Annotated in this window: 43 protein-coding genes and 1 pseudogene; 25 read left to right on the top strand and 19 right to left on the bottom strand. The window is 42.0% G+C overall.

Features of this window, described 5'->3' with window-relative positions:
• Nucleotides 1–105 precede the first annotated feature (105 nt).
• The 10 genes from AN393_RS04320 (at nt 106) to AN393_RS04275 (ending at nt 16,633) form a co-directional block, all read left to right on the top strand.
• Complete coding sequence (locus AN393_RS04320) at nt 106–2,460, top strand: TonB-dependent siderophore receptor (protein WP_055017480.1); 2,355 nt, start codon at nt 106–108, stop codon at nt 2,458–2,460.
• 21 nt (nt 2,461–2,481) lie between these two features.
• Nucleotides 2,482–4,635: an FAD-dependent oxidoreductase gene (locus tag AN393_RS04315; RefSeq protein WP_055017432.1), complete on the top strand. Its 2,154-nt coding sequence runs from the start codon at nt 2,482–2,484 to the stop codon at nt 4,633–4,635.
• Between the two features lies 1 nt (nt 4,636).
• Nucleotides 4,637–5,443, top strand: a complete 807-nt coding sequence (locus AN393_RS04310) for a DUF547 domain-containing protein (RefSeq protein WP_055017431.1) — start codon at nt 4,637–4,639, stop codon at nt 5,441–5,443.
• The gene (locus AN393_RS04305) at nt 5,430–6,707 is read left to right on the top strand and encodes an ABC transporter substrate-binding protein (RefSeq protein ID WP_055017430.1); all 1,278 of its coding nucleotides are present in this window, start codon (nt 5,430–5,432) and stop codon (nt 6,705–6,707) included. The genes AN393_RS04310 and AN393_RS04305 overlap by 14 nt, the downstream gene beginning before the upstream one ends.
• Nucleotides 6,704–8,458, top strand: coding sequence for an ABC transporter permease (locus AN393_RS04300; RefSeq protein ID WP_055017429.1), 1,755 nt, complete (start codon nt 6,704–6,706; stop codon nt 8,456–8,458). The genes AN393_RS04305 and AN393_RS04300 overlap by 4 nt, the downstream gene beginning before the upstream one ends.
• Nucleotides 8,459–8,480: 22 nt before the next feature.
• Entirely contained in the window at nt 8,481–9,119 is a 639-nt protein-coding gene (locus tag AN393_RS04295) for an ATP-binding cassette domain-containing protein (RefSeq protein ID WP_055017428.1), read from the top strand.
• A 22-nt stretch (nt 9,120–9,141) separates the two neighbouring features.
• Nucleotides 9,142–9,786 (top strand): CDP-alcohol phosphatidyltransferase family protein, encoded by a 645-nt coding sequence (locus tag AN393_RS04290; protein ID WP_055017427.1) that lies wholly within the window; start codon nt 9,142–9,144, stop codon nt 9,784–9,786.
• On the top strand, nt 9,779–10,570 hold the full coding sequence (locus AN393_RS04285; protein WP_055014497.1) for a sterol desaturase family protein: 792 nt from the start codon (nt 9,779–9,781) through the stop codon (nt 10,568–10,570). The genes AN393_RS04290 and AN393_RS04285 overlap by 8 nt, the downstream gene beginning before the upstream one ends.
• A gap of 402 nt (nt 10,571–10,972) precedes the next feature.
• The gene (locus tag AN393_RS04280) at nt 10,973–13,633 is read left to right on the top strand and encodes a glycoside hydrolase family 16 protein (RefSeq protein ID WP_055017426.1); all 2,661 of its coding nucleotides are present in this window, start codon (nt 10,973–10,975) and stop codon (nt 13,631–13,633) included.
• Between the two features lie 66 nt (nt 13,634–13,699).
• Nucleotides 13,700–16,633, top strand: a complete 2,934-nt coding sequence (locus AN393_RS04275; RefSeq protein ID WP_055017425.1) for a TonB-dependent receptor — start codon at nt 13,700–13,702, stop codon at nt 16,631–16,633.
• Nucleotides 16,634–16,684: 51 nt separating this feature from the next.
• On the opposite strand, the pseudogene AN393_RS20710 reads toward AN393_RS04275, so the two are convergent.
• The 5 genes and pseudogenes from AN393_RS20710 to AN393_RS04240 all read right to left on the bottom strand — a co-directional run bounded on the left by AN393_RS20710 (nt 16,685) and on the right by AN393_RS04240 (nt 22,215).
• A pseudogene (locus tag AN393_RS20710) lies at nt 16,685–18,155 on the bottom strand (S41 family peptidase).
• A 181-nt stretch (nt 18,156–18,336) separates the two neighbouring features.
• Nucleotides 18,337–18,849: a DUF421 domain-containing protein gene (locus tag AN393_RS04260; RefSeq protein ID WP_055017422.1), complete on the bottom strand. Its 513-nt coding sequence runs from the start codon at nt 18,847–18,849 to the stop codon at nt 18,337–18,339.
• Between the two features lie 574 nt (nt 18,850–19,423).
• Nucleotides 19,424–19,789, bottom strand: coding sequence for a hypothetical protein (locus AN393_RS04250; RefSeq protein WP_055017479.1), 366 nt, complete (start codon nt 19,787–19,789; stop codon nt 19,424–19,426).
• 121 nt (nt 19,790–19,910) lie between these two features.
• Nucleotides 19,911–20,240, bottom strand: a complete 330-nt coding sequence (locus AN393_RS04245) for a hypothetical protein (protein ID WP_055017420.1) — start codon at nt 20,238–20,240, stop codon at nt 19,911–19,913.
• Between the two features lie 454 nt (nt 20,241–20,694).
• Nucleotides 20,695–22,215, bottom strand: coding sequence for an aldehyde dehydrogenase family protein (locus AN393_RS04240; RefSeq protein ID WP_055017419.1), 1,521 nt, complete (start codon nt 22,213–22,215; stop codon nt 20,695–20,697).
• Between the two features lie 163 nt (nt 22,216–22,378).
• Here AN393_RS04240 and AN393_RS04235 point away from each other — a divergent pair, with 163 nt between their 5' ends.
• Entirely contained in the window at nt 22,379–23,275 is an 897-nt protein-coding gene (locus tag AN393_RS04235; RefSeq protein WP_055017418.1) for an AraC family transcriptional regulator, read from the top strand.
• 79 nt (nt 23,276–23,354) lie between these two features.
• Complete coding sequence (locus tag AN393_RS04230) at nt 23,355–24,386, top strand: LacI family DNA-binding transcriptional regulator (protein ID WP_055017417.1); 1,032 nt, start codon at nt 23,355–23,357, stop codon at nt 24,384–24,386.
• Nucleotides 24,387–24,459: 73 nt separating this feature from the next.
• Here the strand turns inward: AN393_RS04230 and gtfA are convergent, their stop codons facing one another.
• Nucleotides 24,460–25,932, bottom strand: coding sequence for a sucrose phosphorylase (gtfA, locus tag AN393_RS04225; protein WP_082422664.1), 1,473 nt, complete (start codon nt 25,930–25,932; stop codon nt 24,460–24,462).
• 173 nt (nt 25,933–26,105) lie between these two features.
• Between gtfA and AN393_RS04220 the strand changes: the two genes are divergently transcribed.
• The 3 genes from AN393_RS04220 (at nt 26,106) to AN393_RS04210 (ending at nt 30,938) form a co-directional block, all read left to right on the top strand.
• Nucleotides 26,106–27,323, top strand: a complete 1,218-nt coding sequence (locus tag AN393_RS04220) for a sugar MFS transporter (protein ID WP_055017416.1) — start codon at nt 26,106–26,108, stop codon at nt 27,321–27,323.
• A gap of 164 nt (nt 27,324–27,487) precedes the next feature.
• A complete protein-coding gene (locus AN393_RS04215; RefSeq protein ID WP_055017415.1) occupies nt 27,488–29,878 on the top strand; it encodes a TonB-dependent receptor in 2,391 nt (796 codons plus the stop codon).
• A 112-nt stretch (nt 29,879–29,990) separates the two neighbouring features.
• Entirely contained in the window at nt 29,991–30,938 is a 948-nt protein-coding gene (locus tag AN393_RS04210; RefSeq protein WP_055017414.1) for a carbohydrate kinase, read from the top strand.
• 65 nt (nt 30,939–31,003) lie between these two features.
• Here the strand turns inward: AN393_RS04210 and AN393_RS04205 are convergent, their stop codons facing one another.
• The 7 genes from AN393_RS04205 to AN393_RS04175 all read right to left on the bottom strand — a co-directional run bounded on the left by AN393_RS04205 (nt 31,004) and on the right by AN393_RS04175 (nt 39,388).
• Nucleotides 31,004–31,384 carry an STAS/SEC14 domain-containing protein gene (locus AN393_RS04205; RefSeq protein WP_024032784.1) on the bottom strand — a complete coding sequence of 127 codons (381 nt, stop codon included), beginning with the start codon at nt 31,382–31,384 and terminating at the stop codon, nt 31,004–31,006.
• Nucleotides 31,385–31,610: 226 nt separating this feature from the next.
• Complete coding sequence (locus AN393_RS04200) at nt 31,611–32,303, bottom strand: cupin domain-containing protein (RefSeq protein WP_055017413.1); 693 nt, start codon at nt 32,301–32,303, stop codon at nt 31,611–31,613.
• Between the two features lie 92 nt (nt 32,304–32,395).
• The gene (locus tag AN393_RS04195) at nt 32,396–33,862 is read right to left on the bottom strand and encodes a carbon starvation protein A (protein WP_055017412.1); all 1,467 of its coding nucleotides are present in this window, start codon (nt 33,860–33,862) and stop codon (nt 32,396–32,398) included.
• Between the two features lie 270 nt (nt 33,863–34,132).
• On the bottom strand, nt 34,133–35,050 hold the full coding sequence (locus AN393_RS04190) for a carbohydrate kinase (protein ID WP_055014513.1): 918 nt from the start codon (nt 35,048–35,050) through the stop codon (nt 34,133–34,135).
• A 2-nt stretch (nt 35,051–35,052) separates the two neighbouring features.
• Nucleotides 35,053–36,576, bottom strand: a complete 1,524-nt coding sequence (locus tag AN393_RS04185) for a mannitol dehydrogenase family protein (RefSeq protein WP_055017411.1) — start codon at nt 36,574–36,576, stop codon at nt 35,053–35,055.
• A 36-nt stretch (nt 36,577–36,612) separates the two neighbouring features.
• A complete protein-coding gene (locus AN393_RS04180; RefSeq protein ID WP_055017410.1) occupies nt 36,613–38,334 on the bottom strand; it encodes a cytosine permease in 1,722 nt (573 codons plus the stop codon).
• A gap of 382 nt (nt 38,335–38,716) precedes the next feature.
• Entirely contained in the window at nt 38,717–39,388 is a 672-nt protein-coding gene (locus tag AN393_RS04175) for an HAD family phosphatase (protein ID WP_055014516.1), read from the bottom strand.
• Between the two features lie 373 nt (nt 39,389–39,761).
• Between AN393_RS04175 and AN393_RS04170 the strand changes: the two genes are divergently transcribed.
• The 3 genes from AN393_RS04170 to AN393_RS04160 all read left to right on the top strand — a co-directional run bounded on the left by AN393_RS04170 (nt 39,762) and on the right by AN393_RS04160 (nt 43,120).
• The gene (locus AN393_RS04170; protein WP_055014517.1) at nt 39,762–41,300 is read left to right on the top strand and encodes a catalase; all 1,539 of its coding nucleotides are present in this window, start codon (nt 39,762–39,764) and stop codon (nt 41,298–41,300) included.
• 100 nt (nt 41,301–41,400) lie between these two features.
• On the top strand, nt 41,401–41,862 hold the full coding sequence (locus AN393_RS04165; RefSeq protein ID WP_408003132.1) for an ankyrin repeat domain-containing protein: 462 nt from the start codon (nt 41,401–41,403) through the stop codon (nt 41,860–41,862).
• 391 nt (nt 41,863–42,253) lie between these two features.
• Nucleotides 42,254–43,120: an alpha/beta fold hydrolase gene (locus AN393_RS04160; RefSeq protein ID WP_055017408.1), complete on the top strand. Its 867-nt coding sequence runs from the start codon at nt 42,254–42,256 to the stop codon at nt 43,118–43,120.
• A 20-nt stretch (nt 43,121–43,140) separates the two neighbouring features.
• Here the strand turns inward: AN393_RS04160 and yddG are convergent, their stop codons facing one another.
• Nucleotides 43,141–44,061, bottom strand: coding sequence for an aromatic amino acid DMT transporter YddG (gene yddG / locus AN393_RS04155; protein ID WP_055017407.1), 921 nt, complete (start codon nt 44,059–44,061; stop codon nt 43,141–43,143).
• A 175-nt stretch (nt 44,062–44,236) separates the two neighbouring features.
• On the opposite strand from yddG, the gene AN393_RS04150 reads away from it, so the two are divergent.
• The 7 genes from AN393_RS04150 (at nt 44,237) to AN393_RS04120 (ending at nt 51,856) form a co-directional block, all read left to right on the top strand.
• Nucleotides 44,237–44,890, top strand: a complete 654-nt coding sequence (locus AN393_RS04150) for a TetR/AcrR family transcriptional regulator (protein ID WP_055014521.1) — start codon at nt 44,237–44,239, stop codon at nt 44,888–44,890.
• Nucleotides 44,891–44,893: 3 nt separating this feature from the next.
• A complete protein-coding gene (locus AN393_RS04145) occupies nt 44,894–45,376 on the top strand; it encodes a putative 4-hydroxy-4-methyl-2-oxoglutarate aldolase (protein ID WP_055017406.1) in 483 nt (160 codons plus the stop codon).
• A gap of 346 nt (nt 45,377–45,722) precedes the next feature.
• Nucleotides 45,723–46,931: an amidase family protein gene (locus tag AN393_RS04140; RefSeq protein ID WP_055017405.1), complete on the top strand. Its 1,209-nt coding sequence runs from the start codon at nt 45,723–45,725 to the stop codon at nt 46,929–46,931.
• Nucleotides 46,928–48,502 (top strand): gamma-glutamyltransferase family protein, encoded by a 1,575-nt coding sequence (locus tag AN393_RS04135; RefSeq protein ID WP_055017404.1) that lies wholly within the window; start codon nt 46,928–46,930, stop codon nt 48,500–48,502. The genes AN393_RS04140 and AN393_RS04135 overlap by 4 nt, the downstream gene beginning before the upstream one ends.
• The gene (locus AN393_RS04130; protein WP_055017403.1) at nt 48,499–49,323 is read left to right on the top strand and encodes a sulfite exporter TauE/SafE family protein; all 825 of its coding nucleotides are present in this window, start codon (nt 48,499–48,501) and stop codon (nt 49,321–49,323) included. Before AN393_RS04135 ends, AN393_RS04130 begins: the two co-directional genes overlap by 4 nt.
• A 2-nt stretch (nt 49,324–49,325) precedes the next feature.
• Nucleotides 49,326–50,555 (top strand): alanine--glyoxylate aminotransferase family protein, encoded by a 1,230-nt coding sequence (locus tag AN393_RS04125; RefSeq protein ID WP_055017402.1) that lies wholly within the window; start codon nt 49,326–49,328, stop codon nt 50,553–50,555.
• Nucleotides 50,556–50,569: 14 nt separating this feature from the next.
• Nucleotides 50,570–51,856: an allantoate amidohydrolase gene (locus tag AN393_RS04120; RefSeq protein WP_055017401.1), complete on the top strand. Its 1,287-nt coding sequence runs from the start codon at nt 50,570–50,572 to the stop codon at nt 51,854–51,856.
• A 111-nt stretch (nt 51,857–51,967) separates the two neighbouring features.
• Here AN393_RS04120 and AN393_RS04115 read toward each other — a convergent pair whose 3' ends face one another.
• From AN393_RS04115 to AN393_RS04085, 5 genes are all read right to left on the bottom strand, one after another.
• Nucleotides 51,968–52,528, bottom strand: coding sequence for a YrbL family protein (locus tag AN393_RS04115; protein WP_055019904.1), 561 nt, complete (start codon nt 52,526–52,528; stop codon nt 51,968–51,970).
• A gap of 532 nt (nt 52,529–53,060) precedes the next feature.
• Nucleotides 53,061–53,372 (bottom strand): hypothetical protein, encoded by a 312-nt coding sequence (locus tag AN393_RS04110; RefSeq protein WP_055017400.1) that lies wholly within the window; start codon nt 53,370–53,372, stop codon nt 53,061–53,063.
• Between the two features lie 267 nt (nt 53,373–53,639).
• Nucleotides 53,640–55,178 carry a glucan biosynthesis protein gene (locus tag AN393_RS04105; protein WP_055017399.1) on the bottom strand — a complete coding sequence of 513 codons (1,539 nt, stop codon included), beginning with the start codon at nt 55,176–55,178 and terminating at the stop codon, nt 53,640–53,642.
• Nucleotides 55,179–55,599: 421 nt separating this feature from the next.
• Nucleotides 55,600–56,352: an SDR family oxidoreductase gene (locus AN393_RS04100; protein ID WP_055017398.1), complete on the bottom strand. Its 753-nt coding sequence runs from the start codon at nt 56,350–56,352 to the stop codon at nt 55,600–55,602.
• A gap of 871 nt (nt 56,353–57,223) precedes the next feature.
• Nucleotides 57,224–57,598, bottom strand: a complete 375-nt coding sequence (locus AN393_RS04085) for a hypothetical protein (RefSeq protein WP_055017395.1) — start codon at nt 57,596–57,598, stop codon at nt 57,224–57,226.
• Between the last annotated feature and the right edge of the window lie 73 nt (nt 57,599–57,671).

The following is a 57,671-nucleotide window of genomic DNA, read 5'->3' as shown; positions in this document are numbered from 1 at the left end:
AACGTTTCGTTCTAAAAAACAAAAAGAATTAATAATTGCTGAAAGTTATTCACAAACCTACAGGTCTTTATTGCCACATTAACACTAACCAAAATGAGAACCCTTTTGAAACATTCATATTTGGCACTTTTTATAGCTGCTTCACTCACACCTAATTTTTATGCTTATGCGGCACAATCTGTAGCTAATACCGACTCAATTGAGCGTATTGAAGTAGCGGGCCAAACGATTAAATCTCAAGGGCTTTCTGTAAAAGATGCCACTATTAACGGCCCCTTCGGCGACAACCTAGCATTGCAAGATATAGCTCGCTCAGTTACGCCTATTTCAAGCGAGCTGATAGAGCAATTAAACATTACAACCCTACAAGACGTACTAGCAGTTAGCCCAAACACATACTCTGCAAGTGGCTTTGGTGCGCCAAGTTTACCGACTATTCGTGGCCAACTGGGTGAGCTTTATCAAGATGGTACACGCCGCCAAGCAGGTAATAACGGCTTTGGCGTGCCGTTATCGTTCAACTCTATAGAACAAATAGATGTAGTAAAGGGTGCCCCGCCGGTTTTATTTGGTTCAAGCCAACGTAACGGTGGTTTTGTAAATTTACATTCTAAAGCTGCTTCTACAGATGAAAGTAAGGGTAAGGTTAAGCTCTCTGCAGGACGATGGGATCAATACAGCGCCCAAGTAGATTACACAGCGCCGATTATAAAAGACAAAGTTGGCCTTAGAGTAAGTTACGAGCACCTCGATGAAGGCAGTTACTACGATTACTCAGGCACTAAAAGCGACAGCTTGTTTGCAGCACTACGGATATTACCAGGCGACAAAAGCAGTTGGGATATTAACTTTGAGCTATACCAAGTTGAATTTACCGATAACGCCGGTATTAACCGCCCTACCCAAGCCTTAATTGATGATGGCCTTTATATTACCGGCCAAGGCGTGCAAGCCAATGGCAGTACCGTACCCGCAGCGGGTTCTATTGTGTCGCCTACTGGGCAAGTAAAAATAGATCGCAGCACCGTACTTACCGACCCTGATAACCAAAACGAAGCAACAACCTACTTAATTCACAGCATTTATAAGCGTGAGCTAAGCGCTAATGCCTCACTTAAAAACATTACGTATTTTCAGCATTTACAGCGTGAAGAAATAGCCCAAAACAGCTTTGTAGAAATTATAGACGGCGCTGATACAGCGCAAAACCGAACGGAGCTTACGTACCGCTGGAACAGTGACCAGCAAACAATTTTTGCTTTTGACGTGCGCTACAATAAAGTGCTCGGCTACAGCCAATTTACTACCGAGGCCGACTTACCAATTGATTTAACAGGCCCACTTTCAAACCGCCGCATTCCATTAACCGATGCACAAAAGGCGCGTTTAGTAGAGCTAAGTCCTGGTGTATTTGTATCGCCTGGCGGCCAATACGATTTAGATAACGATGGCAGCGGCGACTTTAACCTATCAGACACCACCGACTCACGTTCATGGCAAACAGGGCTTGCTATTCAACAAGACACAGATTGGGGCGATAAACTTCATACTAGCGTGGGTTACCGCATCGATTTTTACGATGTAGCAGCAAACGACCCTATTGCACCACAAGGCCAAGTTGCCGCAAGCGATAGCATTAACGAAACCCTGCATTCTGGCCAAGTTAGCTTTAATTATAAATTAAATGCCGATTACACCACCTATGGTGCAGCAAGTTATAACGAAGCAACATCAAACAGTATGGCTGGCGGTACATCGCTTGGCAGTGATAACACCATTAGCGCACAAAATTTTGCAACCGAAAACACATTAGTTGAGTTTGGCTTAAAGTACGCCCCAACCGACAGCGATTGGTACGCTGATGGCGCGGTATTTAGTCAGCGCCGCAGTTTACGTAATCGCGACGGCAGCAATACAGGTATTCGTACCACAGGTTTTGAAAGCCAAGTATTTTATGATGCTTACCCTTATTGGCTAAGTGCGGGTTACAGCTACATAGATGCTCGTTACGACAATTCTGCAAGCAGCCAAGATTCTGCTCAGGTAATCGATGCGTTTGACAATTCGCGTCCAGATATTATTGCAGGTACCGGTGTTGGCGCGCCAAGTTTTACCGCGTTTGCACCTTCAAACCGCCAAGTTCAGGGCATTCCTGAGCAGTCGTTCAGTTTTAACGGAAATTATTCAATTAATTCGAAATGGCAAATGGGTTTTTCAGGTCTATATACAAAGAGTTACCCATTAGACTTTTTGGCAACAGTTAAAATCCGTGATCAATACACGCTAAACGTTAATACTAGCTACGCATTTACGCCTAGCACTAAGTTGCGATTAGATGTAAACAACGTCACTAATCAAAAAAACTGGCGCCCAGTATTTGAAGGGGGTTACTTTGGCGCAACGCTGGCTTTTCCAGAGTTACCAATTAACGCAAAACTAACACTTTCACATAATTTTTAAGGACGTTTTAAGAGAGAGAACATGATAAAAAAACTATTTTTGATATTGATTGCAGCGGTCGTAATAGGCATGTTCTTTCACTTTAATTTACACCAGTTACTTACGCTTGAAGGCTTAAAAGGCTCTATGGAGCAATTTAACCAATATAAAGAACAATCACCATTATTGGTTTTTGGGGGCTTCTTTTTATTATACGTAGTGGTAACGGCTCTTTCTTTACCGGGTGCGGCTATATTAACACTGGCCGCAGGTGCGTTATTTGGCTTAGTTGAAGGCTTATTGGTTGCATCGTTTGCCTCTACGGTAGGTGCTACACTTGCCTTTTTAGTATCGCGTTACTTACTGCGCGATACAATTAAACAACGTTTTCCTGAGCGCCTAGACGCTATTGACGCAGGCGTTGAAAAAGAAGGTGGCTTTTACTTATTTACGCTTAGGCTAGTGCCAGTATTTCCGTTCTTTTTAATTAACTTATTGATGGGTGTTACTGCAATTAAAGCGTGGACCTTTTACTGGGTAAGCCAAGTAGGCATGCTGGCGGGTACATTTGTATTTGTAAACGCAGGTACGCAACTTGCGCAAATTGAAAGCTTATCTGGCATTTTATCGCTCGATCTTATTTTGTCGTTCGCTTTATTGGGTGTGTTCCCATTTATTGCTAAAGGAATCCTAAACGTGTTTAAAAAACGTCGCGTATACAAAAATTACACTAAGCCTAAAAAGTTCGACCGCAACATGATTGTTATTGGCGCTGGAGCTGGCGGCTTAGTAACAAGCTACATTGCAGCAGCCGTTAAAGCCAAAGTAACCCTAATTGAAGCCGGCGAAATGGGCGGCGACTGTTTAAACTATGGGTGTGTGCCAAGTAAAGCCGTTATTAAAAGTGCTAAAATTGCTGAGCAAATTCGCCACGGGGAACACTACGGCCTTGAAAACGCGACGCCGCAGTTTTCGTTTAAAAAAGTAATGGCACGTGTACATAAAGTTATTGCCGACATAGCCCCACACGATAGCGTTGAGCGTTACACAAACTTAGGTGTAGATGTGGTTAAAGGCTACGGTAAATTATTAGACCCGTGGACTGTTGAAATTAAACTTAACGATGGCGGCACGCAAACGTTAACTGCTCGTACAATTGTTATTGCAACCGGCGCACGCCCATTTGTACCTCCACTTCCTGGTATTGAAGAAACAGGCTATGTAACAAGCGATACGTTATGGACTAAATTTGCTGAGCTAGATGAAGCCCCTAAAAAACTGGTTGTACTTGGCGGCGGCCCAATTGGGTGCGAACTTGCTCAAAGCTTTGCACGTTTAGGCTCAAGCGTTACGCAAATTGAAATGGCTGAACGCATTATGATCAAAGAAGACCTAGAAGTGTCTACCTTTGCTCACGAAGCGCTTACCGAAAGTGGCGTAAACATTTTAACCTCGCATCAGGCACTGCGCTGTGAAGCACGCGATGGTAAAAAGTTCATTGTGGCAAAACATAACGATACCGAAATCGATATTGAATACGACGAGCTCCTATGTGCTGTTGGCCGAAGCGCTCGTCTTAAAGGGTACGGCCTTGAAGAGCTTGGCATAGAAACTAATCGCACTGTAGTCACTAACGAATACCTAGAAACGCTCTACCCTAACATTTTTGCGGCAGGCGATATTGTAGGCCCGTATCAATTTACGCATGTAGCCGCTCATCAGGGCTGGTACGCAGCAGTAAATGGCTTATTTGGTAACCTTAAAAAGTTTAAAGTCGATTACCGTGTTATTCCATGGACCACATTTATTGACCCTGAAGTAGCACGTGTTGGCTTAAACGAACAAGACGCTATTGATAAAGGCATAGATTATGAAATCACTCGCTTTGAATTTGAAGAGCTAGACCGCGCCATTACCGACAGCGCAACAAAAGGCTTTATAAAAGTAATTACCCCTAGGGGTAAAGACAAAATACTCGGTGTTACTGTGGTCTCTGAGCACGCTGGCGATTTAATTGCTGAGTTTGTACTGGCAATGAAACACGGTTTAGGCCTTAACAAAATACTGGGCACTATTCACAGCTACCCTACGTGGGCTGAAGGTAATAAGTACGCAGCGGGTGAGTGGAAACGCGCTCACGCACCTGAAAAAGTACTTAACATGCTTGAAAAATACCACACATGGCGCAGAGGCTAATATGTTTAAAACACCTTTAAAAGCGCTCTTGTTAGGGTCTGCTTTGCTTGCAACATCGTTTGCGAGCAATGCCCAAAACATGCACGACAGCTGGAATGCGTTATTAAACAATCATGTTGTAGCTATTAATCATGACCACAGCACAGAGGTTGATTATGCAGCAATTAAAGCTAAGCACAGCGAGCTTAAAACCTATTTAGATTCGTTATCGGCGGTTACGCAAAATGAGTTTGATAAATGGGAAAAACCAAAGCAGCTGGCGTTTTTAATCAACGCATATAACGCCTTTACTGTTGAGCTTATATTAACAAAATACCCAAACCTTAAATCGATTAAAGATTTAGGCAGTTTTTTTAGCTCACCATGGAGCAAAGAGTTTGTGCCATTACTTGGTAAAACTCGCAGCCTTGATGATATAGAGCATGGTTTAATACGTGGCAGTGGTAAATACAACGACCCACGTATTCACTTTGCTGTAAATTGTGCAAGTATTGGCTGCCCTGCACTTCGTGAAGAAGCGTATACTGCTGATACATTAGAAGCACAACTACAAGAGCAAACGGTACGTTTTTTATCAGACACAACCCGTAATATAGCGCAAGACAACACGCTCAGTGTGTCTTCAATATTTAAGTGGTACGGCGATGATTTTGAACAAGGTTTTAAAGGTGCAAACACATTGCAGCAGTTTTTTTTGCAACACCCTAAAGCACTTAACTTAACCCCTGCACAGCAAATAGCCCTTAAAAACGATAACATGAAGATTAAGTTTTTAGATTACAGCTGGGATTTAAATGCTCGCCAATAAATTATGGCAAACATTATCGCGATACAGCGTGTGCTGTGTCGCGTTTTGCATTTGCCTAGTTATTAGCTTTAAAAGCCTAGCAAGTACACAATTACAAAGCCGTTGGCAGCAAGTTGAAAGCTTAGGTAAAAACCAAAGCGTGTATTTTTATGCGTGGGGCGGTGATGCGCAAATAAATGCGTATATCCAATGGGCTGCAAAACAAGTAAAAGCTAAATACAACATTAACTTAGTACACGTAAAGCTCAGTGATACCAGCGAAGCTGTAAGCCGCGTACTGGCCGAAAAATCAGCAAATAATAACGATAAAGGCAGCGTAGATTTAATTTGGATAAACGGTGCTAACTTTTCCACCATGAGCGAGCACTCATTATTACTTAAACAATGGGCTAATAAGCTGCCTAATTTTAGCTACACCGACCCTAGCAATAACCCTGCGGTTAATTTTGATTTTGGAATACCCACTAATGGAATGGAAGCCCCTTGGGGCCAAGCTTCGCTCACCTTTTACTACGACAGTTTAGCAATTGACGGCACTGCCAATAACACACTACCCACAACCTTAAACCAATTGCTTAGCTGGAGCGCACAAAACCCAGGGCGCTTTAGTTACCCCAAACCCCCTGATTTTTTAGGCATGAGCTTTTTAAAATACGCGCTTGTTATGCTACATCAACAAAGTGATGACACACTTAAAGCGCAGTTAAATCAGCCTGCTACAGCTAAAAACACAGCCCAAATATTAAGTCCATTATGGGACTTTTTAAATAAGCTGCACCCAACACTTTGGCACGGTGGCAAACACTTTATGCAAAGTGGCGCGCAAATGCGCCGTTTAGTAGGCGACACCGAGCTAAGCATCGCGTTTACGTTTTCTGCGCCCGAAGTACCTGCCGCCGTTAAACGTTATGATTTACCAAAAAGTATTCGCAGTTATGCAATGCAAGATGGCAGTTTAAGTAACACCCACTTTGTGGCTATTCCTTATAATGCTAGCCACCATCAAGGTGCGCAGTTAGTGGCTAATTTTTTATTAAGCCCAGAGGCGCAAGCTCAAAAACAAAAAGCGCATGTATGGGGCGATAAAACAGTACTTATTCAATCAACGCTAACACCACAGCAACAAGCCTTATTTAAAACAACGCAACCACACCCAAGCGCGCTGCCTTTAAATAGTATTAAACGCACGCTTAGCGAGCCACACCCAAGCTGGGTAAACGCTATTATGCAAGGGTGGCAAGCGCGTTATGGAGTAAGCCAATGAGCGTTATTTCAAAAAGTGTAGCTGTAAATACTAAAGCAACAACGCATTGCAGCACTGATATGTTCACCCGCATTGTAAAATTAAGCCCACGCTTTTTACTGGCATTGCTAATTTTGCCTGTAATAGGCGGTTTAATCAGCGTGCTATTGCCCGCTTTTGGCTATGCACCGGTACTTGAGCATACAACGTTTGGCCTACATGGCTTTACTATGCTTATGCAAACACCCGGCCTAACACATATGGTGATGCTAAGTGTTGGCAGCGGATTAATAAGTACCTTACTTGCCTTTGTCATTACGTTAATGATTTTAGCGGCATTTTTTAATAGCCCGTGGCTTAACCGTATTCAACGTTTACTGAGCCCAATATTGGTAATACCCCACGCGGCAGCGGCTATAGCCGTTGGTTTTTTAATTGCTCCTTCGGGTATGATCTCGCGTTTAGTATCGCCGTGGTTAAGTGGTTGGGAGCTTGCCCCTAACGGAATGTTTCCGCATGACTCGTTTGGCATTAGTATAATTTTAGGGCTAACGCTTAAAGAGCTGCCTTTTTTACTGTTAATGGCGCTAGGTGTGCTTGCCCAACCTGAGCTTGGCAAAAAGCTGCGCCAGCAACATAAAGTAGCGCTTAATTTAGGCTACTGCCCTATGACTGCTTTTTTTAAAGTAATATTACCAAGCCTTTATCCATTACTGCGCCTACCCATTTTAGCCGTATTGGCTTATGCCAGCGCAAGTGTAGAAATGCCTCTTATTCTAGGGCCAAATACCCCGCCAACACTTGCCGTGGCGATTATGCACTGGTTTAACGATGTAGATTTAAACCTGCGTATTAAAGCGTCTGCTGGGGCGTTATTGCAGCTTGTGCTTACTGCTGGATTGTTAGCATTTTGGCTTAGCGGCGAAAAAGCGATAAAAGCATTATTTAATGATTTACTCACCAATGGCGAGCGAGAATACGGCGGCATTTATTGGCAAAAAATAACGACCGTCCTTACAGTATTTGTAATTAGCTTTATATTGCTCTCGTTAATTGGCTTGATTATGTGGTCTGTCGCTGGTTTTTGGCGCTTTCCGGCGGCTTTGCCTGAGCAGCTTACGCTACTTCACTTTAAAAGCGCGCTAATGCAAATGCAAAGCCCGCTTTTTAATACCCTTGCTGTAGGGTTAGTAACAACGTTATTTGCCATTATAATTACGCTTTTGTGCTTAGAGTCAGAGCAATTAAGTGCAAAACCCATGTCGCGCTTTACCAGTTTAATTATTTATTTACCGCTGCTTGTACCAAGTATTGCGTTTTTATTTGGCCTGGTGTGGCTGCAACAATTAGTCAATAACCAAGCTGCGTTTTTTAATGTAGTATTTACCCATTTATTGTTTGTACTACCGTATGTGTTTTTATCGCTTGCGAGCAGTTATAGGCGATTAGACCCTCGCTTTGCTCAAGTAGCAGCAAGCCTTGGCGCAACACCCTGCAAAGTGTTTTTACACGTAAAATTACCCCAGTTATTTGCCCCTATTTTAATTGCGGCCGCACTTGGTTTGGCCATTAGTTTTGGCCAATATTTACCGACTCTTTTAGCCGGTGGCGGGCGCATAGCAACCATAACAACCGAAGCGGTTACCCTTGCTAATGGCGCAAGTAGGCGCACCAGTGCTGTGTATGCCATTATGCAAATGGCATTGCCACTCTTTGGCTTTATACTGGCGTGGGTGTTACCTAAGTATTTTTTTAAAAGCGCACAACGCTAACCCATAAATTAAAAGGTTTTTAATGCAGTCATCTTTAGAGATTAAAAATTGTGAGCTTTATCGTCAAAACGAGCAATTACTTAGTTTAAACGAGCAAGTAAAAGGCGGCGAAATACTCACCATTATGGGGCCATCAGGCAGTGGTAAATCGAGTTTATTAAATTGGCTTACAGGCACATTACCCAGCGGCTTTAGCGCAAATGGTGAAGTGTGGCTTAACGGCAAAAACATTAATAACTTACCTACTCATTTACGTCATATAGGCGTGCTTTACCAAGACGCGTTATTATTTTCGCATTTGTCGGTAAGCGATAACATTGCCTTTGCTATGCCTAAAGGCAATAAAAAAAAGCGCCTCGAAAAAATAGAGCACGCGCTTGAACAAGTAGGATTAAAAGGCATGGCTAATCGCCACCCCGACAACCTCTCTGGTGGGCAACAAGCCCGCGTTGCTTTACTGCGTATGCTATTGAGCGAGCCAAAAGCTATTTTGCTTGATGAGCCCTTTAGCAAACTCGATACCCAATTAAGAGTAGATACCCGCGAGTTGGTATTTAGCCAAATACGTGAGCACAAACTGCCCGCTATTATGGTCACCCACGATCATAGCGATGCAGAGGCCGCAAACGGCAAACAGATCACTTTAAATTTAGCCAAATAAGTAAAAGCACAAGGCAACGAGCATGTTAGATAAATACATCACCCCAGTTATAAAGCCACTGTTAACTCCGGTTGTAGCGTTAATCCACAAGCGCGGTATAACGCCCGACCAACTCACTGTGGCAGGCTTTTTAATAGGGCTATTAGCTGTGCCATTAATTGCATATGAAATGTGGTACGCAGCGTTAGCGGCTATTGCTTTAAATCGTATTTTAGATGGGCTAGATGGTGCATTGGCACGATATGCAAATTTAAGTTCAAGCGCTGGCGGTTTTTTAGATATTACCCTCGACTTTTTATTTTACGCGGCAATTCCGCTTGGCTTTATTTTGGCAAACCCCGAGCAAAACGCGATTGCAGGTGCGGTATTATTGGCCACCTTTATAGGCACTGGCTCAAGCTTTTTAGCCTTTGCCATTGCAGCCGAAAAATTTAAGCTCGATAAGCCCCAGTTTAAATACAAAAGCTTTTACTATTTAAATGGCTTAACCGAAGGCACAGAAACCATAGCGCTGTTTATTGCTTTTTGTATTTGGCCGCAGCACTTTGCCATAATGGCGAGTATTTTTGCCACTGCATGCGCTATTACCATTTTTACACGTATACATGGTGGGTATAACACGTTAAAACGCCAAGAAGCTGATGAGGTTACACAAGCCAATGAGTAATGAAATTTGGTGGCGACTAGGATTCTTTTTTAGCATTTTGGTTATTATGATGCTGCTAGAATCGCGCATGCCTGCACGTAAATCACCTATAAAAAATAACACCCGATGGTTTGCTAATTTTGGGCTGGTGTTTGCTTCATCATTAATTGCGCGCTTAAGTGTGCCAATAGGCTTAACTGCCGTCGCGCTTTATAACCAAGAGCACGGTATCGGTTTATTTAATCAAATAGCCATACCAAGTAGTGTTGCTATTATTTTAAGCATATTACTGCTTGATATACTTATTTATTGGCAGCACCGGCTATTTCACCAGGTGCCTATTTTGTGGCGCTTGCACCGTGTACACCACGCCGATGCGCACGTAGATACCAGCACAGGTTTGCGTTTTCACCCTATCGAAATTGTGCTCAGCATAGTTATAAAATTGATTGCCGTTACCGCTTTGGGTGTACCCGCTATTGCTGTATTAATATTTGAAATAGCACTTAACGGTTTAGCGCTGTTTAACCACGCAAATATACGCTTACCACAAGCTATAGAAAAACCACTTCGATTAATTTTAATGACCCAAATACTGCATCGTATTCACCATAGCCAACGTGTTAGCGAAACCAATTCAAACTACGGATTTAGCGTTATTTGGTGGGACAAACTGTTTGGTAGTTACAAAAATGAAGCGCAAAAAGCCGATAACAACATCGATATTGGCTTAAAAGAATACCCAAGCCAAAAACAAAATGCCTCCCTTTGGGCGTTGCTCATTATGCCTTTTAAAAATAACTAGCCTGTAGCTATATTTTACCTGCTTACACACCGTAAGCAGGTGAAATAACGCAATATAATCTTACAAATGTACCGATTAAAAACCAGCTAATGACTCTCTTACTCCGCTAAGTGCGCTTTAAAAATGTTGTATACTAGCTGACCAAAAAACCTAGAGTAAAAATACAACCCCATGATTAAACTACTATTTTAATAAATAGCCGGCTTGGTAAACTGGTCTTACCGTAAACTAAATGTAAATAAAACTCACAAATATGTTGACCATTTACGTAGTGCGCAATATTATTTGTAAGCGCTTACAAAACACATGGCGAATGTAAGCGCTTACAAAAAATAAATAGAGTTCTTTTAAATAAGTTTAAACACACATTCTGACAACAATCTGTGAAACCGGGGTTCAGCTATGAACATTGAAAAAACACACATTGCTCGCTTACTGGCTGCTATTTCATTAGCATCTTTAGCAGGCTGTGGTGGCGACTCTGCCACAACATCTAATTTTGAAAATATCGACGCTTCTGAGCCAGTTTCAGATTGGCAATTAGTTTGGAGCGACGAGTTTGAAGGCTCAGCCATTGATACTAACAAATGGAACTTTGAATTAAACTGCGATGGCGGTGGTAACAACGAAAAACAATGTTACACCGACAGCGAAGAAAACGCCTTTATACAAGACGGTGTGTTAAACATTGTTGCCCTACCAGCGACAGAAGGCGCTGAAAAGCCCTACACCTCTGCGCGTTTAAATACCCGCTATAATGCTGATTTTACTTATGGCCGCTTTGAAGTACGTGCAAAGCTACCTTCGGGGCAAGGCAGCTGGCCTGCATTTTGGATGTTACCAACCGATGAAGAATACGGTACATGGCCACGCTCAGGCGAAATTGATGTTTTAGAATCAGTAAACCTAAAAACTGCTGACGAAGATGGCGGTGTTGAATCAAGCATTCATGGAACATTGCACTATGGCCGTGCATGGCCAGATAACAGCTACACAGGCCAAGAATATAAATTTCCGGAAGATAGCAACCCAGCAGATGATTTTCATACTTACGCAGTAGAATGGCAAGAAGGTGAAATACGCTGGTACGTTGATGGCTACCTATACGCCACACAGCGCCAATCAGAAGTACGCACTAATGCCAATGGCGAAGCGGTAGGCCTTGCTCACCGCGGTTGGTTTGCAGAATATTTCGAACAAGGCTCTGGGGAGCTTGAAACCCACTGGGATAGCGCACCTTACGATAAAGACTTTCACTTATTGTTAAATTTAGCCGTAGGCGGCGACTGGCCGGAAAATGTAAATGAGTTAGGCGTAGATGCCAGCGCATTTGAAAACGGTCAAACGTTTGCAATTGACTACGTACGCGTTTATCAATGTGCATCAAACCCAGATACCGGCAAAGGGTGTGAAACTATTCGCCCAGGTTACGATAGCCTAGACGATGCCCTGCTAGAGGGCGAAGCGCCTATTCCTAGCCCGCCATCTACCGGTATTGCGACCCCATTAACTATTTTTGGCGACAGCTTTAACCCTAACTGGCCAGCATGGGATTGTTGTGGTGGCTCTACACCTGCAATTGTAAGTGATGAAGTACAAGGCGACGTTGTTGAATTTACAATAGGCAGCGAGCCTACAGTAGTTGGTTTTATTAGCCGCGATGCGTTTATTACTGACGAAAACGGCGCTGCAACGCCTTTTGATGCATCACCTATGCTAGAAGAAGGCTACGTACGCTTTAAAATGAAAGTAACAAGCGCACCAAGCGTGCCAGACACACCTTGGTTTGTAAAACTTGAAAGCACAGAAGCCTCAACCGATGCAGATATGCCGCTTACAAGTAGTGTTGAAGGCCAAGCACCTGTAGTGGGTCAGTGGCAAACCTACACATTTTTACTTTCTGACCTTGCTGACTTAGATTTGGACGTAAGTGCAATTGACGTACTTATGGTATTTCCTGAGTGGGGCACGGGCGAAGGCGCAACCTTTCTAATTGACGACGTTGAAATTACACAAGACAACCTAGGCGCATCATCAGAGCTAACCATTTTTGAAGATGAGCAAAACCTAGCATGGCCAATGTGGGATTGTTGTGGCGGCTCAACACCTGTTGAAGCAATGGACGATGAAGAACACGGTTTAACTGCCGAGTTTAGTATTGGTGCAGAGCCTACAGTTATGGGCTTTAACAGCCGTACTGAAGCAGGTGGTGCAGGTGAATCATTTGATGCTAGCAGCATTTTAGATGAAGGCGTTATTCAGTTTGACCTAAAAGTAACATCTACTCCAAGCGACCCTGCTACACCGTGGTTATTTAAAGTAGAAGCAAATGGCGCAACATCGTTTGCAGAGCTTGAACTAACGCAAAGTGTTGAAGGTGTAGCGCCAGTAACTGGCGAGTGGCAAACTTATACATTTAAGTTATCAGATCTCGCAGGTGCAGGCCTTGATGTAAGTGCAATTGATGTACTTATGATTTTTCCGGCATGGGGCGCAGGTGAAGGCGCGGTTTACCGTGTAGATAACGTTAAAATTTACAACCCTAATGCAGCGCCATTTGCCTCTGGTGAACTAAACGTATTTACAGATACAGTCGCCGATCAGTGGAGTATTTGGGATTGCTGTGGCGGCTCTACACCGACTACAGAAACCGACGATGATCAGCACGGCGCAGTGGCACAGTTTAGCATTGGTGCAACACCTACTGTAATGGGCTTTTTAGCCGATGAAGACGTATCGTTTGATGCATCAGCCCTGTTAGAAAATGGCGTTGTACAGTTTGATTTAAAAGTAATAACAGCACCCTCAAATGTAGATGCTCAATGGTTATTTAAAATCGAATCAATTGGCGCTTCAAGCGCAGTAGAGCTGGCATTAAATCAAAGCGTTGAAGGGCAAACACCGGTTACAGGTGAGTGGCAAACATACACCTTCCCTATTGGGCAACTGTTTGATGCGGGCCTAGATATTAGCGCTATAAACGTGATCATGGTTTTTCCTACGTGGGATATGGGCAACGGCGCACTATACCGCATAGATAACGTGATTATCGCGAATCCATAAAAACACACTACAATAGGCGCATGGCGCCTATTGCTACACAACAACATTTTATAAAGCAGAGCTATTATGAACACATTCAATTTTAAAAAGAGCCAACTTGCGGCTTCTGTGTCTCTTATCATTGCTGCGAGCACGTTAAATACGGCTATTGCCGCCGAAGCAGACACAGCAGCATCTCCTGATGTAGAAGTTATTGAAGTAAAAGGTATTCGTGGTTCACTTATTCGTTCTATGGATATGAAGCGAGACTCATCGGGCGTAGTAGATGCCATTTCAGCAGAAGAAATGGGTAAATTTCCAGACACCAACTTAGCAGAATCATTACAACGCATTACCGGTGTATCGGTGAGTCGTGCAAACGGTGAAGGTAGCCAAATTACCGTACGTGGTTTTGGCCCAGAGTTTAACTTAATTACGTTAAACGGCCGCCAAATGCCAGGCACAGGTTATACGCGCTCGTACAACCTTGAAAACATTGCTTCTGAAGGCGTAAGTGCTTTAGAAGTATTTAAAACAGCGCGCGCCGATGTACCAAGCGGTGGTTTAGGTGCTACGGTAAACATTTCTACTGCGCGCCCTTTTCAAAAGCCAGGTCAAAATTTTTCAGCCACAGTTAAAGCAAATCACGACTCATCAAACGAAGCTGGTGATGATGTAACGCCTGAGCTTTCTGCTGTTTATAGCAACACATTTGCAGATGACAGATTTGGTTTTGGTTTTTCGTTTTCGCACCAAGAACGCGACTTTCAAAAACAACGCGCCAATATCCAAGGTTGGCAAGCCAATGTTGATTTACCTGAATTAGATAGCAGTAACGTTGTTGATAACCGTACAGACCCATCAGGTAACTACTACTTCCCTAAAGACATGAACTACTCTATTGAAGATGTAGAGCGTGAACGTACTAACGGCCAAGTTACTTTTCAATTTGAACCGGTTGATGGCTTTGTAGCCACACTTGATTACACAGCAAGTAAAGCGGTTACGGGATCCGAAAGTATTGGCTGGGGTATTTGGAACGACTTTGGTAGCAATATTAATGGCTACGAGCTTGATGAAAACGGCACCGCTGTTTATGCCGATATTAGCGGTAATGATGCCTCGTTTACAGCCAACAAAGGCACCACAGAAGTAAAAGCACGCTCTATTGGTTTAAACCTAGAGTGGGAAATTAACGACACATGGCACGTTGAGCTTGATTACCATGACTCTAAAAATGAAACCGATAACGGCGCCGACAGCGGGCTAGGTAGCACTGGCCAAGTTATTTTAGGCTCTGATCAGCTTGCTAATAAAATTTATGATTACCGCACAGGCGAAATCCCAAGTGCTCAAGTTAACTGGTTAAACGGCACAAGCGAATTAACGCCAGGCGAAATTGACTCTAACTTTAGCCAATTTACGCACTCGCCGGGTGAATCAAATATTGAGCAGTTGCAACTACACACCACGTGGTACAACGAAAACTTTGATATTGGCCTGGTTAAAGTAAAATTTGGTGCATCACGCACTGAGCAAAACACCGGCGGTTACACTGCATGGAGTGGCTTAGTGGGTGGCCCTGGTTTTAACCCATCGTACACAGAAATATTCCCAGACAGCATGTTTACTCGCCAGGATACATCAGGCCTTTTAGATCAATTTGATGGCGGCGGCAGCGACTTACAACCAAGCTACTACTACACCTTTGATTTTGATGAAGCCGTAGCTCGCCAAATGGCTTATTTAACAGCAGATGTAACCGGTGGCGATGCATACGCAGCCAACGCTTACATGGATGGTATTGATAGCGAAAGCTACGTAGAAGAAATCACAAACAGCTTTTATATTCAATCAAGCTGGGAGTTTGACGTAAGCGATTACTACGTAAAAGTAAACGCAGGTCTACGCTACGAACAAACAGATGTGACCAGCACAGTACGCCAACGTGTTGAAGAGCAAGTAAACTGGATCAGCGCATCAGAGTGGATAATGCAATATGCAGCCGGCGGCGATGATAACTTCTTAGAGCAGCAAGGCGATTACGACATACTATTACCGTCAATCGATGTAAGTGTTGATTTAACCGAAGACGTTGTAGCCCGTGTTTCATGGGGTAAAACTATGTCGCGTGCACCACTGGGTGATTTAGCCGGTGGCCGTAGCTTAACAGGCAGCCCAAAACCAGGCTCGCGCACGGGTAGCCAAGGTAATACAAACTTACTACCGTTTGAATCAACCAATCTCGACTTATCACTAGAGTATTACTACGCAGAAGGCAGCTATGCCTCTGTTGGTTACTTTAAAAAAGACGTAGATAACTTTATTCAAACCACCATTACGCAAACCACAATTGAAGGCCTATACGACATTTTAAACGGCCCGCGTTACTTACAAGCTGTGAGCGACATTGAATCGCGCGGCGAGCAAGCAACTACCGACGCAATTTTTGCGCAAATGATTAGCAATGGTTATGGCAATGCCAATGGCGTTATTGAGCCAAATAGCGATGACCCACTTATGGTATGGAACATAAGCCAGCCACAAAACACCGACAGCAAATCGGTAGATGGTTTTGAAGTGGCTGTTCAGCACTTAATTGGCGAAACCGGCTTTGGTGTAGGTGTTAACGCCACGTTTGTAGATGGCGATGTAGAATTTGATAGCGAAAGCCTAGACCAACAAGCGCCGCTTACAGGTTTAAGTGACTCTGCTAACTTTCAAGGCTTTTACGAAAAAGACGGCCTATCAATCAAAATCACTTACGCATGGCGCGACTCGTACTTAATTGGTGTTGGCCAAGCACAAGGCTCAGCCGATGCACCACCGCAATATGCTAAAGCCTACGGCCAATGGGATATGAGCGTAAACTACGATGTAAACGAAAACGTAACCGTATTTTTTGATGGCATAAACTTAAATAATGCCACCGAAGAAGGCTACGGCCGTTACGAAGAGCAGTTTTTATTTGCTAATCAGTACGGCCCACGCTACTCAATTGGTGCCCGTTACACGTTTTAAACTATTCCCTAGTTAGAATAGTTAAGCCGCTTGTTTTAACAAGCGGCTTTTTTATAACGCTTTTATTTGCTCAAGCAATACATTGGTTGTCCAATCAATGTCGTTATAAGCCACATCGGGCTTGTAAAAATCCCCGGCCCCTCGCGCTCTGTTTACGTATACTTTGTTAGGTACAATCACTTTCCCCAACCCTGAAGGTAAATCAGCTAAGCGTACTTCCATATACATAGAATCAGCACTACTTGGTGCACCGAATAACGTTGTATTTTCAAAAAGCTTAAACTTATCAAGCGCATCTAAACAAGCACTGGCGCACTGCGGCGGAACAATAACAAACACCTTGGTTTTAAAGTCACTAGTTAAAGGCTTTTGTGGTATGTTATTTAGCGTATAAGTTTCTTGCTCTACATAAAATGGATCACCACTTTTAAGTGATAAAGCCATACCCGCAGCTGTGATTTTAACTATTTTCAATAATTCAGGCTGATTTTTTACAACCTCTAATAAAGACACTACATGGTCGGTATTATCCTTTGATGCTCTCCACCACACTTGCGTGTTTTGAGAAGTATTATTTACTTTTTGTTCTACTTTTTTTTGCCCCAAAGTTCTTTGGCTATTTGTGAGCTCCAATAAGATGAGCCACCTTGGTTATGGCGCAAATCTAACACCACAGCTTTTGCAGTAAGTAACTTGCTACGTTGCTGTTGTATTTTTTCAAACACTTTATTGTAGGCAACAGTTTGTTTATCGGTTGATGAAAAGCTAGGCATAGCAATCCACGCAATGTTTTTTTCAGGCCAGGTTAAATCAATGGGGAGTTCATCACCGTTGTAGGCGTTTTCTAAATGCTTGCAGGCTGACTTAGGCCTTACAGACCAATTTAATACGTGTGTATAGGTATCGCCATTAGCTTTAACAAATTCGCATTCTTTTAGGGGAGTTAAAAATGGATTGCCCTCGTCAATGAGTAACCGCCAACCTTGCTGCCACCAATGGCCAGGCTGTGCAACTTCACCATGAAACTTAAATACTCTCTTGCGCATTAAGGTATCTGTATTTTGCCCATCACATTGGCTTACAACATCACCTTTACTAATATTTTTGTTTTCACTGTAATACACTTTTAGCGCATCACCTCGCCACACAGTTCTAAAGCCCGGCCAGCGGCGCGCGGGTCTATCTACGCTTGAAAACGCACCGGCGTGGCCATCTTGTAATATAGTGCTAAAACGAGAGATTGCCGCCGCATGAACCTGCGGCCCACTCGCTTGAGCCGACAATGTAAGTGCCTCCGCTTTTGCTTGTTTTAATAAATCAGGAAACGCGGCGTTGTTGGCATCAAACATACCGGGATGATTATGTGCGGTAATGCTATATGCTGCCTCAATATCGCGCTCTGTTATACTGCGCCACTGCTCAGGTGTAGTAGGTATAATTGGCTCTTGTGCGGCATTTACAACTGCTGGTAGTAGGAATATTGGGAGCAATACAAAATGGTTATTTTTGTTTTTATAGTCATGAAAATCCGTTTAAGCTAAAAACAAATTACTGGTTACGTTATTGTTCATTAACAATACTAAAAAAGCGATTTAAGGTACATATGTAAATACATACCTAGCACCTAAGTAAAAACTTAAGAATCGTCCAACCTTATTTAGTAGGTGAGTAATGTGTCTGATACAGTAAAAAAGCCATGCCAATTAATCTTGGGGATTGCGTAACTTCGTAATCAGTTGATCATAGTTTTCACTTTTCGGCACAATACTTAACTCACCGTCGGCCTCGAAAACCACCGCCATAACTTTACTTAAATCACCAAAACCGGCTTTTCGAACACTCGCTTCCACCTCGGTGCTGGTGAGACGAGTGTCTTTCATAGCAGCCTCTATATATTCACCGTCGAAAAAAACTAATTGTGGAGCGGTTTTTACTACTTTGTCGAACGTCGAAAAATGGGCGCTGATCCAAGTGAGTAGATATTGTAAAAAGAGAAGTAGGCTTACCGCGACTAAAACCTCAACTATTACCACGTCTTTCAATAAGATAGCAGAACCTAAGATGGAGCCTGCCGCTACGGTGATTATCCAGTCAAAGTTGTTCATTTTAGCAAATGAGCGTTTACCCAATAAATGCGTCGCTAGGATTAAAAAGGGATAAATAATCAAGGTTGTAGTAACAATGCGCGCTATTTCACTCCACGATTCAAAAAACATATTTCCCTCTACTTAAGGTGCTGAATATACTAATAATCATATAAACTAATCAGCTACCTGAATCACACAAACTAGGTAGTCACCTTAATAAAACAAACAACACTGTGCAACTAAACCTGCCATACAGATTCAGGGGTTATCTTTTATTAATGGGTCTCTTTACGAATAATTTTTAATTTATGCCAAGACACCAAATTATAATGGCACCCACTTTATTTAGCCTATTAGGATCTAGGCTTTTTAAAGAGGAAAGTATAAGGTGGGAGTTTTGTTAATTCTTTCTCTAAATTTTTTTAACTAAAGGCACTATCACTAAAGCTAGCAATACGGCAAGAAAAAAGCTCACAAACGTATTACCAAACACCCATCTAAAAAAGATTCCTGAAAGAGACAAAACAAAAGCTGACCAAAGCCATGGATTTATATTCTGCATACTATCTAGAGCACCTCCTAGCACCCTGCTTAGGGGCGGAAACACATGGGCTATAATTTGGATCGAAGCGACGCAGCCCATGTGTTTTCGTCCCATCGAACGAAGTGAGTGTGTTGATTGGGTTATTAGGTACGTGCATATTTAAACCACTACCCTAGGGGCTTTACCATGAAAGCCCAAGTATAGTTTTTTGAGATTATCTGGCACGAGAGGCCAGCCACGCTCAATACCTTCTTTTGTACCTTTCCAGAATAAGTGCTCTGCATAATATACATCTATGTAATCGAATTCTGCTTTGGATGCAGTATCTAGTTTTTCGCTCATGTACTGCAACTGTTCTAATGCTTCTTCTAAATTACCTTGGTTAAACAAAATGGTTGTCAAATTTGCGAACTCTTCCATTAGGAATGTGAGTGCCCATTTTTCATGTTTTTCCATGAGAGACACAACGTCAGGAAATTTAGTGCGGATTTCTTTTAAGAACTGTCTTATCTCTGATTTGACCATTGATTTCTCAGAAGCACCTAACGCCACGCTAAGCGGCAAAAAATTGTTGGCTAAAATTAGCGAGGAACGAGCAAAAGCCAACTGTTGTTTGTCCGTTCTTGAGCGCCTTGTTAGGCATACTTTAAACCGATTTTCTAACAATGATTGGGCAACCACCACCTTGAGGCTCCCAATAAATAGTAATATGTGCGTTTAAACCGTTATTCTCAGTTACATTAATGTGAGCCATAGCCAAGTCATTGTTTATTGTAGTGCGTAGCTCCCCTTGGATTAAAGGAGCCTTATTTTTGTTTTCGATAACTAAATACATAGTTTGAAATGGCTTTGACTCTAATTCAATTGGCGCTGTTACAATAAAATTGCCATAGCCCTGTTCTACGAGTTTAACTTGGTTAGCAAACTTAGCCTCATCAACTTTGCATTCGCTCGCAAAAGTTGTTGAACTGAGCATCAAAAATATGATTCCGCAGATAGATTTCATTGTATGCCTAACAACTTTGTCTACGACATTTGTCGTTTTATAAACCGACAAATGTCCCTATATTACAATGCATTTATCTTAGCTAGCAAATAACCACCTGTAAACAATTAGTTAACTATAAAGAAATCTCCGTTAATGCTGTAATGCACCTAAATGGGGGAGATCTGTAATATCCGACAATGCATAAATCACTGCACATTTTTAGAGCAACTTTTATAAAGAGTTAATATCGTAAAATCGTTTTTAACGCAGGTGATGAGTTATTAAAACGCTTAGGTTTTAACGTTTTGAACGCGGCTGGTATTGTACTTATATATTACAACACGCTTAAAGTAGCGTTGTGAGTACTGTGAATAAAAAGCGCTGCAAATATGCAGCGCCCTCATTACTTAATGGTTGTTGTGTTTAAGCTTGAACTGTTTTATCAAAAAAAGCCGAGCGGATCTTCACTGTAGCTCACTAATAAATTTTTAGTTTGTTGGTAGTGATCGAGTGCCAGTTTGTGCGTTTCGCGCCCTATTCCTGATTTTTTATAACCACCAAACGCAGCATGTGCTGGGTACATGTGATAGCAGTTGGTCCACACTCGCCCTGCTTCTATTTTACGACCCATGGTATAAGCACGGTTCATGTTTCGGCTCCACACCCCTGCGCCTAAACCAAATTCTGAGCTGTTGGCAAGTTCAAGTGCTTCGGCTTCATCTTTAAAGGTCGACATTGAAATAACAGGGCCAAAAATTTCTTCTTGAAACACACGCATGTCGTTGGTGCCTTTAAGCAGCGTAGGTTGTATATAATAACCGCCGTTTAAATCGTCATTTAGCTGCTCTACATTGCCACCTGTAAGTACCTCTGCACCTTCTTTTTTACCTATGTCTATGTAACTCAGTATTTTATCAAACTGTGCTTTTGAAGCTTGAGCGCCCACCATGGTGTCGCTGTCGAGTGGGTTACCGCGTTTAATTTGTTGAGTGCGCTCGAGTATTCGCTCAATAAATTGCTCGTATATATCTTCTTGAATAAATAATCGTGACGGGCAGGTACATACCTCGCCTTGGTTAAAGTAAGCAAGTACGGCGCCTTCTATGGCTTTTGATAAAAACGCGTCGTCTTTTTCCATTACATCATTAAAAAATATATTGGGCGATTTACCGCCAAGCTCTACTGTAGAGGGAATAATGTTTTTAGCAGCACATTTTAAAATATGTGAGCCAACAGGTGTAGAGCCTGTAAATGCAATTTTAGCAATGCGTTTGCTTGTGGCCAGTGCTTCGCCTGCTTCTTTACCAAAGCCATTTACAATATTGAGCACGCCTGCAGGCAGTAAGTCACCAATAATGTCCATTAAAACTAAAATAGAGGCCGGTGTTTGCTCGGCAGGTTTTAGTACCACACAGTTACCTGCAGCAAGTGCCGGTGCAAGTTTCCATGCGGCCATTAAAATAGGGAAGTTCCATGGAATAATTTGCCCAACCACACCTAACGGTTCGTGAAAATGATATGCCACCGTGGTTTCGTCAATTTCGCCAATACTGCCATCTTGCGAGCGCAGGCACCCTGCAAAATAGCGAAAATGATCGGCCGCGAGCGGAATATCAGCCGCGAGTGTTTCGCGAATGGCTTTACCGTTATCCCATGTTTCGGCAACAGCTAGTAGCTCTAGGTTTTGCTCAATTCGGTCGGCTATTTTTAACAGTATATTACTGCGCTCGGTCACCGAGGTTGTGCCCCACTGCTCTCGCACTGCATGCGCTTTGTCGAGTGCTAGGTTTATATCGTCTTTGTCGGAGCGAGGTATTTGGCAAAATACCTTACCGTTTACTGGGCTTATATTATCAAAGTATTGGCCGTTTACAGGCTTTACCCACTCCCCGCCAATGTAATTACCGTATTGTTTTTTAAAGTTTACGAGTGCGCCATCGCTGCCTGGATTTGCATATATCATGTGTGTGCTCTCTTTATTGTTGTTAGCTAAAGGTCGAACATTTATATAAAACAAAATGCTTTATATTTAGTTTGACATTAGCCTAACGAGCACCTAAAAACTTGATTAGCTGTCCATAAAAGTTGTCTGTGAGTCCACACTAATAAAAATTTAAAGGATTGATATGCACACATCTCAGTTAAACAAAAAACGCCAACAACTTGATGTTTTAATAGAAAATAAAGTGACATTTGCAGCAGATAACAGCGAGTTGAGTATTTACGACACGTACCAAAGCGCACAAAAGGTGGCACTGCATTCAAACGAGTTACTGTTTTGTGCCATGCTCAGCGGTAAAAAAGTAATGCACGTAGAAAGTAGCCAATACCATAAAGCATTTTTACCCCACGAGTCGTTTGTATTAGCGCCAGAGCAAGGTGTATTAATTGATTTTCCACAGGCATCAATGCACGCCCCAACCACTTGTTTAGCAATTGAAATAAGCAAAGATAAAATAAACGCTGTGGCAAATGCGCTTAACATGCAGCAAAGCTTTGCACACGATGGCGGCTTATTCGAGTATGTGCCGCAATTGGTGCATAGCCAACATAATAGCCAAACACAGCAATTATTAGAGCGCATGGTGCATTTATTTAGCGAACAAGGCGCACAGCGACATTACTTAATTGACTTGTCATTAAACGAATTGATCGCCCGGTTGTTACAACAACAAAGTCGCGATTTATTACTCGCTAATAGCGATAAACCACGCCTTAAAACAAAAATAAGCGATGCACTGCTTTATATTGAAGAGCACTTAAACGAAACGCTCGACATAAATACCTTGTGCAAAATAGCCTGCATGAGCCGCAGTAAGTTTTATAAGCAGTTTAAATTGGCATTTGGCACTACCCCAGCCCTTTGGCAGCAACAATTAAGACTTAAAAAAGCCCGCAATCAATTACTACAAGGCCATGCAATTAGCCAAGTGTGTTTTGATGTTGGGTTTAATAGCGCGAGCCACTTTAGTCGTGTATTTAAACAAACCTTTGGCATTGCGCCTAAAGAGTGCCGGCATTAAGGCTAAAACCTTATTTTTTACTTTGCTAACGCCCTGAATATGTTAGTTTATTAACATGAGTATTGAGTAAAGAATTGGTATGAGTAAGCAAACCCGCTGGACCCTAAAAAGTATTGCTAAAGAGTTAGGTGTATCTAACGCAACAGTCTCTAATGCGTTTAATCGCCCTGATCAGCTATCGGCTAAACGCCGAGACGATATTCTTGCAGCGTGCAAAACCTTGGGCTATTACGGGCCCAATAAAGCCGCGCAATCGCTTCGCAGTGGTACGTTTAATATTGTAGCGTTAGTGCTGCCCGATAGTGTGGAATATATGGTATCGGACCCTGTGGCCAGTAGCTTTATGCGGGGTGTAACCTCGGTGCTTGAAAAAAACGGCATTAATGTTTTATTGTTTTCAGGAAATAGCGATAACCTTAACAGCGTGGTCGACTTTGTTGATGGCTTTATTTGTTATGGCCGCCCTCGAAATAACGCATTAGTTGAACAGTTAAAAACGGTCTCTAAACATGTGGTCACTATTGATTTTGATATAGCCCGCAATGCCTCAGTAAATATAAATAACGAGCAAGCAAGTTACGAAATAGCCAAGCATGTTTTAAAAAAAACAAGCGATAAAGTCGCTATTTTAGGCTTAAGGTTACTTGATGAAAACGTGTTATGCCGCGTATATGAACATCACGAATTTGAAACGGGGCAATCTATTTCGCACCAACGTTTACGGGGTTATCAACGTGCTCTAAGTGAGGCAAATATAACGGTGGCTGATGACCGCATTTGGAATATACCTGAGAGCAGCGAGCGTTTTGCTAACATTGCCGCTAAAGAGGTGTTAAGTGCCTCCCCTCGCCCTAACGTTATAATTTGTATGAGTGATTTAATTGCCCTTGCCACCATGCGAGAAGCGATAAAACAAGGCATAAAAATAGGTGAAGAACTGCGTATTGTCGGCTTTGATGGAATAGACGAAGCCGCTCGTTTTGTGCCGCGCCTAACCACTATTCATCAAAACAGCCAAGAAAAAGGCGTAATTGCCGCCGAGCTCTTTATATCAAAAGAAGAAAAAATATGTGATGTAAGTTACGAGCTAGATATTGGCGCAAGCGGTTAATAGGTTATGTTAAAAAGGATTGGGCAAACAAAAGCCAAGCTTTTGAGCTTGGCTTTTATGTTTTAATAGCCTGTTAAACTAACAATGCGTTTAAACTTATCGTTGTTTCTTCATCCCCATTAACTTGAGTAATCAACGCATCGCGTGTTTTAAAGTTAACGCTTAATGCAATAGACTTTTCTTCTAGTTGCCATGTTAAACAACACTCTCCCTCTGCACCATGAGCACTAAACTCGCCTGCAAAAGCGGGGTGTTCATTACGTAATTTAATGAGCTCAATTAAACCTTTTACTACAGGTTTATTGAGTGCATGCTCAATTGTTTCAGTATTTAAATACGGGCGGTTAATATCACGGCCCACATTGGTACGCGCAAGTAAATCCATATCGTTTTCGCAGGCAAATAAACCGCCGTAGTACACTTGCGGCACACCGGGGGCAAAAAACTGTATGGCACGCGAAATCAAATAATCTAAATCGTTAGCGCCTAATGCATTGTAATACGTGCAATTTACTTGGTATAAATCAACGTTACTGGCAGCAGCACCCGTAGCTTGGCGGCTTTGGTTATTGCTGTTGGCATGCATGGTTTCTACAAGGGTATCTATTTGCTGAGCATTTAATAGCCCTGGCTTGTCGCCCATTGGGCCTGCATCAATAATGCCTATACCGTCGTGCGTATCAAGTACCGTTAAACAGTTACGTGGTGAAATTTGTAACCATTTAAGTAATGCATCTACATCGTTATTAAATAAGCTGTGTAAAATAAGCGGCGGTAATGCAAAGTCGTAAACCATATTTACACGCTTTGCTACTTCTACTTGTGTTTGGTAGTGGCTGTGTATTTCGGCAATGGTTTCCATGCCAAGCTCGTTTGCTTGCTTTGAGAGGTTATCTAGGTAGCCAAAAGTTTCGTCTAGCATAAAACAATTTGTACCGGCTTGTTTAATTGCATAGCCCGCTGCATCTAAACGAATAATATTTACGTTATTTTCAGAAAACTTAGTTAATACGTTATTTAAATACGCAATACCCGCTTCAACTTTTACGTTTATGTCAATTTGGTTATCGGTAAACGTGGTCCAAAAATCATACGTTTGACCATCGCCACACTGCATTGGCGTAAAACAGCTCCCTGGGCGCGGGCGATAAATTGCTTGTTGCTCTTGCTCGCTCATACCATTTGGAAAAACGTCTTCTTTTGTTAAAAACAAATCCCAAAATTCTGATTGCTTGCCTTTTGCTAGCACATCTTGAAACTGATAAGACTGCGCCGATACATGGTTAACGATTAAATCGGCCATTAGGTCATGGTTTTCACCCAGTGCTTGAATATCAGCCCATGTACCAATGCGAGAATCTACTTCGCTGTGGTCAATCGGATCAAAACCCGCATCGCTTCCGTCAATAGGATTATAAAAAGGCAGTAAATGCACACCACCAAATACGCCCTCTAAAGGCCCTTTTAATAGTGTTGTCAGTGCGTTTATATCTTGCCCTGTGATTCGATCAGCGTATGTGATCAATTGAACTTTATTCTTCATCATGTGTGATTACCAAGTTGAAACTTAATCGATTAAGATATATCTTTAACTAGCACGTACAATTTTACAAGTAATTTTTAAATATTTTACATACAAAAGTTGTGACAAAGGTAATACTAATCAGAGTAAGTGATTGAGTTATTACTATAACTTGAGCCACAACGAGGAAAAATCACATGACGAATTTAAACACACACACGCAAAGCGACCCAATGCAGCGCATACGAATACTCACTTACATGATGTTTTTTATGTTTGCGATGACCTCTGATGCGGTCGGTATGATCATCCCCGAGTTAATCACAGACTTTGGTTTAAGCATGACCCAAGCCAGTGCTTTTCATTACGCACCTATGGCACTGATTGCCTTTAGCGGCTTATTTTTAGGGTTTTTAGCCGACAGCCTAGGCCGCAAACAAACCATAATGCTGGGCTTACTTATTTTTTCGGGTAGTTGTTTTTTATTCGCCTTTAGTAACTGTTTTTCGGTTTTTTTAATTTTGCTTTGCTGTATAGGTTTAGCCATTGGTTTATTTAAAACGGGTGCATTAGCGCTACTTGGCGATATTTCAGCAAGTAACGCAGAGCACACCAAAACCATGAATAAAGTAGAAGGCTTTTTTGGAATTGGCGCTATAGTTGGCCCTGCGCTGGTAGGCGTACTACTTACTCAAAACGTGAGCTGGACTTACCTTTATATTATTGCCGGTGTTATGTGCTTAATTTTAGCATTAATGGCATGGCGCGCCGACTACCCTGCCGTTGTCAAAAATACAGAGAAGCCCGCTTCACTTGCCACCACCATGAAAATGATTAAAAACCCGTACGCACTTGGTTTTTCACTAGCAATTGCCTTGTATGTGGCAACCGAGGTTGCGATTTACGTGTGGATGCCAACCCTTTTAAAAGATTACACAGGCTCGTGGCCTTTACTTGCAACCTACGCACTTACTGTATTTTTTGTATTACGTGCTGCTGGGCGCTTTATTGCTGTATGGCTTTTAAATCACTTTAGCTGGCAGGGCGTTATGGCATATTTAAGTTTAGGTATCGCACTGTGTTATGTAGGCACTTTGGTAGGCGGTGTGGATTGGGCTGTAGGATTACTTCCGCTTTCAGGTTTATTTATGTCGATGGTTTACCCTACTTTAAACTCTAAAGGTATATCGTGCTTTCCTGTTGCACAACATGGTGCAGTAGCTGGTGTTATTTTATTTTTTACCGCGCTTTCGGCCGCATTGGCACCTTTATTTATGGGCGTGATAAGTGATTACTTTGGCCACGTACGTTATGGCTTTTACTTAGCTACCGGCTTTGCTGTGATCTTATTTTTAGCCATGCTTTATAACTTTTACCGCGACCCTGCGGCAAAAGCATTAACTAAAAATGCATAAATAGCTGCTCAAACCAGTATAAAAAACACCTTTAAAATCAATACAAAAATAAAATAAGAGCAAATTACACACAAAAATAATTTGCTTATTGTAAAAACTTTGTTATTTTTACTTAATCGATTAAGTAAAAATAACAAACTCACACAACACAATGAGGCGTTAACATGACAACACACCACACACCTTTATATTTAATCAGTGCCTTAGCACTTGCAGTAAGCCAAGGCGTTCATGCACAAGACGAGCAAGAAACCAAAGTGCAAGCTAACCAAGGGCTTGAAACAATTGTTGTTACCGGCGTTCCTCGCCGCACAACTATTATGGCGTCGAGTTCATCAGTAAGCAGTTTATCGCTTGAACAAGTAGAGGTATCTACACCGCGCTCAACGGCTGAGGCATTTAGAATTATCCCGGGCGTTCGCGCTGAATCAACAGGCGGTGAAGGTAACGCAAATATTGCAGTGCGTGGTTTACCTGTAGCCTCGGGTGGCGCTAAGTTTTTACAACTGCAAGAAGATGGCCTGCCTGTGATGCAGTTTGGTGATGTTGCCTTTGGTAACGCCGATATTTTTATGCGCCTTGATAACACGGTGCAAACAATCGAATCAATCCGTGGTGGCTCTGCCTCTACCTCGGCTAGTAATGCACCCGGTGGCATTATTAATTTTATTTCTAAAAACGGCGAAAACGAATCGGGTAGCGTATCTTCTACTGTTGGCCTTGATTACGACAGTGTTCGCACCGACTTTGAATACGGCACCTACTTAACCGATAGTGTACGTTTTCATGTAGGCGGTTTTGTACGCCAAGGCGAAGGCCCGCGCGAAACAGGCTACACATCAAATAAGGGTGGCCAAATTAAAGCTAACCTTACTAAAGATTTTGAAAGCGGCTACGTACGCCTTTACTACAAACACCTAGACGATAAAAGCGTAGGTTACTTACCTATGCCAATGTACTCAAATGGTGATTCTATTGCAGGATTTGATGCACAATCAGATACACCACACTCTGCTTTATTTACTAAAACAGTGCGCTTAAATGGCGAAAACCAAATTAGCAGTGGCGATTTACGCGACGGCATGAACCCTAATGTAGATGCGGTAGGTTTTGAAGCTGTATTTGATTTAGATAACGATTGGCGTATCGAAAACCGTTTTCGTAAATCGTCAATTAGCGGCAACTTTAACTCGCTAATTCCTGCGGAAGTTGGCAGTGCATCGTCTATTGCACAAAGTATTGGTGGTGCAGGTGCAACACTGAGTAACGCAAATACGGGTGAGGCGTTTAATGATGAACTTGCTATGCGTATTCACACTTTTGATGTAACGCTTAATGACTTTGGATCTATTGTTAACGACTTTAAACTAACTAAATCGTTTAGCGATGACACCAGCCTAACTTTTGGTTACTTTGCCTCTACACAAAATATTGCGATGTCGTGGTTATGGAACTCGTACTTAATGGAGCTTAAAGGCGACAATGCTGCACTTTTAAATGTAACCGCAGCCGATGGCACTGAATATTCAGAAAATGGTTTATACGCTTATGGCACGCCTTATTGGGGTAACTGTTGTCAGCGCGATTACGACACCGAGTACGATACACGCGCCCCGTACGTTGCCTTTTCAACAAAACTTGGTGATGTAAGCATTGATGCAAGCGCCCGCTACGACAGCGGTGAAGCACGCGGTAACTACGCGGGTGCTGTAACTTCAACAGTAGATATGAACCGCGATGGCACTATTTCTATTCCTGAGCAAAACGTAGCTGGTATTGATATAGCTAACGCCAGCCCAGTAAATTACGATTGGAGCTACTCATCTTACTCAGTGGGTGCTAACTACCAAATTGACCCAAGCCTTGCTACGTTTGCGCGTATCAGTAAAGGCGGCCGTGCCAATGCAGACCGTTTGTTATTTGGTAAAGTACGCAGTGACGGCAGTGTTGCTGACGAAGATGCAGTAGATGAGGTAAATCAATTTGAGATTGGTGTGAAAAAACGTTTTGATTCGTTCTCAGTATTTGCAACGGCCTTCTATGCAGAAACAGAAGAGCAAAACTTTGAAGCAACTTCGCAAACCTTTTTTGACCGCGAATACGAAGCAAAAGGTATTGAGGTAGAATCAACTTACTTTATGGATGCGTGGGACTTTAGAGGTAACTTTACTTGGACCGATGCTGAAATTGCAAAAGATGCGCTAACCCCTGAAGTTGTAGGTAACACACCACGTCGCCAAGCGGATTTAATTTACTCACTAATGGCACGTTACAGCTACGATAAAGGCGCGGCAGGTGTAAGCTTTATTGGAACAACCGATGCTTACGCACAAGATAACAACGACCTTAAGTTTGACGGCTACACGCAAGTAAATGCATTTGTAAGCTACGACTTATCAGAAAACTTAAACCTTGCGCTTAATGTAAACAACCTATTCGATACAGTAGGTATTACAGAAGCTGAAGAAGGTTCAGTACCTGAAAACGACATTATTCGTGCCCGTACAATTAACGGCCGCACAACGTCGGTTACTTTAAAATACGCTTTTAACTAAATGTGTGTATTGCGCTGCAGTGAGTAATCACTGTAGCGCCTTTTAAAGTATGAATAAATAACCCCCTTCACGTTTTTAGCCTAGCCTTGCTAGGCTTTTTAGGATATTCAAAATGACAAAACTCCTGTGCTTAGGCGAGCTATTAATTGATATGCTGCCACAAGATGCTCATAACTCGGCCTATTTACCTATACCTGGCGGTGCACCTGCCAATGTAGCTGTTGGCTATGCAAAACTCGGTGGTGAAGCCGCGTTTTGTGGTGGTAAAGGGGATGATCATTTTGCCAATCAATTAAACAATGCATTAGCGCAATATAATGTAAATACAGACTATTTATTTGCCATTGAAGGCTCACAAACCGCTATGGTAATAGTCAGCCTTGATGAAACCGGCGAGCGTAGTTTTGGCTTTTATCGCCATAACACAGCCGATGTATTATTAACCCAAGCGCATTTAGCGCATATAAATTGGCAAGACATTAGCACCCTACACTTTTGTTCAAACACCCTAACCGCCCCCGCAATTGCCAGCACAACACTTAAAGCGCTAGAACTTGCTAAAACACATAATAAGCTCGTTAGTTTTGATGTGAATTTACGCTATAGCTTGTGGCAAAACACAAATGATATAGCAAGCAATGTACAAGCCTGTTATACCTATTGCGACATAGTAAAACTTTCGCGTGATGAACTTAATTTTTTAGCACAGCATAGCGATACAACGGGCGACGATTACATTAAAACGCTATTAAATACGGGAGTAAAACTGGTGTTTTTAACCGACGGGCCAGAGCCTGCCAAGGTTTACCACAGCGCATTTACACTTAACGAGTCGGCACCAAAAATAAACGCAGTAGATACAACAAGTGCGGGTGATGCATTTATAGCGGGAGTTTTATACTACTTAAATAACCTAGGACGTGATTTACCGCTAGCAGATAAACTAAATGATGAAACAAGCGTAAAAGGCGCCCTGCACTTTGCACTTAAATGTGGCTCTAAAGCGTGTTTAGCTAAAGGTGCTTTTCCGGCGTTACCAGTGCTCGCTGATGTAATGTAACTCTTAAGTAGAGTGCAAGGTGCTTTAAATAATAAAAAACGCTCTTGAGAGCGTTTTTAATCACGTTATTCATCTAGCCAATCAATAGCGGCGGTGGCGTTTTCGTAGTATTGCACCTCACCTGAAATAAACCAGTTGCCTATTTTGGCCATGCGGGCTTGCCATTCCTGATTGCCATAAATAGCAATTTTATTAAATTCTTTTGAATGCCTTACGCCAAGCTTTAAATCATCCCATGCGGCGCGAAGCTCCCAGCCTTCTAGCTCGCTAGCATCAATAAGCACGTTGGCAATAGGGTGTTTAACCTCGCCAAGGGCTGAGTCGATCATGGGGGTAATGACTTTATAGTCTTCGTGAGTGAGTGTACCCACTGCTTTTAATTTTAAAAAGAATTCTCGGCCTGCGCGTTCAATACCAATAGATAAACCATGTGTTGTGTGTACCATGCAGCTCTCCTTAATCGGGTGCGCTTATGTTATTTACAGCCTGTGTGAGTGGGTTTAATAACGAAAGTTGGAGTTAATTAAAGCCTATAAAGTGAAATTATTCCCTTTAAAAAAATAAAAACCCCAAAAATACCCATCACTTACTGAGTTAAACTATAAAACTACACCCTATTAAGTTAATTAGTACTGAACTAGATCAAACAACACTGCTAAATAAGGGTATTTACTAAGCGTTTTGCACTCGCTCAATTTGCTTATCTACATCTGTTAAATGGCCTAATTTAAGCCATACTTTTGCACCTTGCTTACCAGCAGTTATATTAAGCTCGCTATTAATAGGCAGCCTTAACCAACTGTGCTTTGTTAAAGTGTCTGATTGCTCACGAATATCGCCTTCAAGCACCAGTAGCTCAGCCCCATCGCTTGCACTAATTTGCATGTTAGCACCGGCTTCAAAATGCAATAGGCTCACCTCTTCAAGGTCATCTTTATAAAGTGGTGTAATGGCAAGCCCTTTAAATGTGGCGTGTTGTACGCTGCCCATGTGGTGTGTTTGTAGGCGCACGTGGGTTTTATCATGTGGCTGAAATTGCCAGAGCTTCACAAATATTATGCAGCCTTCATCGGAGCCTGGTTTGTGCTTTGATTTCGGCGGGTTACGAATATACGAGCCTTGCGGAAAATCCCCATGTTCGTCTTGAAATACGCCCTCTAGTACTAAAAATTCTTCGCCGCCTGTATGCACATGAGGCGAAAACTCGCTGCCAGGGGCATAACGCACAATACTTGTAGCGCGGGCTACTTCTGCGCCAACTCTATCAAGAGGGCGCCTATCAACGCCTGCCATAGGTGAGGAAATCCAATCAAGCTGCTCACTATGAACAACGACACGCTTTGAAAAATCGGCGGCTATTTTCATTTTTTTACCTTTAAAATTGCATAGTGTGAGAGTAAATTTTACGCATAAAAAAAGCGAGCTTACTAAGCTCGCTTCCTTAAATTTTTAAGCTGTTATGCTACATCTAACTTTTTACGTTTAGAGTGTACAAAAACTAAAGCAATTAAACCAATAACAACGACTGCTGCGCCAATAGGTTTGCCTAGGTCGGCCGATAAATTAAAGCCAATTGCAGCGGTCATTATGTACGAAAGAGTTACGCCCGTTGCAATTACAGCAGGTACGCTGGTGATCCAATGAAAGGCACGTCTATCAAACAAGTACTTAGTAGCAAGCCATAGTACGCTTGTTGAAAGCAGCATGTTTGAAAACGCAAAGTAGCGCCAAATCACTGAGAAATCTAATTTAGTCATAAAAAAGGCAATCGTTAAAATAGGCACTGCCAGTAATAAGCGATTACGTAAGCTTTGCGGAATATTAAACGCATCAACCACGGTTAAACGCAGTGAACGGAACGCCGTATCGCCAGAGGTAATAGGGAACACCGCAACAGCAATAATGGCCATAATACCACCCATTACGCCTAAGTAACTATTTGCTACATGGTTAACCACTAAACCTGGGCCACCTTGGTCAAGCAATGCTTTTAAGCCAGCGTAACCTTCTGGGAATGCAGCAATACCCGCAAGTGCCCATACACAACCTACAATGCCTTCACACATCATTGCGCCGTAATATACAGGGCGTACGTATTTTTCGTTTGTTAAGCAGCGGGCAATAATAGGCGCTTGGGTAGAGTGAAAACCACTAATAGCACCACATGTAATGGTAATAAACAGTAATGGCCAGGTTGGTAAGCCATCAGGGTTTGGCTCTAAAAAGTCATGCGCGTGGTCGGCTTCAAAGTAGGCTAAAAAGTCGCCTGCAACTGGTAAATGTGGCGCATCGAGTAATAGCGCACCGGCTATTAATGTAGTCATTACAATCATTAATAAGCCAAATAGCGGGTAAAACTTAGTAATAATTTTATCAATAGGGAGCAGCGTTGCTAAAAAGTAGTACGCTAAAATAGCCAAAACCCAAAAAGTATTATTAGCAAAAAAAGTGCCTTCAAATACATCTAAGTTACTTAATAAGCCCGCTGGGCTCATAATAAATACAACGCCCACAAAAAACAGCAGCATGGCTGTAAATATCAGCATAAAGCCTTTAAACACAACGTTGTAATAGTGTCCTGCTATTTCTGGTAAGCTTTTGCCATCTTCTTTAATGCTCATCACACCTGAGAAGAAGTCGTGTACTGCACCGCCTAATACGTTACCAAGCACAATCCACACAAGTGCTACCGGTCCGTAAAGTGCACCTAAAATTGGGCCAAATATAGGGCCTACACCCGCAATATTTAAAAACTGAATTAAAAATGCACGCACAGGGTGAATGGCTACATAGTCAACACCTTCGCTAAAGCGTTTTTGTGGTGTATCAACCGTTGTATCCATACCTGCTTGTTTTTCAACAAACGGGCTATAAAACTTATATCCCAGTATTAAGATTGTTATGCAGATAAAAAAGATGATCATAAAGCACGTTTCTCTTTTTGTATTTGGAGTATAGAGCGTGTAATTAACGCCCCGCCTTTCAATCCATGAATAATCGACGAACATTAACAAAGTATTAATGCCACCGCTATAAGACGATTAGCTAATACACCAGCCACTTTTTGTGCACCTTGCTCAACACTTAATCTAAACGGCTTCATTAATAAAAATAAAAGCAAAAAAAAGCGGCTTTACTATAAAAAGTAAAACCGCTTACACACACAATGATTGGGTATAGCTGTGTAATTTACGTTACGCTGGGCTCATAAACTCGTTAATTTGTTCATGAGTAAGTGTAGGTGTAGCACCAGCACTTTCTGCCACCATAGCACCTACTGCACACGCAAAATCAACAGCATGTTGTGCACAATCACTACTACAAAGCTGATAAATTAACGACCCTAAAAACGAATCCCCCGCACCTACTGTATCCACAACGCTAATTAAATAACCTGAGTTATAGTAATTTTCGCCTTTAATGGTTAGTAGTGCACCGTGGCTGCCCTTAGTTACACATAAGTATTCGGTGTTTGTTTGCTGTGCAATAAACGCTAAATTTTGCTCAAGTGAATGGAACTTACAGCCCATTGCTTTGGCAATTTCGTAAAGCTCTTCATCGTTTAATTTGATGAAGTCGGCTTTATTCATTAAATCTACTAATGTATCTAACGTGTAGTGTGGCGCACGTAAATTTACGTCAAACACTTTAAAGTTAGCTACATCAACTAACTGGTTTAAGGTAGCAAGTGAGGCTTCGCTTCGGCCAATTAGGCTACCAAATACAAATACATCACTGGCTTTTACTTTTTCAATAAGTGAGTCTGTAAGCTCAATGTTATCCCATGCTGTATCGGCAACTATTTCGTAGCTGGCTGAGCCGCTTTTATCTAGGGTAACTTGCACGGTGCTGGTTTTTTTGTCGTTATTAACGCCAATATATTCGCAGCTAACGCCTTTGCTTTTAATTTCGCCTAATAGCTCAGTACCAAGTTCATCGTTACCTACCGCGCTTATCATGTCGGCTTTAATGCCCAGTGAGTTAATACGCACACACATGTTAAGCGGCGCGCCGCCTAAGCGTTTATCGTTTTCAAAACAATCCCATAGTACTTCACCAAAGCAACTTACGCTTACGTCTTTACCTTGTTTAGAATCAATTAAAATGCTCATTATTAGTTACCTTTAGGCTCAAGCACGTTATTCATAATTGCTTTAATTTTACTTGCCGGTGCGTATAACGCTTCTATGTTGTTTTTGTAGTGAGACGTAAAAGCACTTTGCGTGTTTAAATCACCAAATAAACTTGTTAGCGACAAAAATGCAAGGTCATCGCTGGCTGTTTTAGCCGCGGCTTCATGCAATTCGCTTTGCATTGCATCGATTATTTCAAGTGTATTGCCTTGCTCATCGACCCCTTTATCGCTGTAAAAACACCATGCAGCAATAACAAGAGTCGCAAGAGACACATCACGGCCTTGCGCTAGGTTTTCGTTAATAGTGGCAATTAAAAACTTAGGTAGCTTTGCTGCGCTTTCTGAACAAATGCGCGATAAGCTGTCTTTAATGTTTGGATTAGCAAAACGCTCGATTAGCGTGTCTTTGTAGATTTCAAGATCAATGCCTTCTAGTTGCGCTAGGTTAGGCGTTACTTCTTTATCCATAAACGCACGTAGGTACTTCGCAAATAAAGGATCAGATACTGTTTCGTCAATTGTGCTATAGCCATGTACAGAGCCTAATAAACCCAGTACCGAATGGCCTGCATTTAATAAGCGTATTTTCATGGTTTCATAAGGCGTTACATCACTTACAAATTGTGCGCCTACGCTATCCCAATCTGGGCGTCCGCAGCAAAATGAGTCTTCAATCACCCATTGAGTAAACGACTCACACGTAATTGGCCATTCATCGCTAACACCGTACGCATCAACAACGTAGTCAATATCGCTCTTTTTAGACACCGGTGTAATACGGTCAACCATTGCATTTGGAAAGGTTACATTAGCGGCAACCCACTCGCTTAGTTCTTTATCTTGCTCAGCTGCAAAGGCAAGTAGCATTTTGCGCGTTACATTACCGTTGTGCTGAATGTTATCGCACGACTGTACAGTAAACGCATCAAGGCCTTGCTCTTTACGCAGTTTTAACGCAGCAGTAATGTAACCAAACGCCGTGATTGGATCGTTAGGATTATTAATGTCGTTAATAATGTCTGGATTTGAGTAATCAAACTCACCCGTTACAGGGTTAAAGTTATAACCCCCTTCGGTAATGGTTAACGACACAATATGCGTATCGCTGTGCGCAAGCTTATTAATAACCGCTTGTTTGTCCTCTGGGGCAAACAAAAAGTCAATCATAGAGCCAATAACTTTGTTATCTATCTGCCCATTTGGGTGTCTTACTGTTAGCGTGTAAAGGTAGTCTTGCTGCTTTAAAATATCGCGCAGACCACGGTTACCCTCTAATAAGCCCACACCACAAATACCCCACTGTTCAGCACCTGGCGTTTTTAATAGCTCGTTTATGTACACCGCTTGGTGAGCACGGTGAAAGCCGCCCACACCAATATGTACTATACCCGCTTTTAGCTTGCTGCGGTCGTAGTTTGGTGTATCTACATGGCTTGGCATATCTGCCAAGCTTTGTTGGTTTAGCCCTTTAACAAGAGCGTCAGTGTGCTGGTGTTGCGTCATGGTGCGACCTTACTAAAACAATATTAAAAATTTAACTTAAGATGCAGTGTTGAGTGCTTTATGGCGCAATAGCGACCAGTAAGCGGTTGCAAAATAAATAATGGTGCAAATAAAACAGGCAATTTCAAACTGCGTTTTATTTCCTGCGTAAATGCTCATGCTGTCACTAAAAAACATGACTTGGCTGGCAAAGCCAAAAATAATAAGTAACGAAACAGTAGACACACCATTTAACACTTTGGTTAGCAATGAGTTATCAACAACTGGCGCTTTAACATCTTTAGCCAGTCCTGCTTGGTACTCTTTTATGTCTTTTTGCTCTTGCTCTTCTGCTGCAATTTCTTTGCTGTAGTCTTCACCTGCGCCGTACTTTTTAGCCAGTAGGGTGTAAACCACAATGGTGAATATCCAAGTAGGAATAAATAGGTAGTAAAATGACATTACATCAATTGCATTTAACCCAAAGCCAAACACAAGTGCCAGCGCCCAAGAGGCAATAGCCGGTACGCTACGGGTAATGTTTTTATATTTAGCCCAGTAACGGGTTAAACCAATTTTAGGAAATAAAACATGCTCAGCAAATACAATACCGCCCACAGGCACTACTAATAATCCTGCGTAGGTAAGTAGTGGTAACATTTGCGAAAATACAAACGGGAAACACGCAATAATAACGGTTACAACACCCACAATGGCGGTTGTACGCTCACGTGATTGGTCAACAAAAATAGACTGTGCTGCAAGCCCTGCGCGGTATAGGTTAGCGTTAGCTGTTGTCCAGCCTGCAATAATAACAATTACAAAACCCGTCCAGCCTAATGCGTGGTAAGCAACGTCACCTGGGTCAAGCGATGAAATAGTGGTTTTAAGTAATACCGCAACACCTGCGCCCATAATACCGGCCGAGATCCACGCTAAGTAATGGCCAAAAAACATACCTACGCCAGAAAACAAACCGTAGCTTTTACGTTTGGCAAATCTAAAAATAGCCATATCAATTAAGCCAAAGTGGGTAATAGAGTTTGCAGCCCATGCAAAACCGATAACCTCTAATAAGCCAATACCTTTTTCGCCATCAGCAGTGGTACCAGTCCAGATTGATGAATCCCCTATTGCCATAAAGTCGTCAAAACCTGTTAGCGTGGTTACCCCTAATACATGATTAGAAAGCTCAGGAAACAATGCAAACGAGCCCGCTATAAAAATAACAAACAACCACGGCGCGCAAATTTTAGAAAAATCAGCAACAGTTGAAAAACCATACATAGCGACAAATACAACAATAGAGCCAACCGATAATACAATGGCCACAAATGCTAAGCTGTTAGGATACCAATCGAGTTGTGCGGGTATATCAAACAAAAACCGAACGGCGGTTGCCGATACCGTGATCATCGCGGCGGATATCACACTAAATATGACCACGTTTGCCCAGTTATAGAGCTTGGTCATTGAGTTACCCGCAATTTTATTTAGGTAGTTGTATAAACTTAAACGTGTTTCTACCGCAATTGGAGAAGTAATTAACCACCACGAACACATTGCTAATAGGTTACCAATTAATAAACCTAATAGAATGTCGATGGTCGATGCGCCTAATGCAACAAAGGTTGCACCAATAACAAATTCGGTGGCTGCAACGTGCTCACCAGCGTATAAGCCGGCAAAGTGCTTCCAACCATGAAGCTTATGATTAGCAACGGGCAATTGCTCTTCGTTAACATCGTTAAATGTTTGTGTGTGTGGACTTGATGCCATGGTATTTTCCTATTGTTTTAAGCACAGCCCTAACTAACCTGAACTCTGGATAATAAATCTATCTCAAGCAGCTATTTCCAGCGCTAACTACGTTAAATTTACTTGCAATAGACTAGCTATTGACGCGTAATTTCGCCTTGTTTTCACTGTAAATCTCTGGCTAGAGAAAATAAACATAGATATCACTTTTGATTTAATATGTTAGTAAATCTCTTAACCAAAGTTCAGGTTAACTATTAATTTAAATAAGTGTTTTTTTATTTAAATTAATAATGAGTAAATCGCCGTGCCTTTTTATAATGCTACTACTATAACTATCTAATAATTAATGCATTTTACGTTAAGCTTTGTCAGTGTCATAAAGCTCAACGTTAATATTCTATTACTGTGTTTGTAATGCTGGGTACTGCTTATAAAAGTCATCCCAATGGGTTAAATGTGCGACCTCTGGGTAAGCTTGGTGAACAAAGTTCACTGCATCTTGCATATGCCCACCTCCGCTGTAATGCAAAACCTGCATATTGGCGGCAAGTGCAGCGCACACACCGGCTTTTGAGTCTTCAATCACTAAACATTTGCTTGGGTTAACACCCATTTGCTCTGCAGCATGTAAAAATAAATCGGGTGCGGGCTTACCATTTTTTACCTCACTTGAGGTAAATACCTTATTAAAGTACTGCGATAAATTAACCACATTAAGCGCTTTAGCAGTGCGTTTAGGACTACTGCTTGTTGCAATACAACAAGGTACAGATAATTGCTCTAGCACGTGTTTAATGCCGTTAGTTGGCATTAATGCAGTTTCGAACTCGTTTAATAATGCTTCTCGGTAATCGGCTTCAAAGCTCTCAGCTAATGTCACGTTAAAGGTATCGAATAAGTTTTGGGTAACTGTTTTAAAATTACAGCCTAAAAAATATTGTTGTACATAGGCTCGGTCAATATTAACGCCAATCTCTGCAAGCATGTTTATTAACACTTGCGCGCTCAATATTTCGCTATCTATAACAACGCCATCACAATCAAAAATAACTAATTCTATTTTAGTATTCATATTGCCCCTTTTTATGCACCTAGTTTGGTGTAACCTTAACTTGAGCATAAGCCCAGCAAGTGAGCATATTCTCTTTATTGTTATAATAAGTCAACATCTTGTTAGTGAAAAACGCACCATGATGGTGAATATTTATTCATTAAATATGAAATTGTCTGTATTTTCATTGATTTCAAAATTGCAATTACGACTAAGGTCGAACATTACAAAAACGCTATTTAGAAAATAGAAGGCAGCTCACAAATAACAATCTAAATTTGTGATTACCCCAATCTAAACAATCAATTTTACCGAACTAACTTTTGTTAATACACTCATTCACAGTTAAACAGCCAGCAACACTGCCGGCACTTTTATACAGATGAGGTCGACAATGAATACTCAAAAAAACACGATTAATAATAAATCTACATTAACGCTAAGTGCATTAGCGCTAGCAATGGCATTACCTGCAAGTGCCGCTACCACCTTAACTAAAGACAACGGCGCGGCTGTTGGCGACAACCAAAACTCTATTACCGCTGGTGAGCGCGGAAGTGTATTACTTGAAGACGTACACCTAATTCAAAAGCTACAACGCTTTGCTCGTGAGCGCATTCCTGAGCGTGTAGTGCATGCGCGTGGTACAGGTGCTCACGGTGTGTTTGTAGCGTCTAAAGAGTTAGATGACTTAACAATTGCTGCACCGTTTGCAGAAGCGGGTAAAGAAACAGACGTATTTGTACGTTTTTCATCAGTAATTCACTCAAAAGGTAGCCCAGAAACACTGCGCGACCCGCGTGGTTTTGCGACTAAGTTTTACACCGACCAAGGTAACTGGGATTTAGTAGGTAACAACTTACCGGTATTCTTTATTCGCGATGCGATTAAATTTCCAGACATGGTTCACTCGTTAAAGCCATCACCGGTTGATAACATTCAAGATCCTAACCGCTTTTTTGACTTTTTCTCATACGAGCCAGGTTCTACTCACATGTTAACGTGGGTATACAGCGACTACGGCACACCTGCAAGCCTTCGTAAAATGGACGGCTGGGGCGTACATGCTTACAAAATGATTAATAAGTCAGGCGATGTTAAATACGTTAAGTTTCATTGGGTGAGCCAGCAAGGTATTGATAACCTTGACTCAAAAGAAGTAGCTGAAGTGCAAAGCCAAGACTTCCAGCACTTAACACGCGACCTATACAGTGAGATTGGTAAAGGCAATTTCCCTAAATGGGATCTATACATTAAAACCCTTGATCCGTCGCAGTTAGATGACTTTGACTACAACCCATTAGATGCAACAAAAATGTGGTTAGACGTGAAAGAAACTAAAGTAGGCACCATGACCCTAAACCGTATGCCAACTAACTTCTTCCAATCTACAGAACAAGTTGCAATGGCACCGGCAAATGTTATTCCGGGTATTGAGCCATCTGAAGACAGACTATTACAAGGGCGTGTTTTCTCTTACGCCGATACGCAAATGTACCGCTTAGGTGCTAACCACCAACAATTGCCAATTAACCGTGCAAAAGTTGAAGTGGTTAACTACAACCAAGACGGCGCAATGAACTACGGTAATACAACAAGTAACGTGAATTACCAACCAAGTCACGAAAACGTTGCAGAAAACCCAATTGCACGCAGAAGTAACACAGAGCTAAAAGGCTACGTACAACAAGCAGCTATTAAAAAGCAGCAAAACTTTGCTCAAGCGGGTGTACTTTACCGCAGCTTTAGCAAGCAAGAGCGCACTAACTTAGTTAACAACTTAGCCGGCGATTTAGGCAAAGTGAAAGACAGCAAAGTTATGCACAAAATGCTTAGCCACTTCTACAAAGCAGATAGCGAATACGGTACACGCTTAACTAACGCTGTAAACGGCGACATGAAACAAGTTAAGCAACTAGCCGCTAAGCTTTAATATTTTACCCAACCTGTAAGTTATTGAGGAAAGCCTAGCTTTCCTCTTTTTTAAAAAGGTAACCAGTATGCGTAAATTACTTATTATATTTACTTTAGTGATGAGCTTTTCAGGCTTTGCCAATGAGCCACAAAGCCCTGTAAATCAACAAAGCACCGCCCAGTCGCAATACGACAGCTTACTTGCTTATTACTTTGCAGCCGCACGCACCGACGACACCGCCGTAATAACGCAATTTGTTGATGCTGGCATTCCTATTAATAGTTACAACAACAAAGGTTACACCGCACTAATGATTGCCACCTACCACGGCAATAAAAATACGGTAAACACCTTATTGCAATTAGGCGCTAATGCCTGCCTTGAAGACAACCGCGGTAACACAGCACTAATGGCCGCCATATTTAGAGGCGAATTTAGTATCGCTAAAACACTTGTAGGCCTTGATTGCGACAACGCACATCAAAACAAAGCAGGCCAAACAGCCGAGCAATTTGCACAAAAATTTGGCCAACAAAAAGTGCTCGACTTACTCGCTCAGGTAAACAGTAAATCTAATTAACCAACTTTTAATATACCTATTAGCCCGTTATTGTTAATGGCAATAAGGCTCCATTAACTGCCAATAACAAGGCTTTAGCAAAATAAGTAGTACCGTGTAGTTATTTAAACCTTCCTCTCGCCCCACTTCATTTGGGGCGTGGTTTATACCAATTCCAATAAATAGCTGGCCTATTTTACTCGCTAAAACAACTCATTTTTTTGTTGTAATTTCGACAAGGGAACAACCATTTACATCAATATATGCCTAAAGCTGAATTTTTTGTCGGCGTAAAATTAAGAGCACATACTTAATGGAGTAGGTATAAACAACGCCTTCCCCTCTTGCTTAAACTGGTCTTACCAGCTATTGTTTTTAACCTGTGTACTTTATATGGGAAATAATAATTCTAATGACCTCACCACACTTTGAGCACACCACTATAACCTGTAACAACAGGCAAACTCTAAGCGCCCGTGTATTTACACCCACCAGCCCTATTAAAGGTGCGGTGATGATTGCCCCTGCAACCGGTATAAAACAACAGTTTTATGCAAATTTTGCTACTTACTTACAACAACAGGGCTTTGGCGTAATTACCTTTGATAACAGTGGTATTGGCCAATCGCTTAACCGCAGCATTAAAAAAAGCAAAGCCACATTACAAACCTGGGGCGAGCAAGACATGCCTGCGGTGCTTGAGCATTTGCAAAGGGTGTTTCCTAATACGCAGTATCATTTAGTGGGCCATAGTGCCGGCGGGCAATTAGTGGGGCTAATGCATAACGCCAACGAGCTAAGCTCTGCGTTTAACTTTGCTTGCTCGTCAGGTAAATTAACTAATATGCGCTTGGCGTATCAGGTTAAAGCGCACTTTTTTATGAATGGGGTTATCCCCCTTAGTAATGCACTATTTGGCCATACTAAATCACAATGGTTTGGCATGGGCGAGCCACTACCTAAAGGCGTAGCTAAACAATGGCAAAAATGGTGTAACGCACAAGGGTATGTGCAATCAGCATTTGGCGATACCGTATTTCAACACTGTTACAACACGCTTTCTATGCCCTCGCTTTGGGTTAATGCTACCGACGACGACATTGCAAATAACGCGAATGTCGCCGATATGCTCTCGGTTTTTCCTAAATTAAAAGCACAAACACTCACCTTAAACCCACACGACTATGGTTTGAAGGAAATTGGCCATATGAAGTTTTTTAGTAAAAAGTCAGACGGACTATGGCCACTGGCACTTAACTGGCTAAACAAACACAGTTAAAAAAGGATGCGTTTACGCCGTTAATTTACGGCGTTTAGTGGCTTTTTAGCTGGTTTTTCACGTGTTACAAAATAGCAAACGAGTGAACCACCAGTGACCATTATTACTCCTTGCCAAAATGAGGCACTAAGGGTAATTGATAAATAAAGCGCCGAAATAATCGCCGAAAAAACCGGCGTAAAATACGAAAGCGTACCAAGCAGCATTAAGTTACCGCCAATAATTGCTTGGTTCCAAAGTGCATAACCGCTGCCAACAACCACACCAGCTAAAATAAGCGTTATGGTAGCGTGTAGTGTAAAGGTCATTTTTGGCTCGTCACTTAATCCATACAATACCCATAAGCTCAGTGCTGTGGCGATAAAAAATAGCACAATGGCATTTTGCCCATTACTATTTTTTTGAGTAATCACACAATAAACAGACCATATAAAAGGGGCTACAAACGCCAACAAGTAAGCCGTGGGATTACTTGCAAAATTGCCCATAATACTGTTAATTGACAACCCACTATCGCCACCCACGCACCATGCCACGCCAAAAAAGGCGAGCAGCATACCGGGGTAAATCAATACACTTACTTTACTACGGTTAACAACAATACTGAGCAAAATGGTAAGCGTGGGCCATAAATAATTTATAACCGCCATTTCTACTGCTTGGTGGCGATTATTAGCAAGCCCCACAAACAGTGCCAAACACACCTCGTAAAGTGCAAATAAAGCAGTACCCCAAATAATATAACGCTTATTAAACCCAGCAAATTTAGGGCGCCCCATTACCAAAATTAAAAACAGCGCGCTTACACTATACATAAGTGCCGCCCCACCTATAGGGCCAAATAACTCCGAAACATCCCTGAGCAGAGCCACTAAACAGCTCCATAATAAAATAGCGGCAATGCCATAAAGCGTGTATTTGTGATTAGAAAAAAAATCCATTAACTACCTAAAAGTACTACTTATGTTTGACGTTACGCTAACAGTAATTAATGCTTTAAACAATTGTTGCTCATCATTTATTGTTATAAAGGTGTTTTTAGCCTGCACTTAAGTGTTTGACCTTTTGGTCAGTAAAGTTACAATCATTCAACACGTTAAAAACAGCATCGCCATAATGAGCACACAAACAAAGCCAAATAAAAAAGAACTCACCCGAGTAAAAAACCAAACATTAATACTCGATGCCGCCGAGCAATTATTTTCTCAGCTTGGTTACGATGGCACCAGTATGAGCATGGTTGCCAAAGAAGCAGGCGTTCCTAAGGCCAATATTTTATATTATTTTAAAAGCAAAGACGGCCTATACGAAAACGTAATAGATCGCATAATTGCGCACTGGAATTTAGGCTTAGATAACGTAACCCCTGAGGACGACCCTGCACATGTGCTTTATCACTATATTAAAAGTAAAGTAATACTTGCCGTAAACCAGCCACTGCAATCACGTTTATTTGCCAGTGAAATACTGCGCGGAGCTCCATATTTGCAAAACTACTTTAGAACTAACACGCGCCCGTGGGTAAAACAAAAGGTAGACATGTTTCAGGCCTGGATAGATGCAGGCAAAATGGATAATGTTGACCCTTACCATTTATTATTTACCATTTGGTCAACTACGCAGTACTACGCCGACTTTCAGGCCGAAGTGCTACTGGTAATGAACAAATTAGAATACGACGAAACCGATGTGGCACAAATAACGCAATCAACTGCCCACATAATTTTAAAAGGTATTGGCTTAAAAATACCTGAGCACAGTGAGGCCTAACCCATGAATAACTTTACCACCCCAGACTTATTTGACGATCACCGCGAAAGCGTACAAGTCGCCGACAGCGGCCTGCGCCACTTTGGTAAAAAAACCACCTTTAGTGGTCAAGCAGTTACCCTTACATGTCCAGACGATAACTCGTTTGCCGCCGATATACTGCATGAAAACGGTGAGGGTAAAGTATTGGTTATTGATGGCTTTGCTAGCAAACGCTTTGCTTTTATAGGCGATATTATGGCTGAGCGCGCGTTAAAAAATGGCTGGGAAGGCGTTGTTATTAACGGCTGTTGCCGCGACATTGAAATACTAGCCACTATGGATTTACCGGTTATGGCGCTAGGTTCAACCCCGCGCAGTACATTAAAGCGTGGCTTTGGCGATAAAAACCAAACTGTAACCATGCTGAGTACCTCAATTAACCCTAACGATTGGCTATACGCCGATGTAAATGGCTTAATTATTAGCCCTAACGCATTACTATAAACGCCATATTTGCAACCAAGTTGGTGCAATCACGCACCAACTTGGTGTGTTTTCACCTCTAAATTACGCCTTCTTTAATACTTATATTTTTATAAATATCTGCTAAACCCCATGTAAACCAAATAAAACCTGACCGAGTGGACAACTTTATTGCATTTGGCATTGCTTTTGCTTAGCTTTTAGGCAATATAATAGCTAACCGATTAAAAAGCGGATCAGGCTCTGTAAAATAAAAATAAGATGTTACGCAGTGGGCTGAAAAATAATAATAACTAATTCGTCTTTTTAATCACCCTAAATCTGATTATAACCAGTTGGTCAGATTTACTTTATAACGAGTGGTGATATGAGTACCAAAACACATAATAATTTTACCGGTATTTTTTGTGACCATGGCCCTAACGCATGGCAAACACACACCCACGGCAAACTTGTAAATAAGCGCCTTGCGGTAAAAGATGTATTTGCTGTTAAAGGCGAGCGCAACAGCGCAGGTAACCCAAGCTGGTTTAAAGCAGCAAAACCTGCACGGCAAACAGCAAGTGCCGTAAACAAACTAATGAATGAAGGTTGTCGCTTTACAGGCTTTACCCATACCGATGAGCTGGCTTACAGCTTAGAGGGCAATAACATTCACTATGGTGCAGCACAAAACCCAAAACTTAAGGGCCATGCAAGTGGTGGCTCAAGTATGGGGTCGGCGGCCGCCGTAGCTGCTAACCTAGCCGATATTGGCTTAGGTACCGATACCGGCGGCTCTATTAGAATACCCGCAAGTTATTGTGGCTTATTTGGCATAAGGCCAAGCCATAACGTAATTGAAAAAGATGGCCTAATACCGCTCGCGCCCCCTTTTGATACCATTGGCTGGCTTACGCAAAGTGCAGAGCTGCTAAGCGATATAGGCAATGTACTGTTGCCAAATCAAGCTATTAATAACGTTGATACTTTAGTTATTTGCGAGCCATTATTTGAGCTGGTTGACCCTGCATTACAAGCCCCGCTTAAACAATTGCTTAAAAAAACCAAACTTTATTTTAAACACCATAAAGAATTTAAACTGCCTGACAGCAACTTATTAAGCGAACTGGCTGACAGCTTTAGAATACTGCAAGGGCGAGCAATCGCAAAAACGCATAAAGATTGGCTTCAATTGCCAGGGCAACTTCCCCAGTTTGCTCCGGCAATTGCGGCACGTTTTAACATGGCGCTTGCCCTAACCGCCCAAGAAGAACAAGAAGCACTAAATGTACAAACCCAATGGCAAACATTAATTGCTAAAAACCTAAATACAAACAGTTGTTTATTTTTGCCAACCACACCCATAACTGCACCTAAATTGGGCGCCGACACAAGCGCCTTACGCATGCAAATAATCACCTTATCGGCCATAGCGGGTTTGAGCCGCTCGGCGCAAGTACACTTACCATTGGCTAATTTAGAAAATGGCCACCCTTATGGGTTTTCATTAATGATGAGCCATGGCAACGATAAAAGCCTACTTGCCTGCGTACAACAATTAGCTGCCCACTTTAAACAGGACACACTTGCATGAGCACACACAACATTGCCTTTACTGCCCCGCATTTTGCGGCAACCGAGGCAGGCACCCTAATATTAAAGCAAGGCGGTACAGCCGTTGAGGCCATGGTAGCAGCCGCCGCTGCTATTAGCGTGGTATACCCGCATATGAACTCAATTGGCGGCGACAGCTTTTGGCTTATTGATAACCTAAACCAAAGCACACCCACAGCTATAGATGCCTGCGGGCGCGCACCAAACGATATAAGCGCCTATAGCAATGAGCCACACATACCAGAGCGCGGTGGTTTAAGCGCATTGACCCAAGCGGCTACGCTTCGTGGCTGGCAAAAAGCCCTTGAGGTAGATGAGCACGCAGCTCTACCACTAAGTACTATTTTAGCGCCTGCCATAAAGCTTGCGCGCGAAGGCTTTACAGTGTCAAAAAGCCTGCAAGCAGGCTGCGAAAAGCTTGCCGCCGTTTCAAACACTAACGCTGCATTTAAAGAGCTTTACATACCCAATGGTAAACCGCTACAAGCAGGGCAACATTTTAAAAACCCAAAACTCGCCAGTACCTTTGAGCACTTGGCCGAGCAGGGATTAAATGCTTTTTATGAAGGAGAACTTGCCGACTCATTTGCAAGCGATTTAGCAGCCGCAGGCAGTGTTATTACCCCAGCCGACATAGCCAATACAAAAGCAGATGTAGTAACACCACTTAATGCTAATTTATCGGGCATACAGTGTTTTAACTTACCTGCTCCCACGCAAGGCGTGCATTCTCTGCAAATAATTGGCGCCGTTAATAAACTAAAGCATTTGGCCAAAACAGAGGCCGATTGGATGCACTTAATTGTTGAGGCAACCAAACAAAGCTTTACTCACCGTCCCACACTTTGGGCCGACCCAGATGCGCTTGGTGATGATTATAAAAATGCACTAACCGATGAACGCTTAAGTGCGCTTGCCAGCAATATTGATATGAACCAAGCCAAGCAATGGCCATTTAATGCAGAGCCTGGCGATACCGTTTGGATGGCAGCACGTGATAAAAACGGCCAACTCGTGAGCTTTATTCAAAGTGTTTACTGGGAATTTGGCAGCGGCATATTAATGAGTGAAGGTGGTTTTGTGTGGAATAACCGTGGTTTGAGCTTTAGTTTAAATAACAACGATGCCAATGCCTTAAAAGCACATAAAAAGCCAGCTCATACACTTAACCCTGCTTTAGCAAAATTTGATGATGGCAGACGCCTTGCCTACGGCACCATGGGCGGCGAAGGCCAACCGCAAACACAAGCTGCCGTATTTAGTGGTTACGCATGGCGTAATAAATCAATTACCCAAGCAGTAAGCGATCCGCGTTGGTTACTAGGGCGCACCTGGGGCGATACAAGCACAAACTTAAAGGTAGAGCAAAGCTTAGTAATTCAAGTTAAACATGAATTAAATCAACGTGACCACGACTGGGTAAGCGTTGATAATAACAATGAAATGATGGGCCACGCGGGTGCCATTTTAGATACACCTACAAGCCTTGAAGCAGCCACCGACCCTCGTTCAGATGGTCGTGCAACAGTAACTACAGCAGGAACACAATGACAGAAATAATAAATCAATGGCCCATTATAGCGGCCTTAATAGCAACCGGCATTTTTGCAGGTATTTTAGCAGGCCTATTTGGTGTAGGCGGCGGCATAGTAATTGTGCCTGTGCTGTATTTTTTATTGCAAGGCTTTGGCGTAAGCCCCGAGTCGGCCATGATGATAGCCACGGCGACCTCGCTTGCCACCATAGTGCCTACGTCTATTTCGTCTATACGTTCGCACCATGCAAAAGGCAATATCGACCTTGCTTTAATTAAATACTGGGCCCCGTTTATTTTAGTAATGGCCGTTGTATGTAGCTACTTAGCGCACTCAATACGCGGTAATGCGTTGGTACTTATGTTTGCCTGTATTGCTATTTTAGTAAGTTTAAACATGTTATTTAGAGCCGGCGCGCCTGCCCTAGTTAGTAAATTACCAGGTAAATTTGGCCAAGGCATTATGGCAAGTATTGTTGGTGGTTTATCGGTAATGATTGGTATAGGTGGTGGCACTATTGGCGTGCCCATGCTAAACGCGTTTAACGTACGCGCCCATGTTGCCGTTGGCACCGCTGCTGTATTTGGCTTATTAATTGCGCTACCGGGCGTTATTACTTTATTAAGTATTGGTACTACACCCGCCGATGCACCGCTTGGCACGTGGGGCCTTGTAAACCTACCTGCTTTTATACTTATTATTCCGCTTACTATTTTGTTTGCGCCTATTGGCGTAAAAATTGGTAGCAAGCTAGATCAAAAACAATTAAAACGCGCCTTTGCCGTTGTATTAATGATAACGGGCATTCGTATGCTTATTCAGACTCTGGGAGCCTAAACATGTTTAGCGACACGCAAATTCAAACTTTAAATCCGCCACAGCGATTACTCATGGGCCCAGGCCCAATAAACGCAGATCCACGCGTGCTACGTGCTATATCGGCGCAGCTAATTGGCCAATACGACCCAGTAATGACCGGTTTTATGAACGAAACCATGGCTCGCTATCGCGAAATTTTTAAAACCAAAAACGAATGGACCCTGCTAGTTGACGGTACATCGCGCGCAGGCATAGAAGCCGTTTTATGCTCTATTTTACGCCCCGGCGATAAAGTGCTGGTGCCCATTATGGGCCGCTTTGGCCACTTGCTTGCTGAAATAGCCGAGCGCGTAGGCGCAAAAGTACACACCATAGAAGTCCCGTGGGGTGAGGTATTTACCCCCGAACAAATAGAAAAAGCCATTGTTGATGTAAAACCCCATGTACTTGCTATGGTACAGGGCGATACTTCTACAACTATGAACCAACCGCTTGAACACATTGGCGATATTTGCCAAAAGCACGACGTATTATTTTACTGCGATGCCACTGCTTCGATTGTAGGTAACGATTTACCCGCCGATGAGTGGAAACTCGACGCGCTTTCGGTTGGTTTGCAAAAATGTTTAGGCGGTCCTTCTGGCTCTGCGCCTTTAACACTGAGCGATAAATGCGCCGATTGGATCCAAAAGCGCAAAAAAGTAGAAGCGGGTATACGCACGGCCGATCATACCGACGGCACCGAGCCATTTGTACGCTCAAACTACTTTGATTTAGGCATGATCATGAACTATTGGGGCGAGGAGCGCCTTAACCATCACACCGAAGCCACCAGCATGCTGTATTGCGCATCAGAATGCGCTCGCATTGTTATTGAAGAAGGCGTAGATAACTGCGTTGCCCGCCACAAGTTACACGGCGATGCCATGCTAACGGGTATTCAAGCGCTAGGCTTAAATGTATTTGGCGATTTAAACCATAAAATGAACAACGTAGTGGGTGTGTATATCCCCGAGGGCATTAATGCTGACCACGTCCGCGCTCAAATGCTAACCGACTTTGGTATTGAAATTGGCACCTCGTTTGGCCCGCTGCATGGCAAAATTTGGCGTATTGGCACCATGGGTTACAACGCCCGCAAAGATGCCGTATTACAAACATTGGCAAGCCTAGATGCCTGCTTACATGCCAACGGCTATAAAGGCCCTAAAGGCGAAGCCGCTATTGCCGCCCTTGCCCATTATAAATAAAAAAAGGATTTAGCATGACGATCGCAAGCCCCCTCCATGAGCCATTATTAAACACTGAGCTGGCTAATAAATTTGCCGCGCGCGCGTTATTGCGCTGTAAAACGCTCAGTGGCCTATCGCAAATGCAAGGTGGCATTCACCGTGTGTATTTATCTAAAGAGCACAAAGAGTGTAACCGTGTAACTGCTGCGTGGATGGCTGAGGCGGGCATGCAATCGTGGCAAGACCAAGTCGGCAATTTATGGGGGCGTTTAGCATCATCTAACCCAAACGCTAAACGTTTAATTATTGGCTCACACCTCGACACAGTACCAAACGCCGGTGCATTTGATGGTATTTTAGGGGTATTACTGGGTATTGAAATAGCCGCCCTTGCGCATACACTTAAGCTTGATTTACCGTTTCATTTAGATGTTGTGGGTTTTTGTGATGAAGAAGGCACCCGCTTTGCCACCACATTAATTGGCTCAAAAGCACTGGCAAACGAGTTTGACCCGCAGTGGTTAAATATAGAAGATACAAACGGCATTACTATGCGCCAAGCCATGCTTGATTTTGGCCTAAACCCAAATGATTACGCAAAAGCAGCGCTTAATAAAAACGAGTTACTCGGTTACTGGGAAACCCACATAGAGCAAGGCCCCGTGCTTGAGTCGGTAAATCAAGCATTAGGCATTGTTACTGCCATTGCAGGGGCAAAGCGCGCTATGATCACGCTAACAGGCCAAAGCGGCCACGCGGGTACTACACCAATGAACTTACGCCAAGATTCGTTAGCAGGCTGCGCCGAGCTTACCCTTGCCATAGAGCAACTAGCAAAAAGTGCCAGTAATGGTGAAGTAGCCACTGTAGGGCAAATTCAAGCACGCCCAGGCGCTACAAATGTCATTGCCGGTAAAACCACTATAAGCCTAGATGCACGCGCACAAAACGATAACGACCTTGCAGTTTTACTTAATGCAGTACATACCCGCGCGGAGCAAATTGCAACTAGCCGTAATTTAACGCTCGATTGGCAATGGACACATGCGGCCGACGCCGTAGCGTGCGACACTCAAATTCAACAATTGTTTAGCAGTGCCTGTAAATTGAATAACCAAGCCTCGCCTTCACTTGCCTCTGGCGCTGGGCACGATGCCATGGCAATAGCCCCTATTTGCCCTGTTGGTATGCTGTTTATACGCAGCCCTGGCGGAATAAGCCATCACCCCGCAGAAGCTGTTATTGATGAGGATGTAACAAAAGCACTTAGCGTAATGTACAGCGCCCTTATGCTGTATGTAAAAGAGTTAGAAAAGTAACAAACGCTTATGCATCCGCAGGGTAAAGTTATGTCTGTTAGCTTAGCCCTGCGTATTAAACTTGGCTGTGATTATTAGTTAAAGCCAGTATTTAAAGTCGGTGTTTTAAACTTAATTAAGGCTTAAGCCAAGCTCATTTAAACTCGCTTCAAAACGTTGCCATTTTCTATTTATCTTACGCTTAGCCGATGAGCTCACATAATTACTAATAGGAAAAAACTCAGTATTACCAATATCATCCACCACTACACATTGCTCAATGGTGCCGTTATTATTAACACACGCTATATTGCGTGGTTTTATTTCTTTGGTGATCACTAGGTTATGTATTAAATAATCTTTTAGCTTTAATAGCGGCTCGACTAGTGCTTCACTATTTGGCTGATTTAAATAATGCTCAAGGGTTTTAGCCGGCTGATTATTTGCATCAATCACTAAATCAAACACGTACCCTGTGCCAATATTGGTTTGCACCGTACCATGGTATCGCGCTAATAACTGCCACTGAATATTTCGGTTACTAAGTCGCTTATAATAAGCCAACTCTTGGTCTTGTTCTTGCGAAAACCCATCATGGCTTACTTTAATACATAAATTATGTGCCTCAGGGTGCCTATAACACGTTCTATGCGCCCCTTTACCTACCATTAAGTCATCGTTTAATGAGATCAAACCAATTTTCGTCCTAGCGTAAATTTAAAAATACTAACTCGCTTAATTAAGTAATCTATTTTAAGAAGGGAAACCCGTGTTGATAGCTGGGCAAAAGTTCGCTATTTAGTCGCTCTAAATGAGTTTTTTTTAACAGGTAGCAAGACGTTTAGCCCCGTAAAATGATCAAGTATTATTGTGGATTAGTAATAAACGAGGTAAATAACACGCCTTAAAATGCACGCTTGGTATTTACATCTATTAGTGCTGCTTCTATTACGGTGTCAGTAATAAAGTAGGCACGTTCGTTAAATAAGCCGACCATTTTAACTATAAATTAGGGTTAATCAAGGTAAATTAGCTACAATTCACTCACAATAAAGGCTAGATTCGACTTTCTTTTGTGTTTTTTTAAATGAGTTTCAGGCTGTTGAGGTAAGGAGGAGATACAAAAAGTTGAGAGTTGTTCGTGGTAGTTGACCTAGTCTTAAAAATAAATATTTAGATAGTAGAAGCCCTTTTTTTTTTACTATCTAAATACTCCGGTATATAGCTAAACAGACTTTGTATATTTGTATTCGCATGAAACAACCGCTGCACATAAGCCACTAAAAGCTAAAATACAGACTGACGATACTGCACCCCACATTGCCATTATCATCACAGGTAAACCGGCATTTGGTGCAGACATAACTATTCCATTTCCTAAGTCTTTAGGTGCGCCAAGATTAGAGAAAATACCAAATAAACCAATGCAAATAGCTACAAAAAACAGTATGTAACTCAAAAACCCAAGCATTCTAGAAGCGATAAGCAGGCCCTTAAGGTTTTCTGTTTTAATTTTTGAGTATGGGTAAAGTTTCATATATATCCTTAATTTAATTACTTTTATTATTTTTCCTGAGCGAATGTTTATTATTCACACAAGCAAACATAAAAACAAGTAGGAGCAACTTAAAATAGCCAATTCACCAAGTAGTTAGCCAAGCCTATTAAATTTATAACTAAGTATTAGATGTATATTGAAATAAGAGAATTGCTTTAGCTAACCCTCGCTAAAAACATTTATTATGCAGTTGTTCGGGTGGCTACATAAAACTAACTTTAGGGCCACCCGCTTTAATTTTTATAGTTACTCAATCGTTACCTTTGCATCACTTACCCATGTTTCGGTTATCGGCTCTTCGTTTTTATCAACTAAATACGCGCGTATGCTTACGGGGTCGTTATTGCTTTGTTTGTAGTCAAATGCTAATCGCCATTGGTTGGTACCCACTATTGGGTAAGCACCAATTGGCTCTAATATTTCGCCGTTGCTGGCTTCAACTATAGGCTTTATACCGCTTTCTCTGTCTAGGCCTTTTAATACAGGCCCTTCAAAGTCTATCACCATTTTGTTTACGCCCTCAGGAGTAGGCTGGCCAGGAACTCCGCCCTGCCCTTGGCGAGTATTAACAACACTTGCTAGGTTTTTTAATTTTGGATCGAGTGGACGCCACTCAATATCATAAGAAAAGGTAAACTCATCGCCTTTACGTACCTCTTTTTCAGGCACCCAATAAGCAACAATGTTATCAAACGTTTCATCTTTAGTTGGAATTTCGATTAGCTGCACAGCACCTTTACCCCAATCACCCTGAGGTTTTATCCATGCTGATGAGCGCTTATTGTAAAACACGCCATCGTCTTGGTAGTTATTAAAGTCGCGATCTCTTTGGATTAAACCAAAGCCTTTTGGGTTCTCATCAATAAAGCTATTGGTCGACACCGATTGCGGATTATTTAACGGTCGCCAAATATACTGGCCCGATCCAGTATGAATCGCTAAGCCATCGCTATCGTGAATTTCTGGGCGCCAGTCTTTAGCTTGTGTTTTATCTTTTTCTGAGTACCAATACATACTCGTTAGCGGTGCTATGCCTAAGCGCTCTACATCGGCGCGCATATACAAATTAGCACTTACAGAGGTAACATGCCCTTTGGCCTCTTTGTTGTCTTTACTTAAACCAAACCGATAAGCACCTGTAACAGAGGGTCCCTCAAGCAATGCCCACACAGACATGCTTTCACCTTTATTTTCTGCAGGGCCTAACCAAAATGCCGAAAAGCGCGGAAATTCTTCTGGCTCACTCATACCGGTATTTATTGCAATACCGCGAGCCGACAACCCATATTGCCCTTGTGGGCCATCAGTTCTAAAATAAGACGCCCCCAAAAACGATATCCAATCTGGTTTTATATCAGGGCGCATAATTCTAAAACCTGCAAACCCAAACCCTTCTGGCAGGTCGTGGGCAGGGCTGTCGTCAGGCATATCAAAAAGCGCATTATTAAAAGGCAGTTCTTTTACGTTGTTTTTATCATCTCTGATATAAATACTTACCGGCTCAGGAAAATATCGCCCTGGGTAAAATAACTGCACCGGTGCCTTTTTGCCATTTGGGTAGAGGGTTTCATCTTCTTTAAAGCGTATTTTCCAATGTTCGTCATAGGTAATTTTATCAATAAGATCAGGTGCAGGAACTGCAGTTGGCGTATAAGGCTTTTTGGCAGAGGCTTTTGCCATTGCTTTTAAATCTTCAAAAGTAAACTTAGCACTTGCTTGTGCTTGCGCCGCGTGTAACGACACAGAGGAGGCAATAATAGCGGCAATAAATAACTTTAACTTCATAAAAAGTATCTCTAGTAAAATGAGTCTAAAAATAAGCGCCCAGTATGAGCGCCTAACTTAAAATGCGTGTAAAGATATTACACACGGCAATATGAACTCGCGTTTACTAAAATAACGTTATTTGGCGAAGCTTTTATGCTTAGCTGCGTTTGGGGAAGTTGTATTTGAATAATTATGTTTGGATAGTTGTGTTTAATAAATGCGGCTAATCCAGCTTTTACTTAGTTAAAGCCAGTGAGTGCTTTAAAATCGAAATACTGAACAATGCGTCGCAGCTAGGCTTAGTATAAACACTTGATTAATAAAGGCTTGTGAACTAGAACTGAGAAGTCGAGTAGCATGTTCAACCCCCTATTAAATTTTAACACCCACTTAAAAGTGCTAAGCTTGGGGAATTGCCATTACATTGGCTTGCTATGTATTAGAGGCCACCACATAAGTCTAAAAAATTCCCTGTTGAAAACGATGACTTTGCCGATGAAAGCCAATAAATAGCTTCGGCCACTTCCTCAGGTTCACCTCCACGCTTAAGAGGAATAAGCTCCTTTAGCCTTTCTACTCTTTCAGGTTCACCACCATCAGCGTGCATTTGCGTATTAATTAACCCAGGGCGCACACAATTAACTCTAATGCCTTCACAGGCAACTTCTAGTGATAATCCTTTGGTGAGTGTATCTATAGCCCCTTTTGAGGCAGCATAATCAATATATTCATTCGGTGAACCTGAACGAGACGCCCCCGATGAAACATTTACAATAACCCCTCCGTTTCCGCCATGACGTGTAGACATACGCTTTATGGCCTCTCGGCAGCACAAAAAGTAACTAGTCACGTTGTTTGCTAAAATAGTATTAATTCTTTCAGCTGTTAAATTCTCCAAACGCGACTGCTTACGTAAAATACCAGCGTTATTAACAAGTACTGATAGAGGGCCTAGCTCTGAATCAATTTTTTTAAACAGCCTTACTACATCATCCTCAACCGAAACATCTGCTTGGACTGTAATACAACGATTACCCGCAGCCCTAATATCGCTTGCGACAGCTTCAGCCGAAGCTCGATTAGATTTGTAATTGATACAAACCGCATACCCTTTTGATGCAAATAATTTAGACGTAGCAGCACCAATACCTCGACCTCCACCCGTTATTAAAACCACTTTTGTGTTATTCATAAGTCATCCTTAAATAATGATATTGGAGGAATATGGAATGCTTTACAAAACAATAAGTAATTGGCATAAATTAGCAATACTTAGCAAGAAGCTGCATTTTGTGCACACGTTTGCTTTATCCCTAACTCTTCGTGAAAATTCATTGTGACATTAAAAGTCAGTACAAAAATAATAAAACCTAACAACCAGAAATTAAGCTCTTTTAATTTAAACCTTCCACGCCAAAACGCTGTTACAAAAATGAAAAAATATCTTATAGTGAAAAGAAACGTGATAAAGAGAAACACAAAAATAATAATTCCAGCTGTACTCATAAGTCTCCAGCAACTAACGAGCTTGTAAATTAACTCGTTTTGAATTTATTTTTATTAATGAATCAACCATAGCCGAGTTCCTATTTTGGTTCAATCAGTTATAGATATTGCACATAAAATATAAGAAGAGAATTTGCGGCTGTTTTAATGGACGTTTTAGAGGGAATTATAGGTGCTTGATTGGCGTATTTTGGTATAAAGGGCTCCCCTTTTTTTAATGCATCATGTTTTTCAGCTTTCTCATTTATGAACAAGGCAATACAGGTACCGTAGCGTAAAGTAAAAGCACTCACATTCGTTTTAACCTGTAAGATCAATTTATTATCCGTAACATTTCGTTTTTTTACTGAAAGAGAAGTTAGCTAATTTAATAAAAATTGCTGGCGCCTATTGAGCTAACGATTTAACTTTCATATTATCAATATAGCTCAGCTTTTAGCGTGATTCGTATTCTTAAACCGTAGTGAATACTATGCATTAATTGAATATTATCTAAAAGTTAGAGTGGGGGTCATTCTAATTTTTTTGATGACATAGTCGCTTGTTATGTGCTTGATTTATTGTGATAAGATCATTTTAAGTTCATCCTCATTTTCACCGAATTCTGTAACCAAATAATCAACTAAGTTACTAACGGACTTTCCGATTGGTATCAGTGAATCAATATCATCAATATAATATTTTATAAAAATCGGCTTCGAGTCAAATAGGTAGAATCCTGTTATCGAAGACTCCCCCTCCCATAGAGGAATTATATCCAACCCTTTTGGAGAAAAGTCATCAGTCTCAAGGCTGTACATTAAACCACTACACCTAAATTCAAGATCATCATGCACAAACTCACCTCTAGTGAGCTTCAATAAAGCTTTAGTTAAATTTAGTTTTTCAATCTCAGCATCTCTAATTGAGCCTGTAATTGTAACTCCACCCAATTTAGTACAGCTCTTTCATAGAATTTTATGCCACCTTAAGATAACCTATTGGTGTCATATCGCCAAGTGAATC

It is taken from the genome of Pseudoalteromonas sp. P1-25, from assembly GCF_001401805.1.
GTDB lineage: Bacteria > Pseudomonadota > Gammaproteobacteria > Enterobacterales > Alteromonadaceae > Pseudoalteromonas.
Note: the sequence above shows the minus strand (reverse complement) of the source record. Positions and strands in the feature narration are given on the sequence as shown.

Coding starts and splice junctions, on each gene's coding strand:
- AN393_RS04315 (WP_055017432.1), top strand. CDS start 2,482: ATGATAAAAAAACTATTTTTGATATTGATTGCAGCGGTCGTAATAGGC.
- AN393_RS04310 (WP_055017431.1), top strand. CDS start 4,637: ATGTTTAAAACACCTTTAAAAGCGCTCTTGTTAGGGTCTGCTTTGCTT.
- AN393_RS04305 (WP_055017430.1), top strand. CDS start 5,430: ATGCTCGCCAATAAATTATGGCAAACATTATCGCGATACAGCGTGTGC.
- AN393_RS04300 (WP_055017429.1), top strand. CDS start 6,704: ATGAGCGTTATTTCAAAAAGTGTAGCTGTAAATACTAAAGCAACAACG.
- AN393_RS04295 (WP_055017428.1), top strand. CDS start 8,481: ATGCAGTCATCTTTAGAGATTAAAAATTGTGAGCTTTATCGTCAAAAC.
- AN393_RS04290 (WP_055017427.1), top strand. CDS start 9,142: ATGTTAGATAAATACATCACCCCAGTTATAAAGCCACTGTTAACTCCG.
- AN393_RS04285 (WP_055014497.1), top strand. CDS start 9,779: ATGAGTAATGAAATTTGGTGGCGACTAGGATTCTTTTTTAGCATTTTG.
- AN393_RS04280 (WP_055017426.1), top strand. CDS start 10,973: ATGAACATTGAAAAAACACACATTGCTCGCTTACTGGCTGCTATTTCA.
- AN393_RS04275 (WP_055017425.1), top strand. CDS start 13,700: ATGAACACATTCAATTTTAAAAAGAGCCAACTTGCGGCTTCTGTGTCT.
- AN393_RS04260 (WP_055017422.1), bottom strand. CDS start 18,849: ATGTTTTTTGAATCGTGGAGTGAAATAGCGCGCATTGTTACTACAACC.
- AN393_RS04250 (WP_055017479.1), bottom strand. CDS start 19,789: ATGGTCAAATCAGAGATAAGACAGTTCTTAAAAGAAATCCGCACTAAA.
- AN393_RS04245 (WP_055017420.1), bottom strand. CDS start 20,240: ATGCTCAGTTCAACAACTTTTGCGAGCGAATGCAAAGTTGATGAGGCT.
- AN393_RS04240 (WP_055017419.1), bottom strand. CDS start 22,215: ATGATATATGCAAATCCAGGCAGCGATGGCGCACTCGTAAACTTTAAA.
- AN393_RS04235 (WP_055017418.1), top strand. CDS start 22,379: ATGCACACATCTCAGTTAAACAAAAAACGCCAACAACTTGATGTTTTA.
- AN393_RS04230 (WP_055017417.1), top strand. CDS start 23,355: ATGAGTAAGCAAACCCGCTGGACCCTAAAAAGTATTGCTAAAGAGTTA.
- gtfA (WP_082422664.1), bottom strand. CDS start 25,932: ATGATGAAGAATAAAGTTCAATTGATCACATACGCTGATCGAATCACA.
- AN393_RS04220 (WP_055017416.1), top strand. CDS start 26,106: ATGACGAATTTAAACACACACACGCAAAGCGACCCAATGCAGCGCATA.
- AN393_RS04215 (WP_055017415.1), top strand. CDS start 27,488: ATGACAACACACCACACACCTTTATATTTAATCAGTGCCTTAGCACTT.
- AN393_RS04210 (WP_055017414.1), top strand. CDS start 29,991: ATGACAAAACTCCTGTGCTTAGGCGAGCTATTAATTGATATGCTGCCA.
- AN393_RS04205 (WP_024032784.1), bottom strand. CDS start 31,384: ATGGTACACACAACACATGGTTTATCTATTGGTATTGAACGCGCAGGC.
- AN393_RS04200 (WP_055017413.1), bottom strand. CDS start 32,303: ATGAAAATAGCCGCCGATTTTTCAAAGCGTGTCGTTGTTCATAGTGAG.
- AN393_RS04195 (WP_055017412.1), bottom strand. CDS start 33,862: ATGATCATCTTTTTTATCTGCATAACAATCTTAATACTGGGATATAAG.
- AN393_RS04190 (WP_055014513.1), bottom strand. CDS start 35,050: ATGAGCATTTTAATTGATTCTAAACAAGGTAAAGACGTAAGCGTAAGT.
- AN393_RS04185 (WP_055017411.1), bottom strand. CDS start 36,576: ATGACGCAACACCAGCACACTGACGCTCTTGTTAAAGGGCTAAACCAA.
- AN393_RS04180 (WP_055017410.1), bottom strand. CDS start 38,334: ATGGCATCAAGTCCACACACACAAACATTTAACGATGTTAACGAAGAG.
- AN393_RS04175 (WP_055014516.1), bottom strand. CDS start 39,388: ATGAATACTAAAATAGAATTAGTTATTTTTGATTGTGATGGCGTTGTT.
- AN393_RS04170 (WP_055014517.1), top strand. CDS start 39,762: ATGAATACTCAAAAAAACACGATTAATAATAAATCTACATTAACGCTA.
- AN393_RS04165 (WP_408003132.1), top strand. CDS start 41,401: ATGAGCTTTTCAGGCTTTGCCAATGAGCCACAAAGCCCTGTAAATCAA.
- AN393_RS04160 (WP_055017408.1), top strand. CDS start 42,254: ATGACCTCACCACACTTTGAGCACACCACTATAACCTGTAACAACAGG.
- yddG (WP_055017407.1), bottom strand. CDS start 44,061: ATGGATTTTTTTTCTAATCACAAATACACGCTTTATGGCATTGCCGCT.
- AN393_RS04150 (WP_055014521.1), top strand. CDS start 44,237: ATGAGCACACAAACAAAGCCAAATAAAAAAGAACTCACCCGAGTAAAA.
- AN393_RS04145 (WP_055017406.1), top strand. CDS start 44,894: ATGAATAACTTTACCACCCCAGACTTATTTGACGATCACCGCGAAAGC.
- AN393_RS04140 (WP_055017405.1), top strand. CDS start 45,723: ATGAGTACCAAAACACATAATAATTTTACCGGTATTTTTTGTGACCAT.
- AN393_RS04135 (WP_055017404.1), top strand. CDS start 46,928: ATGAGCACACACAACATTGCCTTTACTGCCCCGCATTTTGCGGCAACC.
- AN393_RS04130 (WP_055017403.1), top strand. CDS start 48,499: ATGACAGAAATAATAAATCAATGGCCCATTATAGCGGCCTTAATAGCA.
- AN393_RS04125 (WP_055017402.1), top strand. CDS start 49,326: ATGTTTAGCGACACGCAAATTCAAACTTTAAATCCGCCACAGCGATTA.
- AN393_RS04120 (WP_055017401.1), top strand. CDS start 50,570: ATGACGATCGCAAGCCCCCTCCATGAGCCATTATTAAACACTGAGCTG.
- AN393_RS04110 (WP_055017400.1), bottom strand. CDS start 53,372: ATGAAACTTTACCCATACTCAAAAATTAAAACAGAAAACCTTAAGGGC.
- AN393_RS04105 (WP_055017399.1), bottom strand. CDS start 55,178: ATGAAGTTAAAGTTATTTATTGCCGCTATTATTGCCTCCTCTGTGTCG.
- AN393_RS04100 (WP_055017398.1), bottom strand. CDS start 56,352: ATGAATAACACAAAAGTGGTTTTAATAACGGGTGGAGGTCGAGGTATT.